The organism is Halomonas sp. R57-5, from assembly GCF_900070345.1.
GTDB lineage: Bacteria > Pseudomonadota > Gammaproteobacteria > Pseudomonadales > Halomonadaceae > Vreelandella > Vreelandella ventosae_B.
In genome coordinates, this window is record NZ_LN813019.1 from 2,190,437 (window position 1) to 2,248,107 (window position 57,671).

A 57,671-nucleotide genomic window follows, 5' to 3' on the forward strand; every position below is an offset into this window, starting at 1 on the left:
ATCAGCGGTAGGCTCGCAAAACCTGTGATGCTTGCCCAACTGGCTGCGGTGAGCACAAACATTTGCCAGGGCTTTAGCTCTAGCGACACCTTACGCGTGAGTAACCAGGTTGTGAGAGTGGCGCTGAGGACAATCAGAATAGACACACCAAAGGCAGGKGCATCAGGATCATTTTCCACCAGCAATACGACCCAGGGTATCGCCATAAACATGGCAAGCACTAGCCACAGTACCGCCATGATTTTAAATATTTGCGCCCAGTTACGGTAAGCGTCTCGGTAGTAAAGCTTGCTGGGAAAAATGGTCATATTTCCGCTCTTAATTTGCCCTAATGTTCAGCGTGGTATCTCACCATGGCAATTACTAAAAGTCTGTAAAATTCTCCTAAAAAAATGATGTTAGGCTAAAAAAATCGGCCCCAAAGGAGCCGGTCGTGAGCATATTGTCCAAGCGAGAGTAGCTTTGTTGTCAACGAGTATAAAATTAACCTTTAACGCCTCCGGCGGTTAACCCACCAATAATCCAGCGCTGGCAGATCAGGAAGGCCACGGTGATTGGCAGCCCCGAGAGTACGGCAGCGGCGGCGAAGTCTCCCCAGCGCTGATTATGGTCGGCCAAGTATTGCTGGGCGCCCACCGCAAGGGTGAGCTTATGCTCATCCACGAGCAGTACAGACGCCATGGGGTACTCCATGATGCTCATCACAAACGCCAGGATGAACACCACCATCAGAATTGGCACCGACAGCGGCAGTAGGATGTAGCGAAACGCCTGCCAGGTGCTTGCCCCGTCCACCATGGCAGCTTCTTCGAGCGACCCGTCGATGGATTCGAAGTAGCCCTTGATCGTCCAGATGTGCAGCGCCACCGCGCCGAGCGAGGCGACAATCAGCGCGCCATGGGTGTTGATCCCCAGCCAGCCGACGAACTGACCCAGCCGGTCGAACAGCGCGTAGAGCGCCACCAGCGAGAGCACGGCGGGGAACATCTGGAAAATCAGCATGCCTTTCAACAGCGGCTCCTTGCCCTTAAAGCGCATACGGGCAAAGGCGTAGGCGCTGGTGGTTGCTAACATAAGAATTAATACCGATGACACGACTGCTACTTTGATGGAGTTCCACAGCCACAGTAGTACCGGAAAGGGGGGCTGGACGATGCTACCGTCCGGGCGCTCCCAGGGAATACCCAGCGCCAGTGACCAATGCTCCAACGAGAAGCGCTCGGGGATCAAGCTCCCCGAGGCAAAGTTTCCCTCACGAAACGAGATTGAAATTACCAACAGCAGCGGAAACACGATCAGTGAAACAAAGCCGATCAGCGCCAAATGGGCGCTCCATCGCCGTGCGCGAATGGAGCGGGGTTGAACCATCGCCATCGTAAACCTCCTAAACTTTAACCTTGGAAAGCCGCAAATTAACCACCGACATGCCCACCACCAGCAGGAAGATCAGCGTTGCAATCGCTGCCGCCAGGCCGAAGTTCTGGCCGGCATCCTGGAAGGCGATGCGGTAGGTGTAGCTCACCAGCAGGTCGGTGGTGCCCGCGGGCGTGCTGGCACCCAGAATGTCCGGGCTGCCCCCGGTGAGCAGCGCAATCAGTACGAAGTTATTGAAGTTAAAAGCAAAAGCGGCGATTAACAGCGGCGTGAGTGGCTTGATGATCAGCGGCAGAGTGATCTTCATCAGGTTGGTGATCGGCCCGCCGCCGTCTACCGCCGAGGCCTCGTACAGATCGCCGGGGATCGACTGAATCAGCCCCATGCACAGCAGCAGCATGTAGGGGTAACCCAGCCAGGTATTGACGATCAGCAGCATGGTTCGGGCTAGCCAGGGGTCGGTAAACCACTCCGGCGAAATGCCGAACAGCGCCTCCAGAATCATGTTTACCTCACCAAAATGCTGATTGAACATGCCTTTGAAAATCAGAATCGAAATAAACGCTGGAACCGCGTAGGGCAGTATCAGCAGCGTCCGATAGACCGCCTTGCCCTTGAGCTGATCCCACTGCAGCAGCGAGGCGAGGACAAACCCCACGGCCAACGTGAATAGTACGGTGAGCCCGGCAAACACGAAGGTCCAGACAAATATCTTCATAAACGGCCCGCGTATATCCGGGTCGGTGAAGATCTTGGTGTAGTTGGTGAAGCCCACGTTCACCGGCCACCCAGGGGTGATGCGTTCGTCGTTCTCGGTGACGAAAAAGCCGATATCGTTATCCGGCGTCAGCACCTGACCCTCCTGCTGATCATAAAGGCTGCCGTTGTCACGAATCTCATAGCGGTCGATCATTGGCGCGAACTGGCGCAGGCCCGCCATGCGTAGCTCGGTGCCCCCGGGCGTTTGCAGGCGCAGCGCCTGGAGGGCGTCGCGGGCCTGAATGGCTTCGCGCATGGGAAGCGGCTCACCTTCGGGCGGGCCGTCTACGGCTTGGGTTGGAGCGCGACGGACTTCGCTGTTAGTTAGGTTGATCGCGGCGGATAGTAGCCGGTCGTTATCGCCCGCAGGAGCGTCGCTTTCCAGATAAAGGCGCACCAGCTCGTCCTGCTGGTAAAGCGAATAGGAAAAGGCAGCGCCCTCTGCCTGGTAGCTTTGATCGGTCAGTTGTGCGCGCACGCGCTCCTGGCTGAGCAGATTGTCCGAGCTGTAGTTACTGAAGCTAATGCCGACGGTATACACCAGCGGGAAAATAACGAAAACGCCAAGCCCGGCCACTGCCGGGAAAATATACCGGTGGCTCATCAGCGAACGGCGGCTGAACACCACGCCCAGCGATGTGCCAAGCACTAAAAATAGCAGCGCAAACACCCATTGGCCGTGCATATAAAAAGCCATCACCAGCCAAAGCAGGGCCAGTACCATCAGCCCGATCACGCTGCGCATTGCCCAGCGAGAATAGCGTTCGGCCACATGACGGGAGCGGTGGCGGGGCAAGCCCCGCGAAGCATTCGTGGTAAACATGAAAGATGTCCTGCGAAACTTCCCGGCTTTGCCAGCGGTGTGCCATGGCCGGTCAGTGAAGGAAAGGCGAGTGGCTACTGGCGCATACGCCGCGCGGCGGCATCCAGTGCTTCCTGGGGGGACTGACGCCCGCTGCCGATGTTTTGCAGCGCGGGTTCCATGGCTGCCCAGAAGGCGCCCATTTCAGGAATGTTCGGCATCGGCATACCGACTTCGGCGTTATCGAGGGTGGCCGCGATGTTGGGGTTGTCGGCCAGTTCCGCCTGATAATCGATGTGTGCCACGGCCCCCAGCGACCCATCGCTGTTGAAGGTGCGCATACCCTCCTCGCTGAGCAGATAGTTTTCCAGGAACTCGACGGCCAGGAAATCATTGGGCGACGCAGAGTTGATCATTGCCGTCATAACGCCAAACATGGGCTTGGCACGTTCTTCGCCCACCTTGGGCAGCAGGGCGACGCCGTAATCAATGCCGCTGCGCTCAAGGTTCGGCCAGGCCCAGGGGCCGCTAATCATGGTCGCCACTTCGCCCTTGTTAAAGCGATTATCCATGATGCTGTAGTCGGTTCCCCGCGGTACCACGTCGCTTTCGATCAGCTCGACCAGCAGCTCAGCACCCTGCACGGCGCCTTCGTTGTTAACGCCAATATCGGTAACGTTGTAGCCTGCGTCAGTTTGTTTAAATGGGTAGCCACCGTTAGCGGCTAGCAGTGTCCAGCCGTAGTAGGGCTCGCTGTAGTCGAACAGGATGGCTTTTTTACCCTCTTGAGAAAGCGTCTCGTCCAGCTGCATTAGCTCGGCAAAGCTCTCCGGCGGGGTGTCCACCAGGGCTTTATTATAAATGAGCCCGAGTGATTCCACTGAAATGGGGTAGCCATAGGTTTCGCCATTCCACAGGGCAGCTTCCCAGGAGAAGTCATAAAAAGACTCACGGAAGCTGTCACTAGGCGCTATCTGTTTTAGTAGGCCGCTTTGTGCCCACTCGCCAATCCGGTCGTGGGCCCAGATCACGATGTCCGGCCCTTGGCCACTGCCCGCCGCCTGTTGAAAACGGTCGGTCAGGTTATCTGGAAAGACCACCTCAACTTCGATGCCCGTCTCTTCAAGAAACTGATCGGCCAGCAGCTGAATACCTTCCTGGCCTTTGTTGTCGCCCATCCAGATGGTTAAGCGGTCATCTTCAAACGCGAAGGCTGGCAAAGTTGCTCCTGCAAGCAGGGTGGCGGTGATTAAAGGCGTAAATCCGGGCCGATGTCTTGCCATCATTTAAAAAGCCTCAATTTTTGTTATAAGGGATGGTGGCGTTGCCACCTGAACAGTCTTAGCCTCGCCAATTCAGTCGGCAGCCACCTCATCCTTGAGGGGCGTAGTGATGGCGTATATCAGGGGCGTAGAAACATTAAATAGAAGTAGGGGGGCTAAAACCTGTTGCAGGCTCTACCAAATGCGCTTTTGAGGGCTCTCGCTCAGACTAAATGCAAAACAGACGCCATGCATAATTAGCCAACTGGAAATTCAGTTGTCGCATATTTGACATGCGATTTGTGACGTACAGTCAGCGTATAACCTAGCGTTAGGGGGCCAAGACGGCCAATAAGCATTACGGCCATGATAATTAGCTGGCCCGCGGTACCCAGTTCACTCGTAGTGCCACGCGATAATCCTACGGTGCCAAAAGCAGAGACAACCTCGAACGCTATATCTAAGAAGTCGTCTTTTACAAAAATCGTCAGCATAAAAACAGCTATGAAAATGGTTGCCATACCGATAGTCGCGGTAGCTAAAGCTTTTAGTAATGTTTCTCGACTTAGTGAGCGACCAAAGAAGCTTACGTTTAAATTTCCTTGGAGAAAAGATTTTGTCGCCGTGATTAAAATGAAAAAAGTAGAAATCTTAATGCCGCTAGCGGTTGAGTTCGGTGCGCCGCCAATAAACATAAGTAGAAGCATTAGAACACTAGTGCCTGCTGTTAGAGCACCAATCTCGAGCGTGTTGAAACCAGCCGTTCTAGGAGTGACACCTTGAAACCATGCGGCCAGTAGCTTGCTCCAAAAGCCTTCTAGCATGCCTAGCGTGTTGGGGTTGTTAAATTCCAAAATCAAAACCGCCGCGGTAGCGAACAAGTTGAGAAATAAAGTGGTGGTTAAGATAATTTTTACGTATACCGAAAGCCGAGGCCATGAACGCTTTTCCAATAATTCCATAATGACGATATAGCCAAGTCCTCCAGTAACAAAAAGTGCTGTGACAGATAGCGTGATGCCGGGATGAGAAACGTAATTTGATAAGCTATCTGGAGATAGCGCAAAGCCCGCATTATTAAATGCGGAAATGGTATAAAAAAGCGCATTATATAGCCCGTCACCCCAGCCGAGTTCGGGAATAAAAAAGTAGCTAAGTACAATAATCCCAATGGCTTCGCTGGCAATGGCAAATAGCGCAATAGAACTCCCCGCTTTTCTAGCCGTTTGAAGGGAGACTTCATTAAAAGCTTCTTGTGCCACCAACTGTTGCTTTAGGCGTAACTTAAAACCAAGCGCTAGAGCGGTCAGTACTGCAAAGGTCATCAACCCTAGTCCGCCTAATTGAATCAGGCATAGGATGACGAGCTGACCGAAGGTCGTGTATTGACTGCCTGTATCGACAACCACAAGGCCCGTTACCGTAACGGCGGAGGTGGCAGTAAATGCTGCTTCCATCCAAGAAACCGGAGCGACGGTGGCAAATGGCAGCTTTAGTAAGCATGCTCCAATGAAAATTAATATGAGAAAAGACTCAAGCAATAGCCAAGGGGGCTTAATGCTACGTTTACGCTTTGGCCCTTTGACGATCGTTTGGTGAGGCGTCTGGTCTTGTAAGCTTGCTTTCATAAGTTTTTAACAAGTTTTCTTAATTCATCAAGCCAGCCGCCAAGTACTAAGCGATCACCTCTGCGTATTTCCCAATCGAGGTCAGGGTGTGCATGCACTTCTGTATTTCTTTTGACCACTAAAGCCGCTACATCAACATCTTCGATGATTTTTCCAATGGTTTTTCCAATTAAGTCCTCTGTTGTATGGAATTCTACGACAACATAGTCCTTCCCCAGGTTTAAGTAATCATGAACCATTGGGTAATTCAATTCCTGAGAGATTCGTACACCCATTTCATATTCAGGTGCAATAATACGTGTTGCACCAAGCCGTTCAAGGACTCTGTGGTGTTGATTCGTCAGTGCTTTCGTCCATACCTTTGTCACACCTAACTCTTGCAACTGAAGCGTTGCCAACATCGCTGCCTCAACGTTTCTGCCTATCGCTACCACTGCTGCGTCATAGCTGCCCGCATTTAGCTCTATAAGCGCGTTTTCATCTGTTACGTCAGCAATGACTGCGTGAGTGATCTCATCTGCTAATCGATTGACACGCAGCTCATCAGCGTCGATCCCCAAAACCTCATGACCAAGCTGAGTTAGCTCACGCGCAATAGTCGCGCCGAATATGCCCAGACCAATGACGATAAATTGCTGTTTTTCAATCATGATAAAGCGCGGCTCCACAGCTTTGAATTACGTAAATTTATATGCTGTAGCTCTATTGCACAATAGCTGTTTAATCCTACGTTAGCAGACGTAAAAATTGCGTAAAAAAATTGCTTCAATTGAGTCGCATGTACCTGCGTATGGTTAAATTATAAATAAATACTCTTTTAATGGGGGGAATATGGCTGTGGGGTTATTTCAAACAAATCCCAATTCGTATTTTCGTATTTTCGTGTTACTCACTTGGCTATGGGGTCTGGCGGTATATAATTATCATGCTGAAAATCCGGTTATATCCATATTTCCGTATCTTATACCAGTCATTTTGATTGCATGGGGGCATGGTGTTAAGTGGGGATTCGTAGTTGCAGCTTTGGCAACATTGTCTGCTATGTGTGCAGATTATGCGGAAATTTACACTCAAACAGAGCTGATCTATTCTGGTATTGCTACCTATGCGAAATTAACAGGCGCCGCTATTGGTTTCTCTTTGGCAAAAATAATTCATAAAAACATAAACCCAATGTGATGCCTCTTCCTTTGTCATCAGCCCAAGTTGGTGCTTTATGCACTGCCTGATGAATTAAAGCATACTTCATTATTGGCTCATCTAGCTCGCCTCCTCCTTAGGGAGCGTAGCAGTAGCGCATATCAAGGGCGTAGAGTGAGAGTGGAAATTCCTTGAACAATCACAGCTGTAAACGCATCGAAATAGAAGCGGTAGATGCCATTTTGTAGTAAAATTACACGAATTATTGCGTATAATGCCCCCTTTACGGTAGATTTTAGGTAATCTAACTACATTAGATGCCTAATTATAAATAGGAGCGACGATGAGCCAGTCCACTGCTTCCCAAGGTGCACCGCTGGGCGATCCGAATCACGCTATTGATTTAGCGCTGTTTGGGGCGCTGGGTGATCTTGCCATGCGCAAGCTATTTCCTGCCTTATACCATCTTGATCGCGAAGGCTTGATGCCTGAAAGCACGCGCATTATGGGGCTGGCCCGCCATGAGCACGACGTTGCGTCATTTCGCAAAATGGTTAACGACGCGCTGCAAAAACGACTGAAAAGCAGCGAGCAGGATAAGCAGAGTATCGAGCGCTTTCTCGCCCGCTTGGATTACCTAAAACTCGATTTTTCAAGCGTTGAGGGTTACGACGCTATTCGTCAGTGGCGCAAAGGCTCACCGCGCCCAATGGTGGTCTACCTTTCCGTTGGTGCATCTATTTATGGCGATATCTGCCGTCATCTGCAGGCCAGTAAAAGCCTGGACGATGAGGCCCGCGTGGTGGTGGAGAAACCCATCGGCTACGACCTGCACTCATCCATTGAAATTAACGACGCTATTGGTCAAGTGTTCCCCGAATCGCGGATTTACCGTATTGACCACTATTTAGGTAAAGAGACCGTACAGAACCTGATTGCGCTGCGTTTTGCCAACCCGCTGTTTGGTACCCAGTGGAACCAGAACAATATCTCCCATGTGGAAATTACCGTTGCCGAAAAAGTGGGCATCGAAGGGCGCTGGGGTTATTTCGACCAAGCGGGTCAACTGCGGGACATGGTGCAAAACCACTTGCTGCAGCTGCTGTGCTTAATCGCCATGGATCCGCCTTCCAATCTGGATGCCGATGCCATTCGCGATGAGAAGGTGAAAGTGCTTAAAGCGCTCAAGCCGTTTGTGGGCGAAGCGCTTGGCCGAGATGTGGTGCGCGGCCAATATATCGCCGGTACTAGCGATGGCCAGTCGGTGCCAGGGTATTTAGAAGAAGAGGGCGCCAACACCCAGAGCCAAACCGAAACCTTTGTGGCCATGAAAACCGAAGTGGCTAACTGGCGCTGGGCAGGCGTGCCGTTTTACTTGCGCACCGGCAAGCGCATGCCGGATAAGCTCTCACAGATCGTTATTCACTTTCGCCAGCAGCCGCACTATATCTTCGACCCGGATCAACGCGGCATCGCCTCGAATAAGCTGATTATTCGCCTGCAGCCGGAAGAGGGTATCGCCCTGCAAGTGCTGACCAAAGATAGCGGCTTGGATAAAGGCATGCGCCTGCGCCCCGGCCCGCTGCATTTGGACTTCAACAATGCCTTTCCCAAATCGCGGATACCCGATGCCTACGAACGCCTGCTGCTCGAAGTCATGAAAGGCCAGCAGTATCTGTTTGTCCGCCGGGATGAAATCGAACACGCCTGGCGTTGGTGCGACCAGCTCATTGATGGCTGGAAAAAACGCGACACCCCACCGCGCCGTTACCCGGCAGGCTCGTGGGGCCCCGTCGCCTCCATCGCCATGATTACCCAAGACGGCCGCAGCTGGTACGAGGATTATTAATATGAGCCAAGCACGCCAACAGTTGGCTGAGCAGCTTGCCGAAGCCGTTTTTCAGGCGCTGCACGACGACTTAAACCATCAAGAGCGCGTCCTGCTGGTGGTTTCAGGTGGTTCCACCCCGGTGCCTTTCTTTAAGGCGCTGGCGGCCAAACCGCTACCCTGGGAGCGCATTGACGTAACGCTTGCCGACGAGCGTTGGGTCGATGAGCAGAGCAGTGATAGCAACGCCAAGTTGGTGCGTGAGCACCTCCTTCAGGGCGACGCTGAAGCGGCTACTTTTATACCGTTAACTTGCGGCGCGGCGACCCCCGAAGAGGGCGTAGATGAAGTGGTCAAGCGAGCGGAATCACTGGCCTGGCCTGCCAGCGTGGTGATTTTGGGGATGGGGGGAGACGGCCACACCGCGTCACTGTTTCCCGATAGCCCTGAGCTGACCCTGGCGCTTGCCACGGAAGAGCTGTTAGTGGCAGTTAGAACGCCTAGTCAGCCGCAGCCACGGATTACCTTTTCGGCCGACCGCCTGCATCAGGCACGGCGGCATATTCTGCATATTACCGGTGACGATAAACGCGCCGTGTTGGCCAAGGCATTAAACGGCGACGACGTTCGTCAGTTGCCTATTCGTGCCTTTTTAACCTGCCCATTGGCCATTTATTGGGCGCCTTGAGCGCCAGCCGGTTTAGCCAATAATAAGTTGCTTGGAGACTCACTAATGACTATCGACAAACAGTTACCTTCTACCCGTACCGCAGAGCTGGATAGTATCTGCTCAAAAGCTGAAGTGATTCCTGTCATCACGATTGAGCGCTTGGAAGACGCAGTACCGCTAGGGCGCGCCCTGGTGGAAGGCGGCTTAACCGTGCTGGAAGTTACCCTGCGCACCGATTGTGCCCTGGACGCCATCAAGCGAATGAAAGAAGCGCTGCCGGGTGCCAGCATTGGTGTGGGCACCGTGCTAACACCCGCGCAATATCGCCAAGCCGAGCAGGTGGGCGCTGATTTTGTGGTGACGCCGGGCGCCACTGACGCGCTTTACCGCTATGGCGTGGAAAGCCCTGTGCCAATGCTACCAGGCGTGTCGACCATTTCTGAGCTGATGACCGGCTGGCAGTACGGCTATCGTCGGTTTAAGTTCTTCCCCGCTGAATCCAGCGGCGGCGCTAAAGCAATCAAAGCGTTTGGCGCACCGATTCCAGAAGCGCGTTTCTGCCCCACCGGTGGCATTACCGTGGACAACGCAGACGCCTACCTGTCACTGCCGAACGTGATGTGTGTAGGCGGCTCCTGGTTGACGCCGAAAGCAATGGTCGATGCTGAAGATTGGGACGGCATTCGCGAACTGGCCCGTCAATCAGCGGAGCGCTTTCATCACTAAGCAGGCATCACTCAATAGGCATCCTTAAGCAACCTATCGCAGGTTGTGTAAATGCTGGCCCTAGTTATGGTTTTTAACCATTGCTAGGGTTTTTTTATAGCGAAATTTTGTCATTCGCGTATGGTACCCGCCTGCGTACGACCAAAGACGTATAACGGGCTATATTCAGCTCAACTAAAATGGCGGGACGATTTGTCTGACATTTCGCTATACGCGCATACAGTAACGTGCGTGCCACTTACAATGATCATGAGGTGAGTCAAAATGCACGCTTTGACCCTGGCGTCCTTCCTGTTTTTTACAGGGCTTGTCGCCTTTATCACTTGGCGAATCACCCGCCGAGATGACCACTCAAGCACCAGCGGCTACTTTCTAGCAGGGCGTACGCTAACCTTTCCGCTGATCGCTGGCTCTCTGCTAATGACCAACCTCTCCACCGAGCAAATGGTGGGGCTCAATGGGGCGGCCTTTTCCGATGGGTTAAGCGTGATGGCCTGGGAAGTGGTGGCGGTTATCGCACTGGTGGCGTTGGCGCTCTTCTTCCTGCCGCGGTTTTTGAAAAGTGGCATTGCCACGCTGCCGCAGCTGCTCGAAATACGCTTCGATAAAACCACCCAGCTAATCACCAATATCATCTTCTTGATCGCTTACGCGGTGATTCTGCTGCCGATTATTCTCTATTCCGGCGCCATCGGTCTGCAGGGGATGCTCGATCTTCAAGGGCTAACAGGTATCGAGTCTTCGGCGACGCTGCTTTGGCTAACGGTGTGGATAGTTGGCATTATCGGTTCGGTCTATGCACTGTTTGGTGGGCTACGCACGGTGGCGGTTTCGGATACGCTTAACGGCGTCGGGCTATTGATCGGCGGTTTCGTGATCGTCTATTTCGGCCTGCAGGCCGTGAGTGACGGCAGCGGCATTATGGAAGGTTGGAGCATCCTCAAAGAGAGCGACCCGGATAAGCTTAATTCGATTGGCGGCGCTGATCAGCAGGKGCCTTTCTTTACCCTGTTCACCGGTGTTTTCCTGATTAATCTATTCTACTGGAGTACCAACCAGCAGATTATTCAGCGTACCTTTGCGGCCAAAAACCTGGCTGAAGGCCAGAAGGGTGTTCTGCTGACCGGTCTATTTAAACTGCTGGGCCCGCTGTATCTCGTGCTGCCGGGCATCATTGCTTACCATCTTTATGCCGATCAAGGCGTGCGTGCTGATGAGGCCTACGGTCACTTGGTATTTAACGTACTGCCGCCGTATCTAACCGGGTTTTTCGCCGCGGTGATGGTCGGTGCGATTCTTTCGTCGTTTAACTCCGCGCTGAACAGTACTACTACGATTTTCAGCCTGGGCATCTATAAAGGTGTACTGAACAAAGAGGCGACGGAAGAGCAGGTGGTGAAATCGGGTAAGGTCTTCGGCTGGATCATGGCCATTATTACCATGATTATCGCGCCGTTGTTGGCAGGCCAGGATAGCCTGTTTGGTTACCTGCAGAAGATGAACGCGATCTACTTTATTCCAATTCTTGCCGTGGTGCTGGTCGGGCTGCTAACCAAACGTGTTCCGCCGATGGCAGCTAAAATTGCCCTGGTGGGCGGCTGTTTATTGATAGCCGCCGGTTACTTTGTGCCACCCTTTACGCTGCTGCCGCAGGTTATGCACGAGTTCCACTTCGTGGCGATGGTGTTTGTGTTGTTGGTCGTCGTGATGCTGATCATCGGCAAGCTGCGCCCACGGGAAACCGACTGGATTCAGCAGCACAGCGGCGATGTGGATCTAACACCCTGGAAAGGCGCAGTACCGGCCGGTATTGTCCTGGTCGTGTTAGTCATCGTGATGTATATAAGCTTCGCCGGTTGAGTGCCAGCGCTAGTCGCTAAGAGGTAAAGCCAGAAAGTGGCCCCGCTAGTATCCGCTAGCGGGGCCTTTTGCTGTGAGGTTTATAAGAGAGTTATGCCAGGCGCAGCGGCAGTTCGGTCAATCCTTTGATGCCGGTTTCGACCCTATACAGCGAGCCTGCAGTGGGCTCCTGGGCTAGCTGTTCAGCGCTAAATCCCTCTTGCGCCGTAGTGATATACAGCGTTTTTAGATCAGGGCCTGCAAACGCTGGGCAGGAGGGTTGGCTGACCGGTAGCTCAACGCGGCCTATTATTTCGCCGTCATGATCCAAACGCACCACTTGCCCAGCTCCCCACAGCGCTAGCCATAGGCAGCCTTCGCCATCCATGACGGCACCGTCGGGGTTGCCCTGGCTGGTAAAAAAGTCTGCCCAGGGTTGCGGCTCGCCCTTCGGCCAGCCGTCGCTATCCAACGCCCAGCGCATCACCACACCCGTCACCGTATCGGTAAACCAGGCAAACTCGCCATTTTCAGCAAAGCAGATAGCATTGGGAATGGTCAGCCCTGAGCGCAGCCGCGACAGCTCGCCGCGGTGCAGGCGGTAAAGGCTGCCAGCGTTTCTTTCAGCGCTTTTACCCATGCTGGAGAGCCACAGGCTGCCGTGGCGATCAATGCGGGCGTCATTGCTGCGGGTGACCGGGTTATCGGCCTCGAAATCACACAGCTTTTCTACCTTGCCGCTGCCTGGGTTGAAGCGGCTTAAGCGGTCTTCGCCGACTAACAGCAGGCCTCCTTCTTCAAGGGGCGCAGCCAGTGACACCCGATGTTCAAACTGATAGTGGCCGCTTTCTCCAGTGGCGGGGGATAGCCAGTGCAGCTGCTTTTCAAGAATGTCGCACCAATAAAGGCGCTGATTTTTAGCGTCCCACTGCGGGCCTTCACCTAGGGTGCAGCGGCAATCGACCGCTAACTCTGCCTGCCACGTTGCAACATGCATACCTGTATTCATTGTTATTGGATCTCCTTATTGTTCTCCTGCCAACCAGGCCTCGACGAGGGCTTGTGCCTGTTGACCTMCCTGGGAAGCGCTTTGGCCGGGTTTGTATAACGCGCTGCCCAGCCCTGCACCATCGACACCCGCTGCGCGCCAAGTGGCGAAGTTATCGATCCCAACGCCGCCGACAGCATACAAAAGGGTGCCTGTGGGCAGTACTGAGCGCACTGCCTGCATGCCCTCTAATCCTACCTGCACCGCTGGGAAGAGTTTAAGTCCGGTGGCACCGGCATCGAGTGCATCGAAGGCCTCAGAGGGTGTCACAATCCCCGGCCAGCTCGCCATACCGAGTCTATGCGTCTCTTCAATGACTGCAGGCCGACAGTTGGGAGAAACGATCAGGCGTCCACCCGCAGAGTGAACTTCACGCACCTGAGCCGGAGTGAGTACCGTGCCTGCACCAATGACCGCGCGCTTGCCAAATGCGTCTACCAAGCGGCGAATGCTCTCCAGCGGGTTGGGTGAGTTAAGCGGTACTTCAATCTGGGTGATGCCCGCGGCCAGCACCGCTTCCGCGATATCCACGGCCTCATCAGGCGTTACACCGCGTAAAATACCAATTAGTGGCAGCGACATAGCCAATTTCTCCATGCTTAAATTATGTTAACGCGTGATGGGCGAGGCGCAGACCTGCTAAGACGGCGGTGTCGCCATCCACATGCTGCGTCTGATAGCCGATCGTATTGAGCGCCAGCGTATAGCGCTGGCTCAGGGCTTGGTTACCAATCAACATGATCGGCTTATCGGTGGGGCATTCACGGCAGGCGCCAGCAAGCTCAAGGCCAATGGCGAGCCCAGAGAGCCTGGCCGCCAGTACGGCTCCACGCGTGTCGCCTGCAGGTAGCCGACCATCGAGTAAATCCTGCGCGCGCAGGCCGAAAAGACGGCTACTAAAAGTTTCGGGCGCCGCGTAGATCTCGCTAACTGCCGAAATAAACGCCTCACGGCAAGCGGGGTCTTGAAGCTCATCGGTGCCGATTGAGTGGCGCAAGACCGATTGGTTGGCCAATAGCTGGTAAAGCTCGCCGGTCAGGTAGGTCGAAAACCCMCTCACCGCACCCGCTTCAAGAGTGGCCCATTTGGCGTGGGTACCCGGCAAACAGGCGAGACCCGTAAAGTCAGGTGTGTTAGCGACGAGGCCTGCTAACTGGGTCTCTTCCCCACGCATTACATCAAAGTGGGTTGCAGCACTGCGGGTTTGGCTTAAACCGGGTAGCAGGTAAACACGTAGCTGGTCGCCTGTAAGCGTTGGCGTTACTGCGCCCTGGCTAAGCTGGTCAAGCCGCGTGGGTACCGGCAAATAGGCGGCTTCCAGCCAGCCCTGACGGGCGCCCGCCATGCCGCACACCATCACATCGGTGTGAACATTGGCAGGCAGCCAATCGCCCACTAGCCGCCGTAGCTCGCGCTCATAGTCGGCGGGGGTAAGCGACAGCATGCCCTTGTCGCTACTGGCTTGGGCAATCACTTGGTCGTGTTGATTGAGGCCCCAGGCGCGCAGGTTGCTGGAGCCCCAGTCCACGGCAATCCACGCCAGCTGTTGCTCTAACGATGCAGTCGTCGCGCTCATTGGGTAAGTCTCAGCGTTGATTGCATGGCTTACCACTCCGCAATAGAGCCGTCTTCGTGAGTCCAGACCGGGTTGCGCCAGCGGTGGCCCACCTTGGCGCGCTCCTCAACGAACTCTTCGTTGATCTCCACGCCAAGCCCAGGGCCCTGGGGAATGGCACAGAAGCCATCTTCAATCGCCAGGGCTGATTTATCGACCAGGTAGTCGAGTACATCGTTACCCTGGTTGTAGTGAATACCCATGCTCTGTTCTTGAATAAAGGCGTTGTGGCTCACCGCATCCAGCTGTAGCGAAGCGGCTAAGGTCAGCGGGCCAAGCGGGCAGTGGGGCGCCAGGGCGACATCGTAGGCGGATGCTAGGGCGGCGATTTTGAGACCTTCGCTAATGCCGCCACAGTGGGAAATATCCGGCTGGATAATGTCGATCATGCCATCGGCCAGCAGGTCGCGGAACTGAAAACGGGTATGCAGCCGCTCGCCGGTGGCTAGCGGGTAGCCAAGCCCGCCAGCAATATCCTTCAAGCAGGGCAGATGTTCGGGGGCGACCGGCTCTTCCACAAACATGGGGTGAAAGGGCTCTAGCTCGCGCAGCAGTGCTTTGGCCATAGGGCGGTGCACGCGGCCATGGAAGTCGATGCCGATGCCTACATCTGGCCCAACGGCGTTGCGGGCTTCTGCCACCCGGGCAACGGCTTCATCGACCTTGCGGTGTGAATCGACGATTTGCAGCTCGGGGGTGCCGTTCATTTTGAAGGCCGTGAAGCCTTTTTCGACCAGCGCTTTGGCACCAGCGCCCACGTCGCTTGGGCGGTCGCCACCGGTCCAGGCATACATGCGCATTTTGTCGCGCACGGCACCGCCTAACAGCTGGTGAACGGGCACACCCAGGTCGCGACCTTTAAGATCCCACAGCGCCTGGTCAATACCGGCAATTGCACTCATCAGAATCGGCCCGCCGCGGTAAAATCCAGCGCGGTACATGATGTTCCAGAGATGCTCGATGCGGTGTGGATCCTGGCCGATCAAGTAGTCGGAAAGCTCGTGTACGGCGGCTTCAACGGTTGCCGCGCGGCCTTCAATTACCGGTTCACCCCAGCCGTAGCAGCCTTCATCGGTTTCGATCTTGAGAAACAGCCAGCGCGGGGGGACTTGCCAGGTCTTGAGTTTGGTGATTTTCATTAAATCAGATCCTTATTAATTGACGATGCCAAGATCGATGGCGGTACGGCGCAGTACTTCACGTGCGGCACTCTCTGCGCCGCTGGCATCGCGGTTGCGTATGGCGTCAAGCACCTGACGGTGGCGGGCAAGGCTGTCGTCTAGCGTATCGGTGCGGTGCTGCGAACGGTGTATCAGCGCCATGATTGAAGGGCGCAGTAAATGCCCCATTTGCCGCCAGACTAAATTGTGGCTCGCCCGGTAAGTGGCATCGTGAAAGGCGACGTCGTACTCGGCATGCTCAGCACGGGCTTCAACACTGCCTGCGCTGCTCTCCATGCCTGCAAAGGCGCTCTCAAGGCGCTCTATGTCTTCAGCCTGGGCTGCCTGCGCCGCCAGGCCTGCCACCACGGGTTCGGCAGAGTAGCGAAAGGCGTAAATAGCCCTGACCAGCTGCGGGTCAAGGTTGATCAAGCCGGTCATCCATTCGCTCATCAGCGGGTCGAGCAGGTGCCAGTCGCCGATTTCGCGCACCAACGTGCCGCGCCCCGCGGTGCGCTCTAATAGCCCTGCAGCGGTGAGGCTGGTGAGTGCGTTACGCACCTGGTTACGGCTAACGGCAAAGTGTTTACCGATATCCAACTCGCGAGGAAAAACATCGCCGGGCTGCCAATGGCCTGCCAGCAGTGCCTGGGCAAGTAAACGCGCTAACTGTTCAGCGCCACCCTGGTGGGTAGGTAGAGCATCCAGCGTCATCGGTTGTCTCTTATTATGTGTTCGATGACCGCTAGTCTAGTAAATGTCTGACATTTCCACAAGCGAACTGCTTTAGACAAAAGTCAGAGCTTAATTTGACGTCTAGTCACCCCAAATCAGGTACAAAAAAGGCACGCCTACCCAGGCGTGCCTTATGTTAATAGCTTATAGGGCGACTTATTTAGCTAATATCTGCTCGCGTTGGCAGTGCGGCGTAAGCGCCTGGCCGAGTAACGGCATGGGCGCCGCAGCGGCAGGCGGTAGCTACTGCACGGTGTAGAAAGTCAGCATCGCTCTGCCAGTTTTCATTGATGCCGTGGGTCGAAAGCTCGGCCAGAAGACCCCCAATAAAGGCGTCGCCACCGGCGGTGGTATCGACTGCTTCCACTTTAGGGGGGGCAATTCGCTGGTCGATGCCGATACCTTTTAGCACCACATCGTTGGGGCCGTCGGTAATCAAGATAACCTTCACCCCAGCCGCCAAACGTTCAGAAAGCCACGATTCTGCAGGGTGATCAGCACGCAAGTAGTCGAGTTCTTCCTGGGAGAGCTTGAGCAGCTCGGCGCCGTCTAGTAGTTGCGTGACTAAGCTGGCGTCTGCTTCACCGCCGGGCCATAGATTGTGGCGTAGGTTGGCATCGACGCTGACCAGGCAGCCTGCGCGCTTGGCCATGGTGGCCATTGCCAGAGTAACGTCGGCGATCTCGGGGTCGGTCAGGCTGTTACTGCACAGGTGCAAAATAGCAGGATTCTCAAATACGCCCTGGGGTAAATGCTCAAGGCGGTAAAGCAGATCAGCTGCGGGTGGACGATAAAAATCAAAAGTGCGCTCGCCCACTGCATCCCGGGAAACGAACGCTAGCGCCGTACGGGATTGTTGGGTGTACACAATGCCGCTGGTGTCTACACCGTGGCTATTAAGCTCACGCACCAAAAAATGCCCAAAAGTATCGTCGCCTACCATGCCTAAAAACTGGCTAGGCACACCCAGGCGGGCGCAGGCGACCGCCACGTTCGCGGGAGCGCCACCGGCGTAGGGCGTAAAGGTTTCCTGGGCATCAGTGGCGGCACCCAAACGACTGGAGAGCATATCAACCAGTGCTTCCCCAAAGGCGATAACTGGTGTCATCTGTGGCTCCTTATTATGATTAGTGTATTTGTTTTAAAACGAGCGGTGTTGCACGGAACAGTTTTATGCCACGCAATGACCGCGCGCGGCTTCAAGCAGCTCATACCACGCTTCCCGGGGTAGCGTTGCGGGGGCATTCAGCATGTCGCTAATTCGCTCAGGTTTAACGCTGCCAATCACCGGTATCGGCGAGTTGGGCAGGCTGCGCAGCCAAGCCAGCGCTAAGGCGTTGGGCGAGCTATCAAGCGTAGTTGCCCACTTACCCAAACAGTCGCCCACGGAGCCCTGCATCAATTGCCCACCTGCCAGCGGCGACCACGCCATGGGCGAGTGGCCGTCGGCGCATAGATCATCAAAGCTACCGTTAAACAGCGGCGTGGTATGGGCGATTGAGAGCTCGATCTGGTTGGCGCTTAATCGATGATGCATGGCTGCTTGCAAACGGCGCCACTGGCTAGGCAGGTGGTTGGAAATTCCCGCGGCGCCAATTTTGCCTGCTTCAATGGCGTTGTCCAGCGCGCGGCCGGTGGCTTCAGCGTTCATTAGCAGGTCGGGGCGGTGAATCAGAAAGTGGTCGAGACGTTCGACGTTTAAACGCCCAAGCGAGGCGTCGATGGCGCTATGTAGATAATCCGGGCTAGCGTTGTAGTGCTTTACCTTACCCGAACCGGGCGCGGGGTTGTCGTTAGCAATGCTCGCTTTGGTGACGACCTTGACCCGCTGAGCCAGGGCAGGGCGCGCCCGTAGTGCGGCGCCAAAAAGCGTCTCTCCTTGGCCGCTGCCGTAAATGTCCGCATGGTCAAACCAGTTAAGGCCCTGTTCCAGGCGTGCTTCGATCCAGTCTGCCAACCGTTCAGGGTCGTGCATGGCGGGAGTTTCGTGCAGACGCATCATGCCGAGAAGAAACGGCACATCAAAGGTGGCAGCGGGCATAGCAGATTCCATATTGATGTTGTTAGAAATTGTTATCAGAAAACTTCTTCGTTATGCAGTGCTTCGGCGGCACCCAGCAGGCCCGTCCAGGGGGCAGTCACCACCCATACGGGGATGTCAGCGTTATAAGCACCCATACGGCCTTTATTGACAAAAGCGGTGCGCAGTTCGCTCTTCGGCAGCCACTCCAGCAAGCGGGGAAGAATGCCGCCACATAGATAAACTCCACCCCTTGCGCCCATGGTTAGGGTGGCATCGCCACACACATCGCCGAGGATTTTGAGAAAGCGCAGCAGGGCAGCGGTGGCGAGGCTATCGCCCTCGTTGGCCGCTGTGGTCACCTCGGCCGGGCTGGTTAGGCGAGGTTCAATTCCCTCAAGGCTGCAGTGCGCCTGGTAAAGCTCGAGTAAGCCCTGACCGCACAAAATGCGCTCTACGCTCACCCGCTTGTGACGCTGCAGAAATACATCCAGCAGCGCCCGCTCGGTGCCATCCGTGGGTGCAAAAGTGACGTGGCCGCCTTCGGTGGGCAGTGGTATCCAGGCGTGCTGCCCGGGAAATACCCCAGCAACGCCCAGCCCGGTGCCAGGGCCGATGATTAAGCGTGTGGAGTGCGCCTGGGTTTGACCCGGCTGAACCTCGACCAAATCACTGGCTGCCACATGGGGAACGCCCAGCGCCTGGGCGGTAAAGTCATTAATCACTTTGAATAGCGATAGATTCAGCGCTTGCTGAACGTCGCTTTTCAAAAAATCCCAGTGGTTGTTGGTCATTTTGACCCGCTCAGCGTGAACAGGGCAGGCGAAGGCTAAGCAGGCTTCTTGAGGCGCGTTGTCACCGGTGGCGCCCACGCGATTCAAGTAATCCTGCACCGCTTCTACAACGCCGGGGTAGTCGGTGCAGGGTAGGTTCAAAATGTCGTGCGGGGTTATTTCACCGGGAGACACCAATGCCAGGCGTGCGTTGGTGCCCCCAATATCGCCGATGAGTGCCGGTCGCATCAGGCATCCTCTTGTGAGATTTGCCCCTGCTGGCGGGCGAGATCATCGGCTTCAAAACCACCAAACACGCCAGCGCCCTCTTCACCGCGCATGGCAAGGTGACGGAAGCCGCCAAACAGCTCGCGACCCAAGCCCACGTGGTAGTGATCCAGGTTACCGATGGCTAGTTGCCGATCAGCCCAGCTGGCGGGGTCAACTTTGGCTTCCAGCGTGCCCGCATTGGCATCCAGGCGCACAATATCGCCATCGCGCAGTTTGGCCAGCGGGCCACCATCCAGGGCTTCCGGACTCATGTGGATAGAAGCCGGTACCTTGCCCGATGCGCCCGACATGCGGCCATCAGTGACCAGCGCCACTTTATAGCCACGGTCCTGCAGCACGCCCAGGAACGGCGTTAGTTTGTGTAGCTCGGGCATGCCGTTAGCTTTGGGCCCCTGGAAGCGTACAACCACGATGACATCGCGGTCTAAATCGCCAGACTCAAAAGCCGCTTTCATTTCATTTTGATCTTCGAAGATTTTTACCGGCGCTTCAACAATGCGATGCTCTTCGGCGACTGCTGAGATTTTAATCACACCGCGTCCCAGGTTGCCTTTCATCACTGTTAAACCACCCGTTGCCGCGAAGGGCTTAGCGACAGGTCGAAGAACGTCTTCATCAAGACTTTTTTCGGGGCCTTCATGCCAGACGACTTTGCCATCTTCCAGGAACGGCTCCTGGGTGTAGGCGGTTAGGTCAGTGCCAAACACGGTGGGGATATCGCCGTGAATCAAGCCTGCGCCCAACAATTCCCGGAACAGGTAGCTCATGCCGCCCGCCGCCTGGAAGTGGTTGATATCCGCCTGGCCGTTAGGGTAAACCTGCATCAGGCTGGGAGTAACCGCCGAAAGGTCGGTGAAGTCATCCCAGTTCAGGGTAATGCCCGCAGCGGCGGCCATGGCGATCAGGTGCATCGTATGGTTGGTTGAACCACCGGAAGCCAGCAAACCCACCACGGCGTTAACAATCGCGCGCTCATCAATCTGTTTAAAGAACGGGCGATAGTCGCCGCCGGGTTCGGTGTTACGGATGGCCTGCTCTGTGGCGTAGCGGGTCAGTGCTTCGCGCATCTCGGTGCCAGGGTTTACAAAAGAAGTGCCGGGCAGATGTAGGCCCATCACCTCCATCATTAGCTGGTTGGAGTTGGCGGTGCCGTAGAAGGTGCAGGTGCCGGGGCTGTGGTAGGACTCCGACTCGGCTTCTAGCAGCTCGGCGCGGCCCACTTTACCTTCTGCGTAGAGTTGGCGGACGCGCGCCTTCTCTTTGTTAGGCAGGCCACTGGGCATTGGGCCCGCGGGGACAAACATGGCGGGCAGATGCCCAAAGCGCGCGGCAGCGATGAAAAGGCCTGGAATAATCTTGTCGCATACACCCAGATAAAGGGCAGCATCGAACATATTGTGCGAGAGGCCAACGGCCGCGGACATGGCAATCACATCGCGAGAAAACAGGGAAAGTTCCATCCCCGGCTGGCCTTGGGTCACACCGTCGCACATGGCGGGCACGCCACCGGCAAACTGGGCGGTTGAGCCCATGGCACTGGCGGCTGCTTTAATCGTTTCAGGAAACGTCTCAAACGGCTGGTGCGCCGAGAGCATATCGTTGTAAGACGATATAATCCCTAAGTTGGCGCTGTTCATCAGCTTGAGTTCGTTCTTATCACGCGGGTTACAGGCCGCGAAACCGTGGGCCAGGTTGCCACAGCTTAGTTCGGCACGGTGCACACCACGTTTGTGCTGGTCAGCCATGCGCCGCTCATAGAGGGCGCGCCGCTCAGCAGAGCGCTCACGAATGCGCTGGGTAACCTCAGCAACGGTAGGGTTTAAAGTGGCAGGTGTTGAGCTCGGCATAGGGACCTCTGCGTGATAGAGACGGTGAGTAAATATTGTAGTTATTTTACATTTTTTAGCGTCGATTTAAGAGACTTTACGGCAATAAAAACCACATTTGTAGTTTTATTACCCGAATGTAGGCTGTCAGTCACCTTACGTAAAATAGGCGATGGTATTTATGGAACCCTGACAGGGTGGAAGCATCGCCAGTGAAATAGCAAGTATAGCACCCAGGCTTTTGCTACCATTTTGCGCTTTGCCTTTGAATGTTTGATGACCCCTACTAAGCCGGAGCCTGCATGCACGCTATTGTTGACCACATTCAGCCTGTTGATCTCAATGCTGGGGAAGAGGCTCGTCGCTACTTGGATACGCTCACCAAGCCGCCGGGTAGCTTGGGTGCCTTGGAAGAGTTGGCGATACAGCTGAGCGCCATCACTGGTCAGCTCAAGCCCAGCGTGACGCCGCCGGCGGTCATTGTGTTTGCTGCAGATCACGGCGTTGCCGTCGAAGGGGTATCTGCCTTTCCCCAAGAAGTGACTGCCCAGATGGTGGCTAACTTCGCCAATGGAGGGGCGGCCATTAATGTGTTTGCCCGGCAGATAGGGGCGCTGGTTGAGATAGTCGATGTTGGCGTGGCTGCGACGTTAACAATGGCAGGCGTAACCGCTGCTAAAGTGCGCCATGGCACTGCCAATATGGTGGAAGAAGACACCATGCAATCGGCTGACGTCATTAATGCTATGGATGCGGGCGKGGCTGCCGTTGAAAGGGCAAAAAAGGCCGGCGCAAAATGCCTCATTGTCGGTGAAATGGGCATTGCCAATACCACCGCCAGTAGTGCGATGTTAGCAGTACTAACGGGTGAGTCGGTAACAAGCGTAGTCGGTGCGGGAACCGGGATTAATCCCCAGCAGCAGGTGCACAAAGTGGCGGTGATTGAACGCGCTATCGCTGCGCGTAACGCTGACCCACAGGCCCCTTTAGCGGTGCTTGCAAAATTGGGCGGCCTGGAAATTGCTGCCATGACCGGCGCGTATTTGGCAGCAGCGGCCAATAGGATGCCAGCCATTGTGGATGGCTTTATTGCCACAGTGGCCGCGTTGACCGCCTGCCGAATCTGCCCCGCGGTACGCGGCTACCTTATTTTTGGCCATCGCTCCCAAGAGCCTGGGCATGAAGTCGCATTAAGGGCTTTAGAGGCTAAGCCGCTACTCGATATGGGCATGCGGCTAGGCGAGGGCAGTGGTGCCGCGCTGGCGTATCCGTTAGTGAAGGCGGCGACAGCGATGGCGGCGGAGATGGCGACCTTTAACGATGCCGGCGTTAGCGATAAGGCTAGGCTATGAGCGCAAGTGCTACATTAACGGGCGTAGCGCTGATCGCTTTAGCGATCATGATTGATTTAATCGTTGGTGACCCACGCTCAATACCGCATCCGGTGGTGCTGATAGGGCGCTTTATTAGCGCTTTTGAGCGGCTGTGGAATCGCGGCACGGCGCAGCAGCGCAAGCTCAGCGGCGCGTTGTTAACCGTTGTTGTGGTCGGCGGCGTATGGCTTGTTAGCGGGTTAGCGCTGGCGCTGCTAGCACGATTGCACCCCGGGCTGGCGTTGATTGCTGAGCTTTGGCTGCTATCGACTACGCTGGCGATTAAAGGCTTGGGCGATGCGGCACGCGCCGTGGTTAAGCCGCTGACAAAAGGCGATTTGCACGCTGCACGCAAGGCGCTGGGAATGATAGTCGGGCGCGATACGCAACGCTTGGATGAAGCGGAAATTACCCGGGGCACGGTGGAAACCGTGGCGGAAAACACCGTTGACGGCATTACCGCCCCACTATTTTTTGCCCTGATTGGCGGGGCACCGCTAGCGCTGGCGTACAAGGCGGTGAATACTCTGGATTCGATGGTAGGCTACAAAAACCAACGCTATGCCGATTTTGGTTTTGCCTCCGCGAAGCTGGACGATGTCGCCAACTGGATACCCGCACGCTTAACCGCGCTATGCCTGTGGCTTGCTGGCCTGCTACTGGATATTTCAGGCGTTTTGAACCTGCGCTGGAAAGGCGCACTGAGCAGTACTTGCCGCGATGCGCCGCGTCATCCAAGCCCCAATGCTGGCTGGCCGGAGGCCATGGTGGCCAGGCTACTCGGGGTTCAGTTGGGCGGCACCAATGTCTATCAAGGTGTGGTGTCTCAGCGCGCTACCCTAGGTGAGCCGCTTGAAGTGCTGCAGGTAACGCATATCTCTGCTGCGGTGCGTTTAATGCACGGTGCCTGGATACTGTTTATGGTGCTGTCAGTGGTGGTAATAGCGGGCATATTATTCATTTTTAAGGGGCTACTATGAGTCAATGTATGTGGCCCAGCCACGGCGGGCAAGCCGAGGCGCTATTAGCGCACTTCGGTTTGCCCGCCGATCACCGTCTGGAAGATTTTAGTGCCAACCTCAATCCTTTGGGGCCTCCGGCCTGGGTCAGCGATTGGTTAACGAGGCAGTTAGCCTGTCTGGAGCGCTACCCGGCACCCGATTATTGCGCTGCTCGCCACGCTATTGCCGCCCACCACCAAGTCCAGCCCGAGCAGGTGCTGCTAACCAACGGCGGCGCCGAGGCGATTTTCCTGGCTGCCGCGGTGCATGCAGGCAAGCGGGCGGCGATTATTACCCCAAGCTTTGGCGAGTATGCCCGCGCCTGTCGTGCTTATCGGCTCTCCGTCACTGAGATCGCACTGCCCGCGCCGCACTTTGTGCTGGATGTTGGTTCTTTGTTGACCGGGCTTAACGGCACTGAGGTGCTGTTTTTATGCCGCCCCAATAATCCTACCGCTACGCTAATTGATATTTCGGCAATGGAAACGCTGCTGGATCGCAGCGCAGCCATTGGCTGCCATGTGGTAGTCGATGAGGCCTTTATTGACATGGTAGGCGAGGCGACCCAGCAGGCCTCGTTGGCTCCGCTGTTGGCGCGCTATGCGCACTTGACGCTGCTGCACTCCATGACCAAGTTTTATACCCTGCCAGGGCTGCGGTTGGGCTATATGCTGGCGGATGCGGCAACAATAAACGCCGCCGCGATCCATCAGCCAGCCTGGAGTGTTAATCACTTGGCGGCGGAGCTGGTGGCGCCGTTGCTGACGGATGATGCCTTTGCCCGGCGCACCCAACGGTGGTTGGCCAGCGAGCGGCCGCGTGTGGCTCAAGCGCTTACCGAGTTGGGGTTGGACGTTGTGCCCAGCCAGGCGTGTTTTTTTCTTATCCGCCCCAGTGCTGCGCAGGAAATCACCACGGATGCGCTATTTGAGCAGCTACTGCGCCAGGGCATTTTAGTGCGTCATAGCCACAATTTTGCCGGGCTTAATGGCGAATGGCTGAGAGTAGCGCTGCGCGACGAATCTGCCAACCGGCGGCTAGTTAATGTGCTGAAAAAGGTACTGCATGATTGTCTTCGTTAGCGGCGGCGCACGCTCCGGCAAAAGTGATATTGCCGAGCAGCGGGTAGTGGACGCAGCGGGTAGCTCACCCTGTTACTACTTAGCGACCGCAGCCGTATACGACGCAGAGATGGCTGAGCGAGTGGTACGACACCAGCAAGCTAGGAACGGTCACGGACAAGCCGCTCGATGGGTAACGCTAGAAGCGCCTGTGGATATAGATCAAGCGCTGGCCGAGGTGCCCGATGGCAGTGCGGTTCTGCTGGACTGCTTAACGCTATGGTCCAGCCAAGTGCTGTATGGCAGTGAGCTTAGCGACGACGGTGGCCTGGCGCTGCTGACAAATACGTTATCGGATGCTCGCGCGCGCAGTATTTATCTAATGATTGTCTCTAACGATATTAACGAATCGCTGCCGCCCACAGATACGCAAACCTGGCGCTACCTGGCGTTTCTTCAGCGCGCTCACCGCTGGCTAGCGGCGGAGGCGGACTCGGTGCTAGAGGTGCTCGCAGGCTGCGCCATCGAATGGAAAAACCACGGGAAGCTGCTGTGAAAGAGGGTGCTGTGAAAAATGCTCTGTTCGGTCTCCTGCTGGCGCTGCAGTTTCTGACCCGGATCCCCATACCAATAGCCGTCCCCTGGACGCCCGATMCCCGCCGCTGGGCGGTGCGCGCCTACCCTTTGGTGGGCCTGTTGATCGGTAGCGTGCTGGTGCTGCTAGCGTTTGCGATGCACAACGCCCCCACACCGATCACCGCGCTGGCGATATTAAGCGTGTGGGTGGCGCTTTCCGGTGGGCTGCATTTGGATGGCGTTATGGATATCGCCGATGCGCTGGGCAGTAATCAGCCGCTGGCGCGCCGCTGGGAGATTATGAAAGATCCGCAAATCGGCAGCTTTGGTATCTTGGCGCTGGTGTTTCTACTCGCCTGGAAGGGCGTGCTGCTATGGGCATTGCTCACTTATCAAGCGCCGCTCTGGTGGCTGCTGGTGGTGCCCGCGCTAGGGCGCTGGGCGGGCGTTGCCTTGCTGGTTCTGACCCCCTGCGCCCAGCCGAAGGGCCTGGCTTGGAGCTGGCAGCAGTCGCTTAGCGGCCAGGATGTGGCACTGGCGCTGGTACCGCTGGCGGTTGTCGCGCTGTTCGCCCCTGCGCTGGTGCTGATGGGGCTCTTGGCGGCTGTCTTTGTGGCGCTTTCACGCGGGTTTATGGTGCGACTGTTTAACGGCATTAACGGCGATATGGTAGGCGCCACCATCGAAGGAGGAGAGCTTTGGCTACTGATCTTAGTGTGGAGCTGGTGGCAGTTCGCCACGGTATCACCGCTTGGAATTTAGAACGTCGTTATCAGGGCCAACAAGATATACCGCTGCTGTTGCCTGAAGCTGAAGAGGGGCTACTAACGCTGCGGGAGGCATTGGCAGATGAGTATTTTGATGCCATCTACTCAAGCGATCTTAACCGCTGCCAACAAACGCTGAAGTGGGCGGAAGTCGCCAAACCAGGCGTGCCCCTTACGCTTGAGCCACGCCTGCGGGAGCTCGATTTTGGCGAGTACGAAGGCAAGGTTTACGACGAACTCAAAAACCTATCCCACTACCGCGCCTGGATCGACAGCGTCGGTGAGCTGAAAATCCCAGGTGGCGAATCAGCGGCCCAGCTGCGCGCACGTTTGTATGCTTGGCTTGATAATGTGGCCGTCAATGCTCAATCGGGGGGGCACAAAAAAATTCTAGCTGTCACCCACGGCGGTGTGATTCGCGAGCTGCGCCGTCGTTTTGAAACCATCCACTTCTGGGATGGCTCAGTGAGTCAGGCCCAAGGCAGGCGCTGGAAACTCACTTATTACACCGATGCGAATGGACAAGGAGAATGGCAATGCAGCTCTTCATCGGCGGTGCCTGCGCTGGCAAACGAGACGTTGTAGCCGCACGCTTTCTCAAGGCGAATTGGTGGCAACTGGATGCTGCTAAGCCCTTCAGCGATAGCCAGCAAGCGCTCGTAGCCGATACGCCGCTTGTTCTCACAGGTGTGCTTGAATGGCTTGGCGCTGCGCTTGAGCGTGACGATAACGATGCCCTGCGCCAGCAGTGGCAGAGCGATATGGCAGCGCTCTGCCAGCACGCCGACGAGCTAAACGCGCCGTTAATCATCATTGCCAACGAAGTTGGCCGTGGGATTGTGCCCATGCAGCCTGAACAGCGCCGCCTTCGTGATCTCAATGGCTGGTTTGTTCAGGATGCCACTACTCAAGCTGAGCATGTGTGGTATGTCCGGCATGGGTTGGTGATGGCGGTTAAGTAATTAGCTAAGCCTTGCTCCGCCAGCGCTGCTGCCAACCAATCATCAGTAGATGCACTGGCAGGTAGACTATTATGGGCCAGAGCAGCGTGAGTAGGAACAGATAGAGCAACGGGTCGAGGCTCTCCTGGGACTGGCCGAAGGGGCCATGCACCCAGTTGATATTGCGCTCGGCTTCGGTAAGCAGATAGGTCAATGGCACCACAATCCACGTTAGCAGGATCTGCCAAAGCAGGGCGCGGCGTGCATAGCCAAGCCTGGCTATGCCGATACCCGCCACCAGCGTTAGCACCACGTGGTAGAGCGACATGGCTCGCGCCATGGGTGGATGCTCCGGGTCGAACATATACTCGGTGCCGCCGATAGGATGCACGCCAGKGAGCGCCGCCGTGGCGACGTCCAGGCTCCATAAACTGCCGACTAGCGCCACCGCCAGCCATTGCATCGACATCAGGGTGCGGTGTTCACTCCACAGCGCCACCAGCAGCAGAAAACTCGCTACGTTGCACAGCCAAAAGAAGTTCTGTGCCCCCAGCAGCACTACGTAGCTTGGTGCCCAGACCAGGATCCACAGTGTAAAAGCCAGCTTTAACCAGCGTGGCACGCCGGCTGGTGAGGAATCGACCATGATCGTCTCCTGTTCCGTGCGTTGTCTATACTCTAGCAGCTCATCATGAATTGACCGCCCTCCAACAAGTTGCTAGCTTACGCCCACTCTCAGGTGCTGGCGGTGGATCAAGCCGCTAGTGAAACGGGAAGTTGGTGAACGCCTTGTGTGATTCCAACGCTGCCCCCGCAACGGTGATCGAGATAAGAACGGCTAAGACGCCACTGTGCTTATGCACGGGAAGGTGGTCGTTCGGAAAGGCGCATTGTTAGATGCTGCCTTTCGCTCGTCAGCCCGGAGACCGGCCCGAGAGTAACGGTTCAACCTGAACCGATACATGCCGAGGCGCGGTGGGTGCTCTCAAGGCGATTAACGGTGGAACAATGCAATCATACAGTGCGACCGTGATTTCCTTGTCTTGTCCTGCGCTCGGTCAATAAAACGACGTTGTGCGGGKGAGCACGACGAGCAAGGGATCCCTCCATGAACCACCGTTTCCACACCACCGCCCAACGGGCGGCGTTGAGCATGGCTGCTTTACCACTCGCCATCTCCTTTTCAGCCCAGGCCCAATACGCCGCCGCGACGACTGATTTAGCCACGCTTGATCCTGTCGTGGTTACCGCTGCGTTAGCGCCGCGCACTGCCAACGAAAGCCTTTCATCGGTTAGCGTGCTGGACACAGCCTCTTTTCGCCGCCAAGACCCCACCAGCCTCAGCGATCTGCTGCGCGGCCAGCCGGGCGTTGATGTCACCAGCAACGGCAGTTTTGGTAAAAACAGCAGCGTTTATCTACGCGGTGCGCCCAGCGATGCTTCCGTTCTGATGATCGATGGTATTCGGCTGCGATCTGCCACGGCAGGCGGCGCCGCTTTTCAGTATCTAGACCCACGCATGTTTGACCGTGCAGAAATCGTGCGCGGCCCCCGCGGTAGCCTTTACGGTGCGGATGCCGTCGGTGGTGTCATTCAGCTGTTTACCCCGGAGGGTGACGAAGAGGGCTCGCACCCTAGCATTTCAGTCGGTGGTGGCTCCTTTAATACCCAGCGATTAAGCGCAGGTATTTCTGGCCGCGAGGGAGGCACGCGCTACAGCTTCGCCGCTAGCCATTTCAATACTGATGGCCAACCCATTCGACGCGGCGGTGAAGACAAAGGCTATGACAACACCTCGGCGCTTGCCCGCGTTGCGCATACCTTTGAGAGTGGTGCTGAGGTGGGTGTGCTGGCACTGCGCGCTCGCGGTAACAACGAATATGACGATGGAGAGAATGACTTTGTCCAGCAGGTGGCAGGTGTTTACGGCGAGGTGCCAGTTACCGATACCTGGCAGAGTCGCCTGACCCTTAGCGAAGCCCGCGATGAGCTGGATACGCTGGATAATTTTGGCGACTCGATCATTGATACCCGCACCCAAACTGCCCGCTGGCAGAACAATCTTCAGTTGGGTGCCCATGAGTTAATTGCTGGCGCTGAAATCAGCGAAGACCGCGTTTCAAGCACCAACGACTTTGACGTCACCAGCCGCGATAACACCGCCGTGTTTACCCAAGGGCTGCTCGACTTCTCTCCGTTTGCCATTCAAGCAAGCTTGCGTTATGACGACAACGAAGCCTACGGCGATGAGGTTACCGGCAGCTTGGCGCTGGGTTATCAAATAGATAACTATCACACGCTGCGCGCAAGCTTAGGTACTGCTTTTAAAGCACCGAGCTTTAATGACCTCTATTGGCCGGATTCTGGTAACCCTAATCTCAATCCAGAAAAGTCTGAAACCGTCGAAGTGGGTGTTCGAGGCCAATACAACCGATGGTTCTGGGACTTGGCCGCCTTTCAAAACGAGTACGACGACATGATTGCCTGGGCGCCGACGTCGAGTGGTTTATGGGCGCCGCAGAACATCAACAGCGCGCGTATTCGTGGGGCGGAGTTTGCAAGTGGTGTGGAAATGAATGATTGGACACTGCAAGCCGCCTTTACCTATCTGGATCCGGAAGACCGAGATACCGGTAATCGATTAGCCCGTCGGGCCACTCAAAGTGTGCGTCTGGATGCCGATCGGGAGCTTGGCGATTGGTCGCTGGGGGGCTCGTTAATCGCGCAGAATCACCGCTACGATAACGTCTCCAATACCCAGCGTTTAGGTGGCTATGGACTGGTTAACCTGCGCGCGGGATGGCAGTTTGCGCCGCTCTGGACGGCTCGTGTTACGCTAGAAAACGCCTTTGATAAAGAGTATTCAACCAGCCGTGACTATATTAACGCTGGCCGAGCAGGGTTCTTAAGTGTTCACTTTGGCCAATAGTAAACGTGGTGTTGCGCGCGGGGCCTTGGGCCTCGCGTTGTTATTAACAGCGGCTACTTCGCATGCCCACGATCACTCGCGCTGCGTAGTGGATGATCGTGGCCGTGAAGTGTGCCTGTATAATGCTGCTCAGCGCATAGCCACGCTCTCGCCCGGTGCGACTGAACTGACCTACGCGGCTGGCGCAGGAGATCAAGTGGTCGCCGTCGTTGCTTACAGCGATTATCCGCCGGCAGCCAAACAAGTGACGTCGGTGGGAAGCCATACCCGGATTGATCTAGAGGCGCTGGTAGGGCTTGCGCCCGATATAGTCATTGGTTGGGTGACGGGCAACCCAGCTGAACAGCTTGAAACCCTCGAAGCCTTGGGTATGCCGGTGTTCTATATCGAGCCCCGGGATGTAGAGGGCGTGGCCAGTGCCATTGAGCGTTTGGCACGGCTGGCGGGTACAGAAGCGGCCGGGCAGTCGGTGGCAGACAATTTCCGTGACACCATGGCCGCGCTTGCGTCGCGCTACCGTGATCGTGACCCGGTAACCACGTTCTACCAAGTGTGGGATGAGCCGCTAATGAGCGTTAACGACCAGCACCTTATCGGCCAGGTGGTCGAGATTTGCGGCGGTGAAAATGTGTTTGGCGAGCAGGCGCGACGGGTGCCTCGCATAGACGATGAAGCCGTGCTGGCAGCGAATCCTGAGGCGATTGTGGCCGGGGGGATGGGCGAAGAGAACCGCCACTGGCTGACCCACTGGGAGCAGTACTCCAACCTGACGGCGGTGAGCGAAGATAATCTCTTCTTTGTGCCGCCTTCGCTGATTCAACGGCCCACGCCGCGGCTGATGGAGGGCACCCAGATCCTCTGTGAGAAGCTCGATATTGCGCGCCAAAAGCGTGGACGCCGTTAATGCTCGCACGCCTGGGGCTGCCGCTTAGCCTGCTATTACTAGCGGCGTTGGCTGCGCTGATTATTTCCCTTGGTGTTGGCAGTGCGCAGATTTCTCCGGCGCAAATTTGGCAAGTGGTGCTGGGTAATCTTGGTTATATAGGGCAAGGCGAGAGCGATGCGTTGGCGCGTACCATGGTGATGGAGCTGCGCTTGCCCAGGGCGCTCTCGGCGTTTGCCGTCGGCGGTTTGTTGGCAGTAGCGGGGGCGTTAATGCAGGTGCTGCTGCGCAATCCGCTTGCTGACCCTTACGTGCTTGGCCTATCCGGTGGCGCCTCTATTGGCGCATTGGCAGCCATGCTGGGAGGGTTCGGCGGGCTGGCGATTTCTGGTTCGGCATTTGGCGGCGCGCTATTTTCGACATTTTTAGTGTTTGGTTTGGCCCACGGCAGCGGCGGCTGGACCCCTTCGCGGCTGCTGCTCACCGGCGTAGTGGTCGCGGCGGGGTGGGGCGCGGTAATTACCCTAATGCTGGCGATGAGCCCCGCCGAACGCCTGCCAGGCATGCTCTACTGGCTGATGGGCGATCTCTCCTATGCGCGTACCCCTTGGCCGCCGCTGCTATTGTTGTTGGCTACCTGCGTGGTACTGATTCCGCTTGGGCGTAGCCTGAATGTGTTGGCCCGAGGCCCTCAGCAGGCCGCCGCGCTGGGCGTTGCGGTTAGGCCGCTGGAGTGGTGTATCTATATTGCCGCCAGCCTACTCACCGCAGTGGCAGTGACCACCGCTGGCAGCATTGGCTTTGTCGGTTTAGTGGTGCCGCATATGCTGCGCCTGCTGTTAGGCAACGACCAGAGGCTGATACTGCCCGCCTGTGCGTTGGCGGGGGGCACGCTATTGGTGTTGGCGGACACACTAGCGCGCACCATGATCGCCCCGGAACAGCTGCCCGTAGGCGTGATCACTGCGCTGTTGGGCGTGCCCACCTTCCTGTTTCTGCTCTACCGGAGCCGCTGATGAGCGTACTGGCTACCCGAGACCTCATCATCGACGTGCCGGGACGTGAAGGTGGCACACCGCTTAATTTAACCGTTGAACCAGGCCAAATGTGGGGKGTGTTGGGCCCTAACGGGGCGGGTAAAACCACTCTGCTGCATACTTTGGCGGGGCTGCATGCCCCACGTTCGGGCAGCGTTCAGCTCAACGAGTCAGCGCTTGGTCAGCTGCGCCGCCGGCATATCGCCCAGTGTTTGGGATTGGTGTTTCAGGATCGGCAGGATGGCTTTCCCGCAACCGTGCTGGAAACCGCGCTGATTGGCCGTCATCCCTATCTCTCGCCGTGGCAGATGGAGGGCGCCGATGACTACGCCCGTGCCGAAGCTGCGCTTGAGCGATTAGATGTGGCGCATCTGCATGACCGTTTAGTCAGCACGCTTTCCGGCGGCGAACGCCAGCGGGTAGCGATTGCCACCGTGCTGACCCAGGCGCCCAACCTGTGGCTGGCCGACGAGCCCACCAACCATCTTGACCTTCACCACCAGAGCGCCGTCATGGCGCTGATGGCAGAGCAGGCTGCCCAGGGGCAGGCGGTCATCATGTGCTTACACGACCTAAACCTGGCTGCCCGGTGGTGCGACCATATTTTACTGCTCTACCCCAATGGCGAGGCGTGCTGGGGCCCGCGGGATAGCATGCTGATGCCCAGTGCTTTAGAAAGCCTCTACCGCCAGCGGCTAGCGGTGGTCGAGGTGGATGGGGCACCGGTGTTTGTACCGATAAAAGAGTGATACCTAGTGCTCCAGCTCATCCCGCCAGGAGTGGCGTGGTGTAAAGCCGACCAGACGGCGCGCTTTTTCATTAGTGTAGAAAGTCTCAAATTCGCCCATTTCGCGCTTGATCGGTACGCCAGCGTAGAAGCGTTCGATGATTTCTGGATTGGTCAGGCCCACCGAGAGATCGTCATTGGCGACGTTGAATATCTGGTAGCCCAGGCCATCCGTTTTCAGGCAGCAATCGACCATCTGGCCCAGGTCGCGGGCGTCGATGTAGGCGAAGATATTGCGGCGGCGCAGGGCGGGATCATTCATGTAGGCTGGGAAATCCTGACGGTATTCGTGGGGCTCGATAACGTTGTTGATGCGGAGGCCGTAGATGTCGATGCCCGAGCGCGCCTGGAAAGAGCGCGCCGTTACCTCGTTTACCACCTTGCTCATGGCGTAGCTATCTTGAGGCACGGTGGGGTGCTCTTCATCGATGGGGAGATAGTCCGGTTTCTTCTCACCATCGGCAAAGCAAACGCCGTAAGTGGTCTCGCTGGAGGCGAAGATGACCTTGGGAATGCCCAGTTTGGTGGCAGCATCGAGAATATTGTAGGTACTTAGCGTATTGATGCGATAAGTCTCGTTGTCCGGTCGATGGAGGATGGCGGGTATGGCCGCAAAGTGGACAATCGCATCGTAACGCGGCACGCCAGTGCCTGGCTCCAGTTCGTCGAAATCGGCGTAAGCCCGGCAGGCATTGAATACCTGGCCTGCATCGGTCAGGTCGGTCTTTAGGGTGGTAATGCCGGGTACGTCGGACGCCACCCAATCCAGGTTGGTGACTTGGTGACCTTGGTCGCGAAGATAAGCCGTCGCATGACGGCCAGCCTTGCCACTGCCGCCGGTGAATAAAAGTCGCATATGGAACCCCGCCAATTAGTAGAGTGAGCACCCACCTTAGCAAAGAAAAATCCTTACCTCCGAAAATGATTTTATGTTCTACACTAAAAATGATTCGGAATCTTATTGATCCAATCGATCAACGTCTGACCCTAACAACAGAGCATCTACAAAACCGGGAGGTCGTTATGATCCATCATGTTTGGGGGCTCCTCCATCATCCTGAAAGAGAGTGGCATTCGATCCGGGGCGAGCATGAATCTATCAGTCATCTGTATGCCCACCATGTCCTTTTACTCGCTGCTATTCCTGTCGTCTGTGCGCTGATAGGCACTACCCAGGTCGGTTGGACCTATGGTGGCCCTGAAACCTATCAAGTCTCTCTTGCCAATGGTATTGCATTAGGCGTGGCTTTTTATGCGTTGATCCTAATGGCTGTGGCCGTTGTGGGCAGTATGATCCATTGGTTGGCCCGTCGTATAGATAACCGCCCCAGCCGCCGTGATTGCCTTATTTTCGCGGGTTACATTGCGACACCGATGTTCCTGTGTGGCGTTTTTGCACTCTACCCGGCTTTTTGGTTCTGTATGCTGGGTATGGTGATTGGACTGCTCTACAGCGCCTATCTACTCTATAAGGGAACACCCAGCTTTTTAGGCATCAGTCATCAGCGTGGGTTTATTCTGTCAACAACGACGCTGGGTGTTGGTGTTTTGGTGCTAGAGGCACTACTCGTTGTGATTGTACTGCTGTGGAGTATGGGCACGGATCACAGCGTGGTTTGGCATCTCTTTCGATGAAGGGTCGCCCTGGCGCACTTGGTACAGGCGATAACTAAATTGCGCTACGAAACCGCATGATCTGTTTGCCATCGATGGGGTCATCGATCACGTGGGCATGCACCCCAAAGGTCTGCTGTAGTCTGTTGGCGGTGAGTACGTCGTGAGGGTGGCCGCTGTCGATCAAACGGCCGCCATCCATCACGCCAATACGGTCACACTCCATGGCTTGATTAAGATCATGCAGCGAGATCACCACCGTGATCGGTAGTTGCCTGACCAATTCAAGAATCGACAGCTGATGGCGAATATCCAGATGGTTGGTGGGTTCATCCAATAGCAGGATTTTAGGCTTCTGGGCCAGTGCACGGGCAATATGCACCCGCTGGCGCTCGCCGCCTGAGAGCGTGTGCCAAAGCCGATCCGCCATATGCACCATATCGACATCTACCAGCGCCTGAGCCACGACGGCATCATCTTCAGTTGACCAGGGGCGCAACGCGGTAAGAAAGGGCGTCCGGCCCAGCGCCACTACGTCACGCACGCTAATTCTATCGGTTGTGTCGGCCTGTTGCTCGACTAGCGCAATAGATTGAGCAATCGCTCGCTGCTTTAGCGTGTGTAGGGGCTGGCTACCCATTCGCACACGTCCTGCTTTAGGTTTGTTCAAGCCTGCCAGCAGGCGAAGTAGCGAGGTTTTGCCCGAGCCGTTCGGCCCCACCAAGCCAAAGGTTTGGCCGGGTTCGACGGTAAGGTTAACGTCAATAAGCAGGGGCGTGCCATGCACCGCCCAGGCGAGTTGCTCAGCTGATAACTGCATTAAGACCTCTTGCCGCGCACGAGAATTAGCGCAAAGGCAGGCGCGCCGATCAGCGACGTAATCACCCCGATAGGGAGTACCTGGCCGGGCACCAGCACCCGGGAAAGAATATCCGAGCCGATTAAAAATACCGCACCCGCCAAGGCGGTGGCCGGTACCAGCCGGGTATGACGGCTACCGACGATAAAGCGCATGGCATGGGGGATCACCAAGCCTACAAAGCCAATCGCCCCCACAATAGACACCATCACCGCCGTGACCAGCGCCATGGCGATAATCAGCATGCCGCGCACCGGGCGCACTGCGATGCCCATGGAGGCGGCGCTGTCGGCACCGAAAGTAAATGCATCCAGGGAGCGCCGGTGCCATAGGCAAACCAGTAGCCCAAACAGCGCGGCAGGCACGGCCAAGGTGACATCGGCCCAGCGCACTCCTGAAAGATTGCCCATCAGCCAGAACATGATGCCCCGGGCCTGCTCGGCGCTCGCTGACTTGGTAATGATAAACGCGGTCAGCGCATTGAACAGCTGCGAGCCTGCAATACCTGCCAGAATAATTGCCCCCGCGGCCTGAACACCGCGCCCACCACCCACACCGCTGTTGGCCGCATGGGCGAGCATGACCACGATGCCGAAGGCGAGCAGGGCGCCCACAAAGGCACCCAAAGAGAGCGAAAGCGCGCCTGCACCCAGCCCGGCGACGGCCACCGCGACTGCCCCCGTAGAGGCCCCGGCGGAAATGCCCATCAAGTAAGGATCGGCCAGGGGGTTACGCAGTAGCGCCTGCAGCACGATCCCTGCCAGTGCCAGGCTGGTGCCACAACAGGCGGCGACCACGGCGCGGCTGAGACGATAGTTCCAAATAATGCCCGCGTCGATGCGATCAACCGCGTAATCCGCGCCCAGTAGCTGATTGGCGAGTACCTTGAGAATGGTATCAACCGGAATTGGCGTCTCGCCGATGGCGGTACCCGCGATCAGTGCTGCCACGAGCACCAGCGGTGTTATCCATAGCCAGCGCAACCCGAAGCCTGCGGAGGAAGCTCTCGTTAGCGCTATGCTCATTCGTTAAACGACATATTAGATAGTGCCTCGGCAAGTGTCTCAAGGCCGTAAATAGTGCGCATAGTGGCGCTCATGGCGTGGGCGTCCATCTCGACGATACGGTTATTTTTAACCGCGCTCATCTCCCGGGTGACCGGGTCGCTGCGTAAAAACTCCCATTTTGCTTCAATGTCGTCGGCAGGAAAACGGCGGCGATCCATGTTGGCGATAACAAGCACATCGGGATCGGCTCTGGCGATGCTCTCCCAGCCCACCGTGGGCCACTCTTCGTCAGACTCGATGACATTACGAATGACGAGTTTTTCCATCATATACCCCGGTGCCCCCAGTTGCCCCGCCACGAAAGGGCTAACCCCCAGATCTGTCGATGAAAACCAGAATGCCGCCGACAAGTCTTCCGGTAAATCAAGGCTGCTCGCCAAGTCGATGGCGCGCTGTTCGCGGGCGGCAAGGTCGGTTATCAGCGCCTCGCCAGCGTCTTGAACATCGTAGATCTCGGCTAACTCGGTGATCCCTTTATAGATGGAGTCAGTCGAGAAGGCGGCGGTGCGGGTGCCATCGCCGCCGGTCGAGTTATCCTTGGTGTCGCAATCGGCGGGCATAATATAGGTATTAATACCCAGCTCATGAAACTGCTCACGGGTGGCGACACTGCCGGTGGGGCCCACGTGCCACTCATACTGCACTGCCACCAGATCAGGCCGTTTATTGACTACGGCCTCGAAGCTCGGGTCGTCGTTGGCGATCCGCTCGATTGCTTCATTGGCATCAGCAAACTGGGGAAGAACCGGATTAAACCACACTGAGGTGCCATTCACTCGATCAGCGAGCCCCAGCGAATAGAGAACCTCCGTGGCCGATTGACCTACTGTCACCGTTCGCTCCGGGGCTGACGCCACGCTGATCTCTACGCCGCAGTTAGTTAAAGTAACAGGGTAGTGGGTTGCATCAGCCATCGCGTAAGAGGCGGGKAGCAGCGATGTAGCAGKTAGCAGGTAACGAACGATCTTCATGTTTGGCTTCCAGTAAACGTGTGGTGCTAGAGAGCTGGTGGTCTTGGGGCGTGCTAATTAATACCAATATGAAATGTTATAACATAATAAATAGGCTTGATGTCAAAGATTAGTCGTATCTTACCTTATGGTTATCTGGGCTGTCTCATAGGGTTGGCCTGGGTACCAAACTGGCTTCGCCGCCATGCCTTCCTCTATACTGACCCCTTTCTTCCGCTCACTTCTTTATGAATGGTTTTATCATTATTAACCTATTTACCATGAAACAAACTCACGTCCAGCGGACATCTAGCCGGTTAATAAAGGTTAGCCAGTTGACGAGTTGGCTGTGTACGGGAGGCATCAGTGAGTGAGTTTCCCTTTGCGGCGGTGGTCGGCCAGGAAGCGCTGAAAACCGCGCTACTCCTTAACGCCATTAACCCGCGTATCGGCGGGGTGCTGATCAGCGGGCCAAGAGGCAGCGCCAAGTCGACCTTAGCCCGTGCTCTAGCCGCCATTTTGCCTAGCGATAGCGAAGGGCAGCGTGCTCCTTTTGTCACGCTGCCGCTGGGCGCCAGCGAAGACAGACTGGTCGGCAGCCTGGACTTGCAGAAGGTACTGGCCGAGGGTGAAGCTACCTTTCATTCTGGGCTGCTGGCTAAAGCCCACGGCGGGGTGCTGTATGTCGATGAAGTCAATCTGCTGCCGGATACCCTGGTTGATTTGCTGCTGGACGTGGCCGCCAGTGGCACCAATATCGTTGAGCGCGATGGCATTAGCCACTCCCATCCGGCGCGCTTTAGTCTGATTGGCACCATGAATCCAGATGAAGGCGAACTGCGACCGCAATTGCTCGACCGTTTCGGTCTCTGCCTTGAGCAGGCGGGAGCAGTAAGCATCGACGAGCGTATTGCCATCGTGCAGCAGCGGGAAGCCTTCGACCGCGACTCGGCTGGCACGCTGCAACACTTTGAGGCTGCCCAGGCCGCCCTGACCGAGCGTATTAGCCAAGCGCAGCGCTTACTCAAAGAAGTCAACAGCGACCCCTGGGTTTATCGAACGATTGCACAACGCTGCGAAGCCGCCGGTGTAGAAGGCCTGCGGGCAGACGTTACTTGGCACCGCGCTGCCCAGGCCCATGCTGCCTGGCGTGGCGTGGCTAGCGTGGAGCAGCAAGATATCGATACCGTTGAACCCTGGGTGCTGGCTCATCGGCGTACCCAACCGCCTGAGCAGAGCCCGCCATCATCTCCACCTAATGGAACACCTTCGAAAGACGAGAGCGGTTCGTCGTCGGGCAATAACGCATCGACCGCTGGTTCATCCCAACAGAGCGCTGAACAGGGCCAGTGGGGCGCAATGCCTCCCATGGCCCAGGAAGCGATTAGCCAGTCAGCGGTAAACTTGCCCGATAGCGAAGACCTTTTTCAGCGGACTAAGCGTACTGATACCGCCGCTAGCGCGGGCAAAGGTGGTGCGTTGGGCCAGGGGCGATCTCAAGTGACGACTTCCCGGCTGGATGGGTTTGCGACCGTTATCGCCAATCGCGGCCAGTGGCCTTGGCAGCAGCTAAAGATGCGCAAGACCCGCTCTGGGCAGGCGACAGCACACCTGGTACTTCTGGATACGTCGGGTTCCACCCTGGGTCAGCGCCTGCTGGGCCAGGCAAAGGGGCTGGTCGAGTCGCTAGTCAGCCAAGCCTACGCCGCGCGGGAGCAGGTCGCGGTGTTGGGGTTTGGCAATGGCGGTGTCGTGCCGATACTCTCCCGCCGCCGGGCGCCGAAAAACGCGCGAGGCACGCTTGAGGCGGCCAAAGGCGGTGGCGGCACCCCGCTGCGGGAAGCGATTATTGAAGCCAAGCGGCTGATCCGCCAGTGGCAGCGCCGCGAGCCCGGCCTGAAGGTGCGCACCTATCTGATCACCGATGGCCGCACCCGGGAAGCCGTTGACGATCTCGCTCCGCTGGAGGAGTGCCTGCTGATCGATACCGAACAGTCCAAAGTCAAACGCGGGCAGGGCGCACGGATCGCCCAGCAGTTGGGCGCGCGTTACTGGCCAGCCTCGTTTGGCAAACCCTCTATGGCAGTCTCTGCACATCAACCTGGGAACCTCTCATGAGCGACGCAAGCCATTTAGATCGCATGCAGCGTAAAAAAGACGTGGTCGACGAGCGCATCAGCAAGGCGACCGAAGAGCGCGGCGTGCTGATTCTGCTCAAAGGCAACGGCAAAGGTAAAAGCAGTTCGGCCTTCGGCACCATGGCGCGCTCACTGGGGCACGGCCAGCAGTGCGCGGTGATCCAGTTCATCAAAGGCCGCCGCGAAACTGGCGAGTACCTGTTCTTTCGCGATCATCCCAAGCTTGACTGGCACATCATGGGCCATGGCTTTACCTGGGAAACCCAGAACCGCGAGCGGGACATCGAAGCCGCCCAGGCCGCCTGGGAAGTCGCCAAAGGGCTGCTGGAGAACCCCGCCTATCATATGATCGTGCTGGACGAGATGAGCTATATGTTCAAGTACGGCTATCTCGACCCCGAACCGGTGGTGGAAGCGTTGAAGCGCCGACCGGCGCACCAGAACGTCATCATCACTGGACGCACCATGGCCACGCCGCTGCAGGAAATTGCCGATACCATCAGCGTTGTTCAGGACGAGCGCCACGCCTTTCGTGGCGGCGTTAAAGCCCAGGCGGGGATCGAATATTGATGACGACGCCAACCGTTAGCTGCCCCGCGCTGTTTATCGCCGCCCCGGCTTCCGGCCAGGGKAAAACCACCGTCACGGCGGGCCTGGCGCGCCTGCTGCGTAACCAGGGCAAGGTAGTGCGGGTGTTCAAGACCGGCCCGGACTACCTGGATCCGCAGATATTGGCCCAGGCCTCCGGCCAGCCGGTGGATCAGTTGGATCTATGGATGGCAGGCGAGGCCTACTGCCGCCAGCGGTTTTATGACGCCGCCTGCGAAGTGGACTTGATCCTGGTGGAAGGCGCCATGGGGCTGTTCGACGGCGAGCCCTCCAGCGCCGATCTGGCGGCCTTGTTTAATATTCCCATGGCGATCGTCATGGACGTAAAAGGCATGGCCCAGACCGCCGCCGCGCTGGTCTCGGGATTGGTCGGCTTTCGCGACGACATCCATATCGCCGGGCTTATCGCCAATGCCTGCGGCTCCCCGCGCCATCGTGAGCTGATCGAAGGGGCGCTGCCGCCATCGATTCCTTTGCTGGCTGCCGTACCGCGCGATCCCGCTTTGTCGCTCCCCGAGCGCCACTTGGGGCTGGTGCAGGCGGCAGAAATTCGCGAGGATCTGGAAGCACGCTTTGAAGCGGCGGCCAAAGCGTTGGAAGCGGCTGGGTTGCTTGAATCACTTGCAGCGCTTTCGCCGGTAACCTTTACCGCACCACAAGAACAGCTTGCGGCCGTTAAGCCGTTGCTCGAAGGCCACACCATTGGCGTGGCCCGCGACGCCGCCTTCAGCTTTGTCTATCAGGCCAACCTTGACCTGCTGGAGCAGATGGGCGCCACGCTGCGCTTCTTTTCGCCGCTGACGGATAGCCACCTGCCCGAATGCGACGCCCTCTGGCTGCCCGGCGGCTACCCGGAGCTTCACGCTCAAACGCTGGCGGATAACGACGCCATGCGTTCGGCCATTGAGGCTTTCTACCGCGCCGACAAGCCCATTCTGGCCGAGTGTGGCGGCCTGCTGTACTGCCTGGAAAGCCTGACCGACTACGACGATATCACCCACACCATGCTGGGCCTGCTGCCTGGGCAGGGGGCCATGCGCGGGCGTCGCGGCTGTCAGGGGATGCAAACCGCCGAGCTGCCGGAAGGTCCGGTTCGCGGCCATGCGCACCACCGCTCCATGGCGGAAGGCACCCCCGAGCCGATTGGTCACGGGCGACGCCAGCGGCACCCCGCACCGGGGGAAGCGATCTACCGTCAAAAGCGCCTGACGGCGACCTATTTACATCTGTTTTTTCCTAATAATCCTGACGCTGTGGCAAGGCTTTTTTCTGTCAGCCCGGCGTACTGCGAACCGCAACACAGCGAGGCATTTACCCATGCAGCCCAATAACGTAAAGCTGAATAAGATTCCTGCCACGGTCGTGACCGGTTTTCTCGGCAGCGGCAAAACCACGCTGCTGGCCAATATTCTGCGCCAAGTCACCGGCAAGCGGATCGCCGTGATTGTTAATGAGTTCGGCGAGCAGGATATCGACTCCAGCCTGCTGCGCAGCTGTGCGCTGGGGTGTGAAGAGGGTAGCGAAGGCGGGCAGCTAGACGGAGAAGACGGCAGCATCTATGAACTGGCCAACGGCTGTATCTGCTGCACCGTGGAAGAAGAGTTTCTGCCGGTCATGAAAAAGCTGGTCGCCCGCCGCGACGATATCGACCACATCCTGATCGAAACCAGCGGCCTGGCGCTGCCCAAGCCGCTGGTGCAGGCGTTCAACTGGCCCGACGTGCGCCAGCACTGCACCGTGGATGCGATTATTACAGTGATCGACGGCCCTGCGGTGGCCGCCGGCCGCTATGCCAGCGACGTGGATAAGGTGGCCGCCCAGCGCCTCGCCGACGAGAGCCTGGATCACGACCCCAGCCTGCGCGAGCTGCTCGATGACCAGCTCAGCGCGGCGGATCTGGTGTTGGTCAGCAAAGCCGACCTGCTTAGCCCGGAAGAGCGCGCAAAGGTGGAAACAGTGATTCAGGCGCGGGTGACGGCCTCGGTGAAAACGCTGTTTATCGATCAGACCCTGACCACCGACACCACCCAGCTGGAAGCGCTGATGGGCATTGGCGCGGCAAGCGAAAAAAACATCGATAGCATCACCAATCACCACGACAAACACCACGCCGAAGGCGCTCATCACGACCACGCCCACGATAACTTTGATTCCTGCGTGATTACCCTGGGCGAAGTTGATGGCGACATCCTGGCCGACAAGCTCCAGCAGCTGTTGAAAAGCCACGAGATCTACCGCGCCAAAGGCTTTGCGGCCATTCCCGACAAGCCTATGCGCCGGGTCATCCAGGCGGTGGGCGAGCGCCTGGAAGGCTACTTCGACCGGCTATGGGCTCAGGACGAAATCCGCCAAACCCAATTAGTGATTATTGGCAAACACCTGGATAGCGCAGCGCTGCGTGACGCGCTGGCTGAAGCAGAGGTTCAAACGTCTTCTCAAACGGCTAGCTAATGCACTTATTCGCCGCTAAGCCGGGGGGCTTTGTCGATGATGAAGGCATCATCGATCTGCAACAGAGCCCCGCCGAGGTCGTGATACTCTCCGCCGCCGATAGCAATCTGTCGGCGCTGGCCCAGGCGGTTGACCGTCTGGGCGAGGCGTACCCCTCGGTGCGGCTGGCCAACTGGATGAACCTGGTAAAACCGGCCGCCTACGATCTCTACGAAGATCGGGTGCTGGAAGGTGCCCGGTTGGTCATCGTCTCGCTGCTGGGCGGCAAGGCCTACTGGCAGTATGGCCACGAACGCCTGCTGTCCTGGGCGGCGGCCAAACCCGAGCGCCATCTGATCCTGGTACCGGGCTGCGATGCCCCGGATGATGCGCTGCTGGAAGACTCCACCATCGCCTTCGATGACGCTTACCGCGTGTGGCGCTACCTGCGAGAGGGCGGCGCCGATAACGCCGAGCAGTTGCTGCGCTTTGTCGCCAATGAGTATATGGCCAGCGAGTGTATAGATAGGCCGCTGGGCGACTGGCAGGAGCCCAAGGTCATTCCACCCGCGGTGATTTATGCGCCGCAAGAGCAACAGGCGTCCAGCCTCAGCGAGTGGCGCGATCGCCAGGTGCCCGGGAGGCCGGTGTGTCTGCTGCTGTTTTATCGCAGTCATTTGCAGGGGGCGAATACCGCCGTACCCGACGGCTTGCTGGCGGCGCTTAAAGACCAGGGACTTGAGCCGTTAGCGGTCGCCGTGGCGTCCCTGAAAGAAGGGCCGTGCATTGATTTTATCAATCACTTGATTGAGCAGACCGGCGCGATGCTGGTGATCAACACCACCAGCTTTGCGGTCAACCGCAACGCCGACGGGCTGAATGCCCAGGGGGAAGAACTTCCTGACAACCTGTTTGTAGGCCGACCCGTGGTGCTCCAGGCGATTCTTGCCAGCAGCACCTCGGAAGACTGGCAGGGCATGGCCGCCGGGCTGCATAGCCGCGATGTGGCCATGCAGGTGGTGCTCCCCGAGATGGATGGCCGCATCATCACCCGGGCGGTGGGCTTTAAAGCCGAAGCCCACTACAACCCGCGCTGCCAGCTGGCGGTGACCCACCACGTGATCCACCCGGAGCGGGCCGCCTTTGTGGCCGAGCTGGCGCGGCGCATTTGTTCGCTGCGGCTGACCCCCAACGGGCAGAAGCGGGTCGCGCTGATCATGGCCAACTACCCCAATCGCGACGGCCGGATCGGTAACGGCGTCGGGCTGGATACCCCCGCGTCGACGCTGAAAATTCTCAGCGCTCTGAAAGAGGCGGGTTACCCGCTCAGCGAACTGCCGGAAAATGGCGATGAGTTGATCCGCCAGCTTCAGGGGGCGGTGACCAACGATCACGGCAGCCTCGACCAGCGCGCCTGCTGGCAGAGCATCAGCGTTGACGACTACCTGGCCTGGTTTCAAACCCTGCCTGGTGAGCTTCAGGAAACCGTATGGACGCGCTGGGGCGCGCCTCATGAAGACCCCAAGTGCCGCCAGGAGCGGTTGATGATCGCGGGKATTCGTCTGGGTCAGACCTTCGTGGGTATCCAGCCTGCAAGGGATTTTATCGACGATCTCACCCAGTCCTATCACGATATGGAGCTGGCGCCGCCTCACAGCTACCTAGCGTTTTATTTTTGGCTGCGTGAGCACTACCAGGTCGATGCAGTTATCCACGTGGGTAAGCACGGTAATTTGGAGTGGCTGCCGGGTAAGAGCATCGCCTTGAGCGCGGAATGCTGGCCGGATATTGCCCTGGGGCCGCTGCCGCACTTTTATCCGTTTATCGTCAACGACCCCGGCGAGGGCGCCCAGGCCAAGCGCCGCAGCCATGCGGTGATTATCGACCACCTGATGCCGCCCCTGGCGCGGGCCGAACTCTACGGCCCCATGGCCGAGCTGGAAGCACTCACCGACGAGTATTACCAAGCGCTGGATATGGATCCCCGCCGGGAAGCGCTGATTCGCAGCCAGATCCTCGCCCACCTGCTTGATACCGGTATCGACCAGGAACTGGCGCATGTAGTAGACGGTTTTGACAACAGTGCTGATGACGCGGAGATTCTCAACGAGCTGGATACCTTTCTTTGCGATATCAAAGAGTCTCAGATCCGTCACGGCCTGCACATACTCGGCACGTTGCCGCCGGAAGAGAAGCGGGCGGGCACCTTGGTGGCGCTGTTGCGACTACCCCGTGGCGAAACGGTGGCAAGCCGCGGCCTGCTGCACAACCTGGCCAGCGATTTAGGATTGGATTTTGATCCGTTAGCCGCGGGCAACGAGTCCTGGCAGGGGCCCGAACCGGCTATTTTAAGCCAGCAGCTCGATACCCCCTGGCGCACGGGGGCGGATGCCCGCGAGCGGCTGGAGCTTCTAGCCGAGCGCTGGGTGGCCGACTACGTCTTGGCAGACGGCTGCCTGGATGACCTGGTCCAGGATTACCCCGCTACGGCAGCGCAACTGCGCTACGCCCGTGAGCAGCTATGGGTCACCATGCAGCGCGGCGTGAAGATGGAGATTCAGTCGCTGCTCGACGGCCTTGAGGGCATCTTCGTGCCCGCCGGGCCCAGCGGCGCCCCCAGCCGGGGGCGGCTGGATACGCTACCCACCGGGCGTAACTTTTTCAGCGTCGATAATCGCTCGATTCCATCGCCTGCCGCCTGGGCGCTGGGCGAAAAATCCGCCCAGGCGTTTGTCGAGCGCTACCTGCAGGATCACGGCGACTACCCGCGCCGGTTGGGGCTATCCATCTGGGGCACCGCCACCATGCGCACTGGCGGCGATGACATCTCCCAGGCCTTCGCGCTGATGGGCGTGCGGCCCATCTGGTCGCTAGGCTCCCAGCGGGTGAGCGACTTTGAAGTCATTCCCTCGATGCTGCTCAATCGCCCCAGGGTAGACGTCACGCTGCGGGTGTCCGGGTTTTTCCGTGACGCCTTCCCCAACGTGATTCGCCTGTTTGACGCTGCTGTGCAGGCGGTGGCGAGCTATGAAGAGCCGGGCAACAGCAACACCATCCGCGAGGCGGTGCTTTCCCGCCAGCAAGCACTGGAAGACCAGGGGCTAAGCCCGGAGATGGCCGCTCAAGAGGCGAGCTACCGCATCTTTGGCAGCAAGCCCGGCGAATACGGTGCGGGCCTCAACCGGCTGATTGAAAACCGCTCTTGGGACAGCGCCGACGATTTAGCCGAGGCCTACATGGAGACAGGCGCCTACGCCTACGGCCAGTTCAAGGGCTCCGGCACTGCCGCCCGTAATGCGTTTGAACAGCAGCTCCAGGGGCTGGATGCGGTGATGCAAAACCAGGATAACCGCGAGCACGATATACTCGATTCCAACAGCTACTACGCCTTTCAGGGCGGCATGGCCAACGCCACCCGCTCGCTAAGCGGCAAGGCGCCGGAGATTTACCACGCCGACCACGCCAACCCCGCGATGCCCAAGATTCGCACCCTGAAAGAAGAATTGGCGAAGGTGATTCGCTCGCGGGTGCTGAACCCCAAATGGATCAACGCCATGCGCGAGCACGGCTACAAAGGCGCCTTTGAGATGGCCGCCACGGTGGATTACCTGTTTGCCTACGACGCCACCACCGATCTGATTGCCGACTACCAGTACGCCCAGGTGAGCGATGCCCTGGTATTCGATGCCGCCAATCAACAGTTCCTGCGCGAGCACAACCCGGCCGCCCTGGAAGAGATGGCCGAGCGCTTACTCGAAGCGGCCCAGCGGGGCATGTGGCAAGCCCCCGGCGAGCATGGCGAGGCGCTTCAGGATCTGCTGCTGGAAATGGACGAAGCCAAAGAGACCCATGGTCATGTCGCCCAGCCCGCGCATTAAAGGCTGGTGCCCCGGCGCCTGGCGACCCATGGCCACTGGCGATGGCCTGCTAGTGCGCGTGCGCCCGCCGCTGGGCCAGCTATCGCGGGAACAGGTATTGGCACTGTGCGAAGCCGCCGAAACCTACGGCAGCGGTTTGATCGAGCTGACCAGCCGGGCCAATCTGCAACTGCGTGGGGTGACCGATGAAAGCTGGTCGCCGCTGATGGGGTTTCTGGTCGAGCATCAGTTGGTGAGCGACGACCCGGAAGCAGAACGCCAGCCGCAGCTTATGCTGGCGCCCGCCTGGCAAAAGGGCGATGACACCCATACCATTGCCCGCTTGTTGCAGGCGCGGGGTAGCGAATTAGCCGCCATGCCCGGCAAGGTCGGTATCGCCATTGACGCGGGAAAAGCGCCGGTGCTTGGCGACAGCGCCGCTGATTTTCGAATCGAGCGCTCAACGGAAGGCGGCCTGATGGTGCGCCCCGATGGCTACGCGCAAGGCACGGAGGTGAACAATACCGAGGCCGCCGTCGAGCAACTGATACGCCTGACCCACTGGTTCGTAGATACCGGCGGCTGGGAGTCAGGCCGCATGCGGCGGCATACAGCACCGCTGCCCGATTGGGCGCCCGCTGATACCGCCCCTGCACCTCCCGGCGAGAAGCTGGCGCTGGGCGAACATAGCGAAGGCATTGTGATTGGGCTTCCCTTTGGCCGGGTGGCGGCTGATACGCTGCGCGAGGCGGTCTTTCCGGCAAGTGGCTCGCAAGCAAGTATCAGTGCTGTGCAGGTCACCCCCTGGCGGCGCCTGTTGTTGCAGGATTGCGATACACTACCCGCGATTGATGGCTTGATCCGTCATAATAGCGACCCGCGGCTAGCGATGGACGCCTGCCCCGGTGCGCCCTATTGCGAACAGGCGAGTGTCGCCACCCAGCCGCTTGCCGAGAAGCTAAGCGGCTTGTTGGAAACAAGCGTACATATATCCGGCTGTGCCAAAGGCTGCGCCCGTCGCACCCCAGCCGATGTATGCTTGGTCGGGCAAGCAGGTCGATTTAATGTTGTTGTTAACGGCGCTGCCGATAGCACGCCGATTAAGACAGGCCTCACCGAGAGTGAGGTGGTTGGTTTTTTGAGAAAGCTCAGCGAAAACAGTTAGGTTGTTCCTCGGTAGCTGAGTGTCAGGGCAGGTTGTAGCGAGGGTCTTTTTCCACGGATGGAAAAAGTAGCGCCCAAGGATGGGTTCACAGCGCCCTCGCGTAAACCTGCCCTGGCACGGGTGTCTTGCAGACCAGCAGCGAATTAGTTTATTTGGAGAGTTTGGGTGCCCTATAAGTACGAAACCAGTGGCCCGGCGATTTACCGGGAGTCGTTTGCGATTATTCGCAGTGAAGCCGAGCTTGGCCGCTTTTCAGTGGAAGAAGAGACCGTGGCGGTGCGCATGATTCACGCCGCCGGGCTGGTGGAGTTGGCCGCGCATATTCATTTTCAAAACGACGTGGTCAATCGCGCCCGCGCCGCCTTGGAGCAGGGCGCACCGATTCTCTGCGATGCCCGCATGGTCTCGGAAGGCATCACCCGCAAGCGGCTGCCCGCTGACAACGAGGTCATCTGCACCCTCAACGATGAGCGCACGCCCGGCCTCGCCCAGGAAATGGCCAATACCCGCTCGGCGGCGGCGCTGGAACTGTGGCGGCCACACCTGGAAGGCGCCGTGGTCGCCATTGGCAATGCACCCACCGCGCTGTTTCATCTGCTCAATATGTTCGAAGACCCGGCGTGCCCGCGCCCAGCGGCGATTATCGGCTGCCCGGTAGGCTTTGTCGGCGCGGCGGAATCCAAAGAAGCGCTGTTGGCTAACCCGGCGCTGCCCAGCTGTATCGTCCGCGGTCGCCTGGGCGGCAGCGCCGTGACGGTTGCGGCCATCAACGCCATGGCGGATCGCATCGAATGACCCAGGGAACGGTATACGGCGTTGGGCTGGGCCCCGGCAGCCAAGACTTGATGAGCGTGCGCGCCGACCGCCTGATACGCGGGGCGACCCACGTGGCGTATTTTCGTAAAAAGGGCCGCTGCGGCCATGCGCGCACTATCGTGGAGGGCATGATCCCGCCCGGCGCCATCGAACTGCCCATGGAATACCCGGTTACCACGGAAATTCCCTTCGACGACCCGCGCTACAATGAGCTGCTGGCGGCTTTCTACGAACGCAGTGTGGCCCAGCTCATCGAGATGGCAGAGGCCGGGTGCGATGTGGTGGTGCTCTGCGAAGGCGACCCGTTCTTCTACGGCTCCTTTATGCACCTCTACACGCGGCTGCTAAACCGCGTGCCGGTCTCGGTAGTGCCGGGTATTACCGGCATGTCAGCGGCGTGGACGGCCACTGGGCAGCCCATTACCTGGGGCGATGACATCATGACCGTGCTGATGGCCACGCTACCCGAAGAGGCATTGGCCGAGCGCATCGCCCAGACCGATGCGCTGGTGGTGATGAAGATTGGCCGCAACCTGGCCAAGTTACGCCGGGCCCTGGTTCACGCTGGCCGCGAAGGCGAAGCCTGGCTGATCGAGTACGCCGCCATGTCGCAACAACGGGTATTGCCGCTGGCGGACGTGGGCGAGAGCGTGCCGTACTTCTCGATTGTGCTGATCCATGGCCACGGGAGGCGGCCATGAGCGGCTGGCTGAAAATCGTCGGCCTGGGGCCGGGCTCAGAGGCCATGATTACCCCCGAGGTAACCGCTGCGCTTCAGGAAGCCACCGACGTGGTGGGCTATGTGCCCTACGTTAACCGGGTTGCGCCACGTGATGGATTAGTCCGCCACGGCTCGGATAACCGCGAAGAGATCCGCCGGGCGGAGCAGGCGCTACAGTTGGCGCTTGAAGGCCATAGGGTCGTGGTGGTGTCTTCCGGCGACCCCGGCGTCTTTGCCATGGCCGCTGCGGTGTTCGAGGCGCTGGAAGCGGGCGATGCACAGTGGCGCACGCTGGATATTCAGGTACTGCCGGGCATTTCCGCCATGCTGGCCGCCAGCGCAAGCGTCGGCGCGCCACTGGGGCACGACTTCTGCTGCATTAATCTATCCGACAACTTGAAGCCTTGGGCGCTGATTGAAAAGCGCCTGCTCCTGGCTGCTGAGGCCGACTTCGCTATGGCGTTTTACAACCCGCGCTCCAAGGCGCGCCCGGCGGGCTTTGAGCGCACCTTGGGCGTACTGCGGGAAGCCTGCGGGCTGGATAGGCTGATCATCTTTGCCCGGGCGGTGTCCACGCCGGAAGAGTCGATTCGCGTCACCACCCTAGGCGAGGCGACGCCGGACATGGCCGATATGCGCACCCTGGTGATTGTCGGTTCCCAGCAGACGCGCTTGATCGAGCGAGCAGGGTCACCGCTGGTTTATACACCGCGCTCCGCTGATTAAGTGTGGTCGCTGATCCAGCTAAAAACGTCATCGATGCGATGAACTTCGTGGCGGGGTGGCAGTGCTGGCCGCTCGATCATCACAATGGGCAGGCCGAGGGTTCTTGCCGCGGTGAGTTTAGACGCGGCCCCTTCGCCGCCAGCGTTTTTACACACGATGTGCTGGATGCGCTGGGTTTCCAGCAGGGCGAGATCGCCTTCCAGTGTAAAGGGGCCTCTATCGATCACGGTGCTGACATCGGCCAGTGGTAACGGGCTGGTAGGCCGGTCAACCAAACGCAGCACGTAATGGTGCTGGGGCTCAGCGGCAAAAGCGCTTAGGTGCATTCGCCCAATGGCGAGCAACACCCGCTGGGGCGGGCCAGCCAGGGCGCTAACCGCCTCATCAATACTTGCCACGCTTTGCCACTGGTCACCGGTAACTGGCTGCCATGCAGGCCGGGTAAGAGCAACGGCCTTTACGCCGCACTGTGCCGCTGCGGCTAACACGTTGCTACTCATCTGCGCGGCAAAAGGGTGGGTGGCATCAACAATGTGGGTAATGCGCTCCTGGGCTAAAAACGTGGCTAGCCCATTAACGCCGCCGAAACCGCCAATGCGGGTTGGCAGCGGCTGGGGTTTAGGCGTGGCAACACGTCCCGCATAGCTGAAAATGGCGGGAAGCCCGCGCTTGGCAACCGCACTGGCCAGAGCGCTGGCCTCCGAGGTTCCCCCGAGAATTAGGATCTTGTTCATGGTTGAGGTTAACAACACTCCCTGGCTGACCCTGTTAGGTTGGGGGGAGGGTGGCACACAGGAACTAACGGCGGCAAGCCGCGCCGCACTGGAAAGTGTCGAGGTAGTGTTCGGCGCGCGCCGCCACCTACGCCTTTTGCCGCCCCTAAACGCCGAGGTGATTGAGTGGCCGGTGCCCTTTGCCGATGGCATTCCTGAACTGCTCAATCAGCGCGGCCGCGGGGTGGTCATGCTGGTCTCAAACGACCCGTTCTGGTTTGGGGCGGGCAGCACACTGGCGCAGCATCTCAACGCTGATGAGTGGATGGCACTACCAGCGCCTTCCACCTTCAGTCTGGCAGCCTCCCGCCTAGGCTGGCCGCTGGAGCGCTGCACCTGCCTGGGCCTGCACGCCAAACCGCTGACCCGCATTCGACCTTACTTGCATGCCGGTAGGCGTTTGCTGGTACTGGTAAGAGACGGTGCGGCGGTGGCCGAACTCGCCTCTCTGGTTAGCCGATTCGGCTTTGCGGCTTCCCAGCTAACGGTGCTGGAAGCCCTGGGCGGCGATAACGAGCGCATTCGCCATTGTCATGCCGACGCCAGTTTGCCCCAGGATATTGCCCATCCGGTCGCGGTGGGGGTGGAAGTAGCAGGCAGCGGCCCCGCCTTGCCGCTGACGCCCGGCCTGCCAGATCATTTTTATGACCACGATGGACAGATCACCAAGCAGGCCATTCGCGCCATCACCCTGTCGGCTCTAGCCCCCATGCCCGGCGAGTGCCTATGGGATATCGGCACCGGGTCGGGCTCTATCGCCATTGAGTGGCTGCTCGCTCACCCGGATAATCAAGCGGTAGGTGTCGAGCAAAACGCAGAACGGGCAGCACGGGCGCGCCGCAATGCAGAGAACCTGGGTGTTGACTGGCTTGAGGTAAAAGAGGGCAGCGCGCTGGAAGCGCTAAACGATACGCCGCTGCCGGATGCGGTGTTTATCGGCGGCGGGCTATCTCAAGCGCTGTTAGACGATTTATGGCAGCGCTTGCCCGAAGGCGTGCGTGTCGTCGCCAATGCCGTCACCCTGGAATCCGAAGCGCTGCTGGCGCACTGGCAACAAAAAGCAGGTGGTGAACTGCTGCGTCTGGAACTTGCCAACGCCACCCCCATCGGCACCCGGCGAGGCTGGAAGGCCAGCTACCCGATTGTTCAGTGGCGGGGCGTTCGATGACAGCACAGGGATTGAGGGTAGCGGGATTTGGCTTTCGCAGTGAGGCCACGCTTGCTTCGCTCGGTCAGGCGTTGGATCAACTTATCGACCAGTATGGTGCTATCGAGAAGCTGGCGGCGGCTCGCTCGATGCTGCCGTTAGTTGAAGAGCTGGGACGAATGCGCAACATTGAAGTCATCGCCGTGGCGGACGCTGAGCTACCGACAGTTACAACGCTGACTCATTCTGCGCATAGTTTGCAGGCGCGTGGCACGGGCAGCGTGGCCGAGGCCGTGGCGCTGTTAGCGGCGGGCCCTGTGGCGACGTTGCTAGGGCCAAGAGTAATCTCAGCGGATAGGCAGGCCACCGCCGCCCTGGCGTTGTCAGAAGTACCAGAAGGAATCACAGAATGACCGTACACTTCATTGGCGCAGGCCCCGGCGCACCGGATCTGCTTACCCTGCGCGGGCGCGACCTGATCGCCGCCTGCCCGGTGTGCCTGTACGCGGGTTCATTAGTGCCGGAGGAAATCCTCGAACACTGCCCGGCTGGGGCGCGGGTGATCAACACCGCGCCGCTATCGCTGGATGACATCATGCAGGAGATCAGCCGCGCCCACGCCGAAAGCCAGGATGTCGCCCGGCTGCATTCGGGGGATCTATCGGTATGGTCAGCCATGGGCGAGCAGCTGCGCCGCCTGCGCGAGCTGGATATTCCCTACAGCATTACCCCAGGTGTGCCAGCCTTCGCGGCAGCCTCGGCAACCCTAGGTCAGGAGCTGACGCTGCCCGGTGTCGCCCAGTCGGTAGTGCTCACCCGCACGCCGGGCCGGGCCAGCGCCATGCCCAGCGACGAGACGCTTGCCAATTTCGCCCGCACCGGCGCCACGCTGGCTATTCATCTCTCGATCCATAATCTTGCCCAGGTAGTGGAAAGCCTGACGCCTTACTACGGTGAGCAGTGCCCGGTGGCGATTGTGTGGCGGGCAAGTTGGCCCGATGAGCGGGTAGTGCGTGGGCGGCTAGCCAGCATAGAAGCGCTGATCGATGACACCATGCAGCGCACCGCGCTAATTCTGGTCGGGCCGGTGCTTGAGAGCGACGACTTCCAGGAGAGCAGCCTCTACGCCGTGGGTTACGACCGACGCTTTCGCCCCCAATCGGCGGATTCGCCTTTTGCCACGGCAAGCCAAGACCAAGAGAGCGAGTCATGATCACGCTGTCGCTCATAGGCATCGGCACCGGCAACCTTGACCACGTCACCCTGGCCGCCGTGCGCGCCCTCAATAACGCTGATTTGATTCTGCTGCCCCGAAAGGGCGAGGCCAAGTCGGATCTTATCGATCTACGCCGCTTGCTCTGCGAACGGCTGCTGGAAGCGCCGGTGACCACTAAGATCGTCGAGTTCGATCTGCCTAGTCGTGATGGCCGCAATGACTACCTTGGCGCGGTGGACGACTGGCACGCAGCCATCGCCGGCGTCTGGGCGCAGCAAATCGATGAACATCTACCCAACGGTGGGCGGGTCGGGATGCTAGTGTGGGGCGACCCCTCGCTTTACGACAGCAGCCTGCGCATTACTCAGCGGCTAAGCGCTGCGGGTAAGCAGGTCGATGTAGAGGTAGTGCCAGGCATCACCAGCCTGCAAGTGCTCACCGCTGAACATAAAATCCCGTTAAATGCCCTTGCCGAGCCGGTACACATCACCACCGGCCGCCGCCTCCGCGAGCGCGGCTGGCCAAGCGATGCCGCCACGGTAGCGGTAATGCTCGATAGCGGTGGCGCCTTCACTACGCTGCCACCTGAAGATACCTACATTTGGTGGGGCGCCTACCTGGGCATGGATAAACAGTGCTTGATCAAAGGCTGGCTTAGCGACGTCGGCGACCAGATCATCCAGCGCCGGGCGGAGCTGCGCGACACCCACGGGTGGATAATGGATATTTACCTGCTAGCCAGACAGCCTCTGCTATAGTGCTGGTATTAATATGGAATGATTTTCCATAAAATGGTGCTACTGACCAACTAGTATTTGAGGAATAGCCATGAGCTTTTACGTTTATCTATCCGGCGAGATCCATACCGACTGGCGCGAAGAAATCCAGCGCGGCGCCGAGGCCGCGGGCCTGGATATCGTGTTTACCGCACCAGTCACCGACCACGCCGCCTCTGACGCTGCCGGCGACCACCTGGGCAAGCCGGAAAATGGCTTCTGGCGTGACCACCAGTCATCCAAGATCAACGCCATCCGCACCCGCACAATGATCGAACAGGCCGACCTGGTCGTCGTACGCTTCGGCGACAAATACAAGCAATGGAACGCCGCCTTCGATGCAGGCTACTGCGCAGCGCTGGCCAAGCCCTACATCACCCTGCACAGCGAAGACATCGTCCACCCGCTGAAAGAAGTGGATGCCGGAGCTAACGCCTGGTGCACCACGACGGATCAAGTCGTTGAGACTCTGCGCTACGTTCTGAAAGCGTAAAGCCAAGGCGCCTCCCACAAACCCAACCACAGCATTAGTGGTGTTGATCCGGTGTTGTGGGAGGGCGCTTCAGTGCGCGAAGACCCCGCCCCATAAACAATCCACCCCAATAGAGTGCCAGGACACTATTGCGAATGTACTTCGCTTACCACGCACTATAAACCCCTTAAAATCAAACGATTGCACACTTTTAGCGCGGCGTAACGCTTGGCGAGGAACGAGCCAAAAGGCACCCGCGAAGGCAGCGCCAGCTGCCCAAAGCCCCCGCCAGTACTTTTTTCTGCAAACCCACAAGACCTAATTAAATTACTATGAATAGAGTAGGGTTAGATCAGCAAGTGCGTACGTGAATTTTGGATATACAGCCGAACGGTTGTTAATATATCTTAAAGATCAGATAGTTAGGGGTGTTTCGGCGCGCGATAAGAATGTTGAATAGTGCAGCGCATTCATTCAATATCAGAACGGGCAGTTTAATCACGTTAACCTAGCTAGTTAATCGAGAAATATATGCAGGAAAAGAAAATTGCGCTGCAAGTCGTTGAGGAAGCCCTGAAAGAGCTAGAGTCATCCAAAGGCTCCATCCTTTCTGCAATCCAAAAACTGCAAAGAGCCTCGTCCATTGTTGGAGATGACGAGAAAAGACTGTGGTGTTCCATTCAGCTTGCTGATGCTATATATGTGGGGCCGCTAAAAGATCTTGCTGATTTTTTGGTAGAGCATCAAGATCCTTCTACTAGCGAATATCAAGAAGGACTTTCAAAGCACATTAAGGCTTTGGGAAAGCTTGGCCTCATCCACGAAGTTCATTTTACGAATGAAGAATTAAACATAAAACTAAATAGCGCAGGTGGTGGATATGCCAACATTGGATTTGTCGAAGAGCGTTATGCTGACCTTGTAAGGCAAAAGAGTGGAAATGATGGTACGTACTATAAGAGTCCATTAAACAATCACTTGAATTTTGTAAAAAAGAAAGCTCACGAGCTTGCCTCTCTTCTCTACAAGCAGCTTAAATTTTCTGGAACTGTTAGTAATTGTTTCGACTTGTTAAAAAATGCTGTAGACGACAAGCTACTAGACTTGAATCCTGTCATAGCTGAGCAGCTTATGCTTGCATTCAAATCTGTATCAACTGGAAAAGAAGAAGAATGGTCTCAAGCGCTTACTACTTGTCGCAGACTCATTGAGGGATTAGCTGACCAGCTTTATCCTGCTACGAATGACAAGGATAAGGGTAGGTCGCTAGGGCAAGCTCAATATGTGAATAGAATCTGGTTCTTTATGGACACGTCTATAGAGTCCAAAAGCAATAGAGAGCTTGCAAAGGCTCATGTGGATTTCATGGGTTCATGGCTGGAGAATATAAATAAAATTTCCAATAAAGGTGTACATGCAGAACTAGGTCAGCTCGAAGCCACCAAGGCAGTTTTTCATACCTACCTAATGATTGCAGATATTTTAGATTATTTAGAAGAAAAACCACAACCAAACAATAAGAAAGATATTAATCTGGCTACTATCGACGAACTTGAAGCTCTTTTAGGTGTAAATAGAAATATAGCAAAAGAAATTTTCAAGCATAGAATAAAAGAAGGTGGTTTGGACTGTGCTTCTCTTGCCAAAGTTGGAGGTGTCGGCCCTAAGATAATTCAAAAAATAAAGCAAGAGTTTATCATTGAGGATTGATTGTATAATAAATGCGTCAAAATCGACGCTCGTACCTCGCGTGATTTATGCGGGCATTAGTGCTATAGGAGAAATATTTTTKAGTACCAATGAAAGCGTCATTGTTTTTATGCGGTTCGTTAAAGAAAAGCATCGCGAATTATGCGAATCTTTAGACCGATTAGTCAATTCATTAGTTGGGGAAAATGCCTCGCAGAAAGCTAAAATTTCTGAAGAAACGCTTAAAACTGCCCAAGATCTTCAATCCACAATTTCAAAGTCGGATCGACCAGACTGGTTATCTGGATTAATTCAAGGATTAAATCATTTCCACAATAAATCTTGGAATCAGCAACACTTAATAAAGCACTTAATAGATAATCTGTCAAAGATAAAGGAGCATAGATGGCAGTTTGAAAATTCTAATGAGAAACCTTTTGACTTTGATTCTATCTACGAATACTATAAATCTGAAAGTCGTCTTCCTGAGTTGTTTGATGAAATTATAAGTATACTTGAAGAAATACAGTCTAGCGGCGAAATAGACAGCTTAACTATGATGAAGTCTCTGGGCAAGGTTATTTCAACATTGAAGCAAAATCGCGATGGATCTTACTTTTCTTTGAATAGCGCTTGGGACTTTCTAGTGTCATTCCTTAAAAACTACATGTGGAATGAGCTATCTAGGTTACCTGTTCTCGGAGCTTCTATGGAAGCATTAGAGAAAACCATCAAAGAAACAAATGAAGAAATGTTTAAGGTTCATAGCGCTATAGAAAAAGAAATGAAAACTGTAGTGGAGTCGGAAATCAAAGGGCTTAAAGGGAAGTCTGATTTTTCTTTTGTAAGTTATGATCGTACTGGCCTTACACTAAATGATAACAAAGAATTCAAGGAAATTGACCATAAGGTGTAGCACTAACAAGGCGGTGTAGTCGTTAACTTTGGTTACAGGGGCGCAAACATGTGGGCGGCTCCGCTATTTTTKTACACATGTTTGCGCCCCTAGGCTAGGCATTGACAATCAAATGAACCTCGTCATCCAAAAGAAATATCCGACTGTGGCATCGCAGCATGCGCGGTGCTTGCAGGCATTATCTATGCTCAGGTGAAAGAGACAGCAAACCCCCTGGGTATTTAAGCCGAAGACACAGCGCTTTGGTCAGACAATAAGCACGTTCGTAAGCTCTTATGTGCGTTGGGTATAACATTTGCACACACGGAGGCGCCATTCGACACCTGGGAAAGCCTGCCAGACAAAGCGTTTTTAGCAATCAAATGGCGCATGGAGCAGGGCTGGCCTTTCTGGCATCGGGTTGTATTTTTTAGGAGTGAGTAGGATGCCGTGGTGCTGGATTCAAAAAAAAGATTTGAAAAAACACCTGTCGTGACTTAGGGCGTATCAAATCCAAGTGGTTCATTCGTGTAGATTAAGGCTTGGTGGCTATTATTGTCTACGCACTTGCGTTTGATTGCCTTCTGCCTTATCCAGAAGCACCGGGTCGCTACCCGCAAGATAAATATCATTTCAAAGCGCTGCAGTTATTCTATAAATTCAAATTATTCAAGGCGATCCATCGATATTATGACGAGAAAAACACTAGGTTTGAAGGCGAAAAGAGAGATAGATGCCAAGCCCGCCGACGACGTTGAAGATCAATTCCCTAATGATCCCGAAAAACGTTTTCTAAATGGCGTCGCTATTCATCCTTCCCCACGCATTTATTTAGAGCCTGGCTCTCAGCAGCGTACTGTGCGGGCGATGGATCTGATTACGCCCATTGGGATGGGGCAG

At 57.1% G+C, this 57,671-nt stretch carries 55 protein-coding genes and 1 riboswitch (2 of these 56 running past the window's edge); of the genes, 34 read left to right on the forward strand and 21 right to left on the reverse strand.

The features are described from left to right. From HALO_RS09980 to HALO_RS10005, 6 genes are all read right to left on the reverse strand, one after another. Positions 1–308 carry the 5' portion of a TrkH family potassium uptake protein gene (locus tag HALO_RS09980; RefSeq protein WP_035580124.1) on the reverse strand. The gene continues 1,180 nt to the left of window position 1, outside the view, so 308 of the gene's 1,488 nt are visible here — the first part of the coding sequence; its start codon is at positions 306–308; its stop codon lies beyond the left edge, outside the window. 175 nt (positions 309–483) lie between these two features. Next, positions 484–1,374 (reverse strand): maltose ABC transporter permease MalG, encoded by an 891-nt coding sequence (malG, locus tag HALO_RS09985; RefSeq protein ID WP_035580122.1) that lies wholly within the window; start codon positions 1,372–1,374, stop codon positions 484–486. A 10-nt stretch (positions 1,375–1,384) separates the two neighbouring features. Beyond that, the gene (gene malF, locus HALO_RS09990) at positions 1,385–2,956 is read right to left on the reverse strand and encodes a maltose ABC transporter permease MalF (RefSeq protein ID WP_035580120.1); all 1,572 of its coding nucleotides are present in this window, start codon (positions 2,954–2,956) and stop codon (positions 1,385–1,387) included. Positions 2,957–3,030: 74 nt separating this feature from the next. After that, the gene (gene malE, locus HALO_RS09995) at positions 3,031–4,218 is read right to left on the reverse strand and encodes a maltose/maltodextrin ABC transporter substrate-binding protein MalE (RefSeq protein ID WP_035583459.1); all 1,188 of its coding nucleotides are present in this window, start codon (positions 4,216–4,218) and stop codon (positions 3,031–3,033) included. Between the two features lie 236 nt (positions 4,219–4,454). After that, positions 4,455–5,825: a TrkH family potassium uptake protein gene (locus HALO_RS10000; RefSeq protein ID WP_035580119.1), complete on the reverse strand. Its 1,371-nt coding sequence runs from the start codon at positions 5,823–5,825 to the stop codon at positions 4,455–4,457. After that, positions 5,822–6,475, reverse strand: coding sequence for a potassium channel family protein (locus tag HALO_RS10005; RefSeq protein ID WP_035580113.1), 654 nt, complete (start codon positions 6,473–6,475; stop codon positions 5,822–5,824). The genes HALO_RS10000 and HALO_RS10005 overlap by 4 nt, the downstream gene beginning before the upstream one ends. 181 nt (positions 6,476–6,656) lie before the next feature. Here HALO_RS10005 and HALO_RS10010 point away from each other — a divergent pair, with 181 nt between their 5' ends. From HALO_RS10010 to HALO_RS10030, 5 genes are all read left to right on the forward strand, one after another. Then, positions 6,657–7,004 carry a hypothetical protein gene (locus HALO_RS10010; RefSeq protein ID WP_035580111.1) on the forward strand — a complete coding sequence of 116 codons (348 nt, stop codon included), beginning with the start codon at positions 6,657–6,659 and terminating at the stop codon, positions 7,002–7,004. 304 nt (positions 7,005–7,308) lie between these two features. Continuing rightward, entirely contained in the window at positions 7,309–8,814 is a 1,506-nt protein-coding gene (zwf, locus tag HALO_RS10015) for a glucose-6-phosphate dehydrogenase (protein WP_035580110.1), read from the forward strand. A 1-nt stretch (position 8,815) separates the two neighbouring features. Next, complete coding sequence (gene pgl / locus HALO_RS10020; RefSeq protein ID WP_035580108.1) at positions 8,816–9,481, forward strand: 6-phosphogluconolactonase; 666 nt, start codon at positions 8,816–8,818, stop codon at positions 9,479–9,481. A gap of 45 nt (positions 9,482–9,526) precedes the next feature. Then, on the forward strand, positions 9,527–10,189 hold the full coding sequence (locus HALO_RS10025; protein WP_035580106.1) for a bifunctional 4-hydroxy-2-oxoglutarate aldolase/2-dehydro-3-deoxy-phosphogluconate aldolase: 663 nt from the start codon (positions 9,527–9,529) through the stop codon (positions 10,187–10,189). A gap of 264 nt (positions 10,190–10,453) precedes the next feature. Next, on the forward strand, positions 10,454–12,049 hold the full coding sequence (locus HALO_RS10030) for a solute:sodium symporter family transporter (protein ID WP_050713385.1): 1,596 nt from the start codon (positions 10,454–10,456) through the stop codon (positions 12,047–12,049). 91 nt (positions 12,050–12,140) lie between these two features. On the opposite strand, the gene HALO_RS10035 is transcribed toward HALO_RS10030, so the two are convergent. The 9 genes from HALO_RS10035 to edd all read right to left on the reverse strand — a co-directional run bounded on the left by HALO_RS10035 (position 12,141) and on the right by edd (position 21,517). After that, positions 12,141–13,037: an SMP-30/gluconolactonase/LRE family protein gene (locus tag HALO_RS10035; protein WP_035580096.1), complete on the reverse strand. Its 897-nt coding sequence runs from the start codon at positions 13,035–13,037 to the stop codon at positions 12,141–12,143. Positions 13,038–13,052: 15 nt separating this feature from the next. Further along, the gene (locus HALO_RS10040; RefSeq protein ID WP_269449324.1) at positions 13,053–13,673 is read right to left on the reverse strand and encodes a 2-dehydro-3-deoxy-6-phosphogalactonate aldolase; all 621 of its coding nucleotides are present in this window, start codon (positions 13,671–13,673) and stop codon (positions 13,053–13,055) included. Between the two features lie 7 nt (positions 13,674–13,680). Further along, the gene (locus HALO_RS10045; protein ID WP_050713387.1) at positions 13,681–14,652 is read right to left on the reverse strand and encodes a 2-dehydro-3-deoxygalactonokinase; all 972 of its coding nucleotides are present in this window, start codon (positions 14,650–14,652) and stop codon (positions 13,681–13,683) included. 29 nt (positions 14,653–14,681) lie between these two features. Beyond that, positions 14,682–15,830, reverse strand: coding sequence for a galactonate dehydratase (dgoD, locus tag HALO_RS10050; RefSeq protein WP_022523040.1), 1,149 nt, complete (start codon positions 15,828–15,830; stop codon positions 14,682–14,684). A gap of 15 nt (positions 15,831–15,845) precedes the next feature. Beyond that, entirely contained in the window at positions 15,846–16,565 is a 720-nt protein-coding gene (locus tag HALO_RS10055) for a FadR/GntR family transcriptional regulator (RefSeq protein ID WP_035580081.1), read from the reverse strand. 181 nt (positions 16,566–16,746) lie between these two features. Beyond that, positions 16,747–17,694 (reverse strand): carbohydrate kinase family protein, encoded by a 948-nt coding sequence (locus tag HALO_RS10060; RefSeq protein WP_035580079.1) that lies wholly within the window; start codon positions 17,692–17,694, stop codon positions 16,747–16,749. A gap of 63 nt (positions 17,695–17,757) precedes the next feature. Further along, positions 17,758–18,627 (reverse strand): aldo/keto reductase, encoded by an 870-nt coding sequence (locus HALO_RS10065; protein ID WP_035580076.1) that lies wholly within the window; start codon positions 18,625–18,627, stop codon positions 17,758–17,760. 35 nt (positions 18,628–18,662) lie between these two features. Beyond that, complete coding sequence (gene glk, locus HALO_RS10070) at positions 18,663–19,628, reverse strand: glucokinase (protein WP_035580074.1); 966 nt, start codon at positions 19,626–19,628, stop codon at positions 18,663–18,665. Then, positions 19,628–21,517: a phosphogluconate dehydratase gene (edd, locus tag HALO_RS10075; protein ID WP_035580071.1), complete on the reverse strand. Its 1,890-nt coding sequence runs from the start codon at positions 21,515–21,517 to the stop codon at positions 19,628–19,630. Before edd ends, glk begins: the two co-directional genes overlap by 1 nt. Before the next feature lie 281 nt (positions 21,518–21,798). On the opposite strand from edd, the gene cobT reads away from it, so the two are divergent. Genes cobT through HALO_RS10110 form a run of 7 tightly spaced genes read left to right on the forward strand, consistent with a single transcriptional unit; the run spans position 21,799 to position 27,236 of the window. Next, on the forward strand, positions 21,799–22,848 hold the full coding sequence (gene cobT, locus HALO_RS10080) for a nicotinate-nucleotide--dimethylbenzimidazole phosphoribosyltransferase (RefSeq protein ID WP_050713388.1): 1,050 nt from the start codon (positions 21,799–21,801) through the stop codon (positions 22,846–22,848). Further along, positions 22,845–23,849 (forward strand): adenosylcobinamide-phosphate synthase CbiB, encoded by a 1,005-nt coding sequence (gene cbiB / locus HALO_RS10085; protein ID WP_035580067.1) that lies wholly within the window; start codon positions 22,845–22,847, stop codon positions 23,847–23,849. The genes cobT and cbiB overlap by 4 nt, the downstream gene beginning before the upstream one ends. Continuing rightward, positions 23,846–24,952, forward strand: a complete 1,107-nt coding sequence (gene cobD / locus HALO_RS10090) for a threonine-phosphate decarboxylase CobD (protein WP_035580065.1) — start codon at positions 23,846–23,848, stop codon at positions 24,950–24,952. The genes cbiB and cobD overlap by 4 nt, the downstream gene beginning before the upstream one ends. Then, entirely contained in the window at positions 24,936–25,487 is a 552-nt protein-coding gene (locus HALO_RS10095) for a bifunctional adenosylcobinamide kinase/adenosylcobinamide-phosphate guanylyltransferase (RefSeq protein WP_035580062.1), read from the forward strand. Before cobD ends, HALO_RS10095 begins: the two co-directional genes overlap by 17 nt. 11 nt (positions 25,488–25,498) lie before the next feature. After that, entirely contained in the window at positions 25,499–26,269 is a 771-nt protein-coding gene (cobS, locus tag HALO_RS10100; RefSeq protein WP_050714160.1) for an adenosylcobinamide-GDP ribazoletransferase, read from the forward strand. Next, entirely contained in the window at positions 26,206–26,859 is a 654-nt protein-coding gene (locus tag HALO_RS10105) for a histidine phosphatase family protein (RefSeq protein ID WP_035580059.1), read from the forward strand. The genes cobS and HALO_RS10105 overlap by 64 nt, the downstream gene beginning before the upstream one ends. Next, positions 26,811–27,236, forward strand: a complete 426-nt coding sequence (locus HALO_RS10110) for a bifunctional adenosylcobinamide kinase/adenosylcobinamide-phosphate guanylyltransferase (protein WP_035580056.1) — start codon at positions 26,811–26,813, stop codon at positions 27,234–27,236. The genes HALO_RS10105 and HALO_RS10110 overlap by 49 nt, the downstream gene beginning before the upstream one ends. A 4-nt stretch (positions 27,237–27,240) precedes the next feature. Here HALO_RS10110 and HALO_RS10115 read toward each other — a convergent pair whose 3' ends face one another. After that, complete coding sequence (locus HALO_RS10115) at positions 27,241–27,861, reverse strand: hypothetical protein (protein ID WP_050713389.1); 621 nt, start codon at positions 27,859–27,861, stop codon at positions 27,241–27,243. Positions 27,862–27,935: 74 nt separating this feature from the next. Further along, a riboswitch (cobalamin riboswitch) is annotated at positions 27,936–28,164 on the forward strand. 159 nt (positions 28,165–28,323) lie between these two features. On the opposite strand from HALO_RS10115, the gene HALO_RS10120 reads away from it, so the two are divergent. From HALO_RS10120 to HALO_RS10135, 4 genes are read left to right on the forward strand one after another with little or no spacing between them, the layout of a single operon-like run. After that, on the forward strand, positions 28,324–30,144 hold the full coding sequence (locus tag HALO_RS10120; protein WP_035580051.1) for a TonB-dependent receptor domain-containing protein: 1,821 nt from the start codon (positions 28,324–28,326) through the stop codon (positions 30,142–30,144). Continuing rightward, the gene (locus HALO_RS10125) at positions 30,125–31,048 is read left to right on the forward strand and encodes a cobalamin-binding protein (RefSeq protein WP_035580047.1); all 924 of its coding nucleotides are present in this window, start codon (positions 30,125–30,127) and stop codon (positions 31,046–31,048) included. Before HALO_RS10120 ends, HALO_RS10125 begins: the two co-directional genes overlap by 20 nt. After that, positions 31,048–32,043, forward strand: coding sequence for a FecCD family ABC transporter permease (locus HALO_RS10130; protein ID WP_035580044.1), 996 nt, complete (start codon positions 31,048–31,050; stop codon positions 32,041–32,043). The genes HALO_RS10125 and HALO_RS10130 overlap by 1 nt, the downstream gene beginning before the upstream one ends. Further along, positions 32,043–32,813 (forward strand): ABC transporter ATP-binding protein, encoded by a 771-nt coding sequence (locus HALO_RS10135; RefSeq protein ID WP_035580041.1) that lies wholly within the window; start codon positions 32,043–32,045, stop codon positions 32,811–32,813. The genes HALO_RS10130 and HALO_RS10135 overlap by 1 nt, the downstream gene beginning before the upstream one ends. Positions 32,814–32,816: 3 nt before the next feature. Here HALO_RS10135 and HALO_RS10140 read toward each other — a convergent pair whose 3' ends face one another. Beyond that, positions 32,817–33,707, reverse strand: a complete 891-nt coding sequence (locus HALO_RS10140) for an NAD-dependent epimerase/dehydratase family protein (RefSeq protein ID WP_035580038.1) — start codon at positions 33,705–33,707, stop codon at positions 32,817–32,819. 167 nt (positions 33,708–33,874) lie between these two features. Here HALO_RS10140 and HALO_RS10145 point away from each other — a divergent pair, with 167 nt between their 5' ends. Beyond that, the gene (locus HALO_RS10145) at positions 33,875–34,486 is read left to right on the forward strand and encodes a Yip1 family protein (RefSeq protein ID WP_172821668.1); all 612 of its coding nucleotides are present in this window, start codon (positions 33,875–33,877) and stop codon (positions 34,484–34,486) included. Positions 34,487–34,520: 34 nt separating this feature from the next. Here the strand turns inward: HALO_RS10145 and HALO_RS10150 are convergent, their stop codons facing one another. Genes HALO_RS10150 through HALO_RS10160 form a run of 3 tightly spaced genes read right to left on the reverse strand, consistent with a single transcriptional unit; the run spans position 34,521 to position 37,362 of the window. Beyond that, positions 34,521–35,285 (reverse strand): ABC transporter ATP-binding protein, encoded by a 765-nt coding sequence (locus HALO_RS10150; protein WP_035580035.1) that lies wholly within the window; start codon positions 35,283–35,285, stop codon positions 34,521–34,523. Then, complete coding sequence (locus HALO_RS10155; protein WP_035580031.1) at positions 35,285–36,349, reverse strand: FecCD family ABC transporter permease; 1,065 nt, start codon at positions 36,347–36,349, stop codon at positions 35,285–35,287. The genes HALO_RS10150 and HALO_RS10155 overlap by 1 nt, the downstream gene beginning before the upstream one ends. Beyond that, on the reverse strand, positions 36,346–37,362 hold the full coding sequence (locus HALO_RS10160; RefSeq protein ID WP_050713390.1) for an ABC transporter substrate-binding protein: 1,017 nt from the start codon (positions 37,360–37,362) through the stop codon (positions 36,346–36,348). The genes HALO_RS10155 and HALO_RS10160 overlap by 4 nt, the downstream gene beginning before the upstream one ends. A gap of 345 nt (positions 37,363–37,707) precedes the next feature. On the opposite strand from HALO_RS10160, the gene HALO_RS10165 reads away from it, so the two are divergent. From HALO_RS10165 to cobJ, 9 genes are all read left to right on the forward strand, one after another. Then, a complete protein-coding gene (locus tag HALO_RS10165; RefSeq protein ID WP_035580026.1) occupies positions 37,708–39,459 on the forward strand; it encodes an ATP-binding protein in 1,752 nt (583 codons plus the stop codon). Continuing rightward, on the forward strand, positions 39,456–40,049 hold the full coding sequence (gene cobO / locus HALO_RS10170; protein ID WP_035580023.1) for a cob(I)yrinic acid a,c-diamide adenosyltransferase: 594 nt from the start codon (positions 39,456–39,458) through the stop codon (positions 40,047–40,049). Before HALO_RS10165 ends, cobO begins: the two co-directional genes overlap by 4 nt. Continuing rightward, positions 40,049–41,419: a cobyrinate a,c-diamide synthase gene (locus tag HALO_RS10175; RefSeq protein WP_035580021.1), complete on the forward strand. Its 1,371-nt coding sequence runs from the start codon at positions 40,049–40,051 to the stop codon at positions 41,417–41,419. The genes cobO and HALO_RS10175 overlap by 1 nt, the downstream gene beginning before the upstream one ends. Beyond that, on the forward strand, positions 41,406–42,539 hold the full coding sequence (gene cobW, locus HALO_RS10180; RefSeq protein ID WP_035580018.1) for a cobalamin biosynthesis protein CobW: 1,134 nt from the start codon (positions 41,406–41,408) through the stop codon (positions 42,537–42,539). Before HALO_RS10175 ends, cobW begins: the two co-directional genes overlap by 14 nt. Further along, complete coding sequence (cobN, locus tag HALO_RS10185) at positions 42,539–46,396, forward strand: cobaltochelatase subunit CobN (RefSeq protein WP_035580016.1); 3,858 nt, start codon at positions 42,539–42,541, stop codon at positions 46,394–46,396. Before cobW ends, cobN begins: the two co-directional genes overlap by 1 nt. Further along, positions 46,374–47,540: a cobalamin biosynthesis protein CobG gene (locus tag HALO_RS10190; protein WP_035580013.1), complete on the forward strand. Its 1,167-nt coding sequence runs from the start codon at positions 46,374–46,376 to the stop codon at positions 47,538–47,540. Before cobN ends, HALO_RS10190 begins: the two co-directional genes overlap by 23 nt. A 165-nt stretch (positions 47,541–47,705) precedes the next feature. Beyond that, on the forward strand, positions 47,706–48,335 hold the full coding sequence (locus HALO_RS10195) for a precorrin-8X methylmutase (RefSeq protein WP_035580010.1): 630 nt from the start codon (positions 47,706–47,708) through the stop codon (positions 48,333–48,335). Then, positions 48,332–49,057, forward strand: a complete 726-nt coding sequence (cobI, locus tag HALO_RS10200; RefSeq protein ID WP_035580007.1) for a precorrin-2 C(20)-methyltransferase — start codon at positions 48,332–48,334, stop codon at positions 49,055–49,057. The genes HALO_RS10195 and cobI overlap by 4 nt, the downstream gene beginning before the upstream one ends. Beyond that, positions 49,054–49,803 (forward strand): precorrin-3B C(17)-methyltransferase, encoded by a 750-nt coding sequence (gene cobJ / locus HALO_RS10205; RefSeq protein WP_035580004.1) that lies wholly within the window; start codon positions 49,054–49,056, stop codon positions 49,801–49,803. Before cobI ends, cobJ begins: the two co-directional genes overlap by 4 nt. Here the strand turns inward: cobJ and HALO_RS10210 are convergent. Then, positions 49,800–50,537 carry a cobalt-precorrin-6A reductase gene (locus HALO_RS10210; RefSeq protein ID WP_050713391.1) on the reverse strand — a complete coding sequence of 246 codons (738 nt, stop codon included), beginning with the start codon at positions 50,535–50,537 and terminating at the stop codon, positions 49,800–49,802. The genes cobJ and HALO_RS10210 overlap by 4 nt on opposite strands. Between HALO_RS10210 and HALO_RS10215 the strand changes: the two genes are divergently transcribed. The 8 genes from HALO_RS10215 to rho all read left to right on the forward strand — a co-directional run. Further along, positions 50,536–51,744 (forward strand): bifunctional cobalt-precorrin-7 (C(5))-methyltransferase/cobalt-precorrin-6B (C(15))-methyltransferase, encoded by a 1,209-nt coding sequence (locus tag HALO_RS10215; RefSeq protein ID WP_050713392.1) that lies wholly within the window; start codon positions 50,536–50,538, stop codon positions 51,742–51,744. The two genes, HALO_RS10210 and HALO_RS10215, sit on opposite strands and share 2 nt — an antisense overlap. Then, positions 51,741–52,136, forward strand: a complete 396-nt coding sequence (locus tag HALO_RS10220; RefSeq protein WP_035579998.1) for a cobalamin biosynthesis protein — start codon at positions 51,741–51,743, stop codon at positions 52,134–52,136. Before HALO_RS10215 ends, HALO_RS10220 begins: the two co-directional genes overlap by 4 nt. Next, the gene (cobM, locus tag HALO_RS10225) at positions 52,133–52,936 is read left to right on the forward strand and encodes a precorrin-4 C(11)-methyltransferase (RefSeq protein ID WP_035579995.1); all 804 of its coding nucleotides are present in this window, start codon (positions 52,133–52,135) and stop codon (positions 52,934–52,936) included. Before HALO_RS10220 ends, cobM begins: the two co-directional genes overlap by 4 nt. Next, on the forward strand, positions 52,933–53,697 hold the full coding sequence (cobF, locus tag HALO_RS10230; RefSeq protein WP_035579992.1) for a precorrin-6A synthase (deacetylating): 765 nt from the start codon (positions 52,933–52,935) through the stop codon (positions 53,695–53,697). Before cobM ends, cobF begins: the two co-directional genes overlap by 4 nt. A 70-nt stretch (positions 53,698–53,767) precedes the next feature. Continuing rightward, positions 53,768–54,208, forward strand: coding sequence for a YtoQ family protein (locus tag HALO_RS10235; RefSeq protein ID WP_035579989.1), 441 nt, complete (start codon positions 53,768–53,770; stop codon positions 54,206–54,208). A gap of 510 nt (positions 54,209–54,718) precedes the next feature. Then, the gene (locus HALO_RS10240; RefSeq protein WP_035579986.1) at positions 54,719–55,897 is read left to right on the forward strand and encodes a ComEA family DNA-binding protein; all 1,179 of its coding nucleotides are present in this window, start codon (positions 54,719–54,721) and stop codon (positions 55,895–55,897) included. 40 nt (positions 55,898–55,937) lie between these two features. Further along, positions 55,938–56,792: a hypothetical protein gene (locus tag HALO_RS10245; protein ID WP_197671992.1), complete on the forward strand. Its 855-nt coding sequence runs from the start codon at positions 55,938–55,940 to the stop codon at positions 56,790–56,792. 669 nt (positions 56,793–57,461) lie between these two features. Further along, on the forward strand, positions 57,462–57,671 hold the start of the coding sequence (gene rho / locus HALO_RS10255) for a transcription termination factor Rho (RefSeq protein WP_050713393.1). 747 nt of this gene lie beyond the right edge of the window; 210 of the gene's 957 nt are visible here — the first part of the coding sequence; its start codon is at positions 57,462–57,464; its stop codon lies off the right edge, out of view.

Bases quoted from the DNA above. Each gene is read 5' to 3' on its own strand.
- malG (WP_035580122.1), bottom strand. From the start codon at position 1,374: ATGGCGATGGTTCAACCCCGCTCCATTCGCGCACGGCGATGGAGCGCC.
- malF (WP_035580120.1), bottom strand. From the start codon at position 2,956: ATGTTTACCACGAATGCTTCGCGGGGCTTGCCCCGCCACCGCTCCCGT.
- malE (WP_035583459.1), bottom strand. From the start codon at position 4,218: ATGGCAAGACATCGGCCCGGATTTACGCCTTTAATCACCGCCACCCTG.
- HALO_RS10000 (WP_035580119.1), bottom strand. From the start codon at position 5,825: ATGAAAGCAAGCTTACAAGACCAGACGCCTCACCAAACGATCGTCAAA.
- HALO_RS10005 (WP_035580113.1), bottom strand. From the start codon at position 6,475: ATGATTGAAAAACAGCAATTTATCGTCATTGGTCTGGGCATATTCGGC.
- HALO_RS10010 (WP_035580111.1), top strand. From the start codon at position 6,657: ATGGCTGTGGGGTTATTTCAAACAAATCCCAATTCGTATTTTCGTATT.
- zwf (WP_035580110.1), top strand. From the start codon at position 7,309: ATGAGCCAGTCCACTGCTTCCCAAGGTGCACCGCTGGGCGATCCGAAT.
- pgl (WP_035580108.1), top strand. From the start codon at position 8,816: ATGAGCCAAGCACGCCAACAGTTGGCTGAGCAGCTTGCCGAAGCCGTT.
- HALO_RS10025 (WP_035580106.1), top strand. From the start codon at position 9,527: ATGACTATCGACAAACAGTTACCTTCTACCCGTACCGCAGAGCTGGAT.
- HALO_RS10035 (WP_035580096.1), bottom strand. From the start codon at position 13,037: ATGAATACAGGTATGCATGTTGCAACGTGGCAGGCAGAGTTAGCGGTC.
- dgoD (WP_022523040.1), bottom strand. From the start codon at position 15,830: ATGAAAATCACCAAACTCAAGACCTGGCAAGTCCCCCCGCGCTGGCTG.
- HALO_RS10055 (WP_035580081.1), bottom strand. From the start codon at position 16,565: ATGACGCTGGATGCTCTACCTACCCACCAGGGTGGCGCTGAACAGTTA.
- HALO_RS10060 (WP_035580079.1), bottom strand. From the start codon at position 17,694: ATGACACCAGTTATCGCCTTTGGGGAAGCACTGGTTGATATGCTCTCC.
- HALO_RS10065 (WP_035580076.1), bottom strand. From the start codon at position 18,627: ATGCCCGCTGCCACCTTTGATGTGCCGTTTCTTCTCGGCATGATGCGT.
- glk (WP_035580074.1), bottom strand. From the start codon at position 19,628: ATGCGACCGGCACTCATCGGCGATATTGGGGGCACCAACGCACGCCTG.
- edd (WP_035580071.1), bottom strand. From the start codon at position 21,517: ATGCCGAGCTCAACACCTGCCACTTTAAACCCTACCGTTGCTGAGGTT.
- cbiB (WP_035580067.1), top strand. From the start codon at position 22,845: ATGAGCGCAAGTGCTACATTAACGGGCGTAGCGCTGATCGCTTTAGCG.
- cobD (WP_035580065.1), top strand. From the start codon at position 23,846: ATGAGTCAATGTATGTGGCCCAGCCACGGCGGGCAAGCCGAGGCGCTA.
- HALO_RS10095 (WP_035580062.1), top strand. From the start codon at position 24,936: ATGATTGTCTTCGTTAGCGGCGGCGCACGCTCCGGCAAAAGTGATATT.
- HALO_RS10110 (WP_035580056.1), top strand. From the start codon at position 26,811: ATGCAGCTCTTCATCGGCGGTGCCTGCGCTGGCAAACGAGACGTTGTA.
- HALO_RS10120 (WP_035580051.1), top strand. From the start codon at position 28,324: ATGAACCACCGTTTCCACACCACCGCCCAACGGGCGGCGTTGAGCATG.
- HALO_RS10130 (WP_035580044.1), top strand. From the start codon at position 31,048: ATGCTCGCACGCCTGGGGCTGCCGCTTAGCCTGCTATTACTAGCGGCG.
- HALO_RS10140 (WP_035580038.1), bottom strand. From the start codon at position 33,707: ATGCGACTTTTATTCACCGGCGGCAGTGGCAAGGCTGGCCGTCATGCG.
- HALO_RS10145 (WP_172821668.1), top strand. From the start codon at position 33,875: ATGATCCATCATGTTTGGGGGCTCCTCCATCATCCTGAAAGAGAGTGG.
- HALO_RS10150 (WP_035580035.1), bottom strand. From the start codon at position 35,285: ATGCAGTTATCAGCTGAGCAACTCGCCTGGGCGGTGCATGGCACGCCC.
- HALO_RS10155 (WP_035580031.1), bottom strand. From the start codon at position 36,349: ATGAGCATAGCGCTAACGAGAGCTTCCTCCGCAGGCTTCGGGTTGCGC.
- cobO (WP_035580023.1), top strand. From the start codon at position 39,456: ATGAGCGACGCAAGCCATTTAGATCGCATGCAGCGTAAAAAAGACGTG.
- cobW (WP_035580018.1), top strand. From the start codon at position 41,406: ATGCAGCCCAATAACGTAAAGCTGAATAAGATTCCTGCCACGGTCGTG.
- HALO_RS10190 (WP_035580013.1), top strand. From the start codon at position 46,374: ATGTCGCCCAGCCCGCGCATTAAAGGCTGGTGCCCCGGCGCCTGGCGA.
- cobI (WP_035580007.1), top strand. From the start codon at position 48,332: ATGACCCAGGGAACGGTATACGGCGTTGGGCTGGGCCCCGGCAGCCAA.
- cobJ (WP_035580004.1), top strand. From the start codon at position 49,054: ATGAGCGGCTGGCTGAAAATCGTCGGCCTGGGGCCGGGCTCAGAGGCC.
- HALO_RS10215 (WP_050713392.1), top strand. From the start codon at position 50,536: ATGGTTGAGGTTAACAACACTCCCTGGCTGACCCTGTTAGGTTGGGGG.
- HALO_RS10210 (WP_050713391.1), bottom strand. From the start codon at position 50,537: ATGAACAAGATCCTAATTCTCGGGGGAACCTCGGAGGCCAGCGCTCTG.
- HALO_RS10220 (WP_035579998.1), top strand. From the start codon at position 51,741: ATGACAGCACAGGGATTGAGGGTAGCGGGATTTGGCTTTCGCAGTGAG.
- cobM (WP_035579995.1), top strand. From the start codon at position 52,133: ATGACCGTACACTTCATTGGCGCAGGCCCCGGCGCACCGGATCTGCTT.
- cobF (WP_035579992.1), top strand. From the start codon at position 52,933: ATGATCACGCTGTCGCTCATAGGCATCGGCACCGGCAACCTTGACCAC.
- HALO_RS10235 (WP_035579989.1), top strand. From the start codon at position 53,768: ATGAGCTTTTACGTTTATCTATCCGGCGAGATCCATACCGACTGGCGC.
- HALO_RS10240 (WP_035579986.1), top strand. From the start codon at position 54,719: ATGCAGGAAAAGAAAATTGCGCTGCAAGTCGTTGAGGAAGCCCTGAAA.